Origin of the sequence: Streptomyces hydrogenans, from assembly GCF_014656075.1 — a bacterium.
Classification (GTDB): Bacteria; Actinomycetota; Actinomycetes; order Streptomycetales; family Streptomycetaceae; genus Streptomyces; species Streptomyces hydrogenans.
In genome coordinates this window covers 1-49,811 of sequence record NZ_BNBS01000056.1, presented here as the reverse complement: position 1 = coordinate 49,811, position 49,811 = coordinate 1, and the positions used below count along the sequence as shown (strand labels likewise).

Here is a 49,811-nt window from a genome sequence, read left to right as displayed (position 1 = left end):
ACCGGGGCCCGGCCGCCGGCGGCGGCCAGCAGCCGGGCGAGGGCGGTTCCGGCCGCGGCCGTCCAGCGCAGGTCCCAGCCGCCCTCCGGGTCGACCGGGGGCAGCGGCCGGACCGGGGCGGCGGGCGCGGGGACGCCGAGGGACCGCCGGACGACGGCCCCGGGGTCGTACCGGACCGTCTGCCAGACCCCGCAGTCGTCCTCGCGGAAGCCGACGCCGAGCCCGCAGCCCGCGCACAGCAGGCTGGGCTCGTCACCGGCGACGATGCCGAGGCAGGAGTCGCCGGACCGCTCGGGCAGCAGCCGGGTGCCGCGGGTGTCGCCGGGGGCGAGGACGATCACGTTCCGGGGGCCGGTGGCGACGGCGTACAGCGGTGCGTACACCCCGAGGGCGGCGGCCTCGGACGCGTCGATCTCCTCCCGGCGCCGCCACGGCCGTCCCCACGGGTCGGGGTCGACGGCGTAGGTCCCCGGCTCCATGAGTGCGGGCATCCACGCGTGGTGGCCCGAGGCGTGGGCCTCCGGGGGCAGGGCCACCCGCTCCACCGGTACCGACAGCTCCGCTCCGCAGCCCGCGCACACGAGGACGTCCACCTACGCGGCGCCCAGTCCGTCCAGCGCCGCCGGGGCCTCGTCGACGGAGTCGACCAGGGCGATGCGGGCGGCCATCGGGCGGCCGGCGGCGAGGGCCTGGAGGAGGGGCCAGGCGGGGTAGCGGGTGGTCCAGTGGTCGCGGTCGACGAGGACCATGGGGGTGGGGGCGCCGAGGGAGCCGTAGTAGTTCGGGGTGGCGTCGTCGAAGATCTCCTGGACGGTGCCCGCGGCGCCCGGGAGGAAGACGACGCCCGCCGACGAGCGGGCCAGCAGGCCGTCCTCGCGGAGCGCGTTGGCGAAGTACTTGGCGATGTGCCCGGCGAAGGCGTTGGGCGGCTCGTGGCCGTAGAACCAGGTGGGGATGCCGATCGAGTCGCCCCCGCCGGGCAGCAGCGCCCGTACGGCGAAGGCGGCGCGGGCCCACTCGGTCACCGACGGTGTGAAGGACGGGGTCTTCGCGAGGAGGGCGAGGGCCTCGTCGAGGGCGGGGTCGTCGAAGGGGGCGGTGTACGCGCCGAGGTTCGCCGCCTCCATCGCGCCGGGGCCGCCGCCGGTCGCCACCGTGTACCCGCCGCGGGCGAGGGCGCGGCCGAGCCGGGCCGCGCCCGCGTACGCCTCGGTGCCCCGGCCCATCGCGTGGCCGCCCATCACGCCGACGACCCGCAGGCCCGCGAGGTGTTCGTCGAGGGCGTCGCCGACGGCGTCGTCGTGGAGGGAGCGGAGCATGGAGGAGAAGACGTCGCCGTCGGTGCGGGTGGCGCCGAACCAGGCGTAGGAGAGGGCGTCGGGGGTTCCGGGGTAGCCGCCGGGCCCGGTCACGCCCTCGTACAGCTCGTCGGCGGTGTAGAGCCGGCTGCGGTACGGGTCGAAGGGGAGGTCGGGGACGGGCGGGAAGACCAGCGCGCCGTCGGCCCGGACCTTGGCCGCCGCCTCGGGTTCCATCGGGCAGCCGAGGAAGACGGTGGCGGCGGTGGAGGTGGCGAGCAGGGCGAAGGTGCGGCCGGTGAGGTCGACGGACTGGATCCGGTGCCCGGCGAGGCCGCCGGGCCGGGCGAACGCTGCGTCGAACTCGTCCAGGGTGTGGATCTCGCGCCCGTTCCCTCCCCCGCTCCCGGGTGCGCTCGCGCGGGGTGGGCCCCCGGGGCGGGGCGGGGGTGGGGGCGTCGCCATGGGCCCACGATAGGCGGGCCCGGGCGCGGGTGCCTCCCGGTTTTCCGGCGTGCCCGGGGCGGCTCCGGTCAGGCGGTCAGCGGCAGGGCAGCCAGTTCGCCGATCAGCCAGGTGAGGGGGAGGAAGACGGCGAGCAGCGCCCCGGCCCGCAGCAGGGCGGCGGTGCGCAGCACGGTCGGCGGGGCGCCGAGCCGGGCCAGGGCCTCGACGGTGTGGGCCCGGCACTGGCGGGACTCCAGGGCGGCGGTGAGCAGGGTCGCCGTGGTGCAGGCCAGGACGACGCCGGCGCCGAGGCCGGTGAGGGGTCCGAAAGCGGTGCCGCCGTCCCCGGAGCCGTACACGGTGGCGGCGGCGAGGGTGCCGGAGAGGACCGCGCAGACCACGCCGAGGGGGCGGCCGACGCGGGTGGCCTCGTCCATCAGGACCCGGCCGGCGAGCAGGCGTACGGCTCCGGGGCGGGCGGTCTGGAGGAGCCGGCCGCACAGGTGGGTGAGGCCGGGGCCGGCGAGCGCGAGGCCCGCGGCGGTGAGGATCCAGCCGGCGAGGACGCCGCCGGGGGAGCCGTCGAAGCGGCCGGGCAGGGCGACGCCCTCGCCGCCGCCGCGTCCCGCGTACGTCTCCACGGCGAGGCCGACGGCGACGAGCGCGATGCCCCACGGCAGCCCGTTGGGCAGGGGCCGGGCGGCGCCTTCGGGGGCGGGGGTGCCGGTGCGGGGGCGCAGGGCGAGTCCGGCGGCGGTGGCGCCGGCGACGGGCACGATCGCGAGGAGGGTGAGGGCGGCGGCCAGCGGCAGCGGCCGGTCGGCGGCGAGGAGCCCGGCGGCGGCCCCGTCGAAGGGGAGGCCGGTGAGGGCGCCGCGCAGGTGGAGGTAGACCAGGAGGGCGACCGTCGAGCCCAGGGTGCAGGCGACGGCGGTCGAGGCGGCGGCGATGGCGGTGAGCCTGGCCGGGCCGAGGCCGATGGCGGAGAGCCCGGGGCGGGGCCGGGTGGCCGGGTCGGTGCGGGCGACGGCGACGGCGAACTGGACGGTGGCGGCGATCGGCAGCGCGCACCAGAGCAGCCGCAGCACGGAGGCGGCGGAGTGCTCGGGGTGGCCGGCGGCGTAGCCGAGGGTGCAGAGCAGCAGGAAGCCCACGCCGGCGGCGGCCGCGGCGACGAGGAGCCGCCGCAGCTGGACGAGCGGGTGGGAGCCGCGGACTAGACGGAGAGCGAGCACGCGGCGACGCCCTCCGCCCCCGTGGCGGGCGGCACGCTGCCGGCCCGGCGTCCGTCGAGGAGGGCGACCGTGCGGTCGGCGAGCGCCGCCACCTCGCTGTCGTGGGTGGCGAGGAGGACGGTGATGCCGTGCGAGCGGGCGGCGGCGGTGAGGGTGCGGAGCACCTGCGCGCCATCGGCCCGGTGCAGGGCGGCGGTGGGTTCGTCGGCGAAGAGCACCGAGGGGGCGGCGGCGAGCGCGCGGGCGATGGCGGTGCGCTGGCGCTGCGCGTGGGTGAGGGCGTGCGGGCGCAGGCGGGCGCAGGCGCCGATGTCGAGGCGGTCGAGCCATTCGACGGCGGTGGTCCTGGCGGCCTTGTGGGGGGTTCCGCGCAGCAGCAGCGGCAGGGCGGCGTTCTCCCAGGCGGTCAGCTCGGGGACGAGTCCGGGCTCGGGGCCGATCCAGCCGAAGCGTTCGCGGCGGAGCCGTTCGCGGCCGGCGGCGGGCAGGGTGTGGACGGGCGCGCTGTTGAACCAGATCTCGCCCTTCCGGGCGGGGAGTTCGCCGGAGAGGCAGCGCAGGAGGGTGGTCTTGCCGCTGCCTCGGGGGCCGGTCACGGCGAGGATCTCGCCCTCGCGGACGCCGACGGAGACGCCGCTGAGGGCCTCCGTGCCGCCCAGGGAGCAGTGCAGGGAACGCGCCCAGAGCACGTCGTTGTCCGGTGGGGCCATCGCGTACACCTCGATGTCGGATCCGATTCTTGCGTTCCCCCGTCCGGGGGAACGAGGGTCGGGCCTGTCGGTCACTGGGCACCGTAAGTATTCGGATCCGTTTGTACGGACGGCACGCGGCCCGGGCCGCCGCCATCCACTCGGATGGCGGCATGCCCGGGCCGTGGGGTCACGCCGTGAGGGCGGCGTGGTGCCGGGGGCGCCCCGGAGGCCGGGGCCTCGGGGCGGGGGGACCTCTAGAGCTTGGTCCACGCCTCGGTCAGGACCGACCGCAGGATGCCCTCGATCTCGTCGAAGGTGCCCTGGTCGGCGATGAGCGGCGGGGCCAGCTGGATGACCGGGTCGCCACGGTCGTCGGCGCGGCAGTACAGGCCGGCGTCGTACAGCGCCTTGGAGAGGAAGCCGTACAGGACGCGCTCCACCTCCTCGTCGTTGAAGGACTCCTTGGTGGCCTTGTCCTTGACGAGCTCGATGCCGTAGAAGAAGCCGTTGCCGCGGACGTCGCCGACGATCGGGAGGTCGTGCAGCTTCTTCAGGGTGTTGAAGAAGTTGCCCTCCTGGTCGAGGACGTGCTGGTTGAGGCCTTCCTTGTCGAAGATGTCCAGGTTGGCGATCGCGACCGCCGAGGACACCGGGTGGCCACCGAAGGTGTAGCCGTGGAGGAAGGTGTTGTCGCCCTTGTAGAACGGCTCCGCGATGCGGTCCGAGATGATGCAGGCACCGATCGGGGAGTAGCCCGAGGTCATGCCCTTGGCGCAGGTGATCATGTCGGGCACGTAGCCGAACTTGTCACAGGCGAACATCGTGCCGAGGCGGCCGAAGGCGCAGATCGTCTCGTCGGAGACGAGGAGCACGTCGTACTGGTCGCAGATCTCGCGGACGCGCTGGAAGTAGCCGGGCGGCGGCGGGAAGCAGCCGCCGGCGTTCTGCACCGGCTCCAGGAAGACGGCCGCGACGGTGTCGGGGCCCTCGAAGAGGATCTGCTGCTCGATCTGGTCGGCGGCCCAGCGGCCGAAGGCCTCGGGGTCGTCGCCGTGGATCGGGGCGCGGTAGATGTTGGTGTTCGGCACCTTGTGCGCGCCGGGGACCAGCGGCTCGAAGGGGGCCTTCAGGGCCGGCAGGCCGGTGATGGACAGGGCGCCCTGCGGGGTGCCGTGGTAGGCGACCGCACGCGAGATGACCTTGTACTTGGTGTGCTTGCCCTGCAGCTTGAAGTACTGCTTGGCGAGCTTCCACGCGGTCTCGACGGCCTCGCCGCCACCGGTGGTGAAGAAGACCTTGTTGAGGTCGCCCGGGGCGTAGTCCGCGAGGCGCTCGGCGAGCTCGACGGCCTTCGGGTGGGCGTACGACCACACCGGGAAGAAGGCGAGCTCCTGGGCCTGCTTGTACGCGACCTCGGCCAGCTCCTGGCGGCCGTGACCGGCGTTGACCACGAACAGGCCGGCGAGGCCGTCGAGGTAGCGCTTGCCCTTGTCGTCGAAGATGTAGGTGCCCTCACCGCGGACGATGGTGGGGACGGGGCTGTTCTCGTACGACGACATGCGGGTGAAGTGCATCCACAGGTGGTCGTAGGCAGTCTTGGAGAGGTCCTGGGTCACGGTTATCGGGTTCCCCACATATAGGTCTGCTTCTTGAGCTTCAGGTAAACGAAGCTCTCGGTGGAGCGCACGCCGGGGAGCGTGCGGATCCGCTTGTTGATGACTTCGAGAAGGTGGTCGTCGTCCTCGCAGACGATCTCCACCATCAGGTCGAAGGAGCCCGCGGTCATCACCACGTACTCGCATTCGGGCATGTCGGTCAGCGCTGCCGCGACCGGATCCAGGTCACCCTCGACGTGGATGCCGACCATCGCCTGCCGCCTGAGGCCCACGGTGAGCGGGTCGGTGACGGCGACGATCTGCATGACGCCCTGGTCGAGGAGCTTCTGGACGCGCTGCCGCACGGCCGCTTCGGAGAGGCCGACGGCCTTGCCGATGGCGGCGTAGGGGCGGCGGCCGTCCTCCTGGAGCTGCTCGATGATCGCCAGGGAGACGGCATCGATCGTCGGGGACGAACCGGTTCCGGTTCTGGAGTCTGAGCTTCGACTGGCCACGTCCTCACTGTGCACCGAGATGAGCAGTCGCGCAACCCCGGATCGATGAAATTCGTTGTTCGAGGGCCTCGAAGTCACTGAATCCGAAGTCGAGGGGGCTCGGGGCTGTTGAAAGCGTCAGCCGAACAAGTACGCTGGGGTGTCTCACCCATCGGGACGCCCGCACAAGGCCGTGCGGAACAGAACGTGACAGGAGGGGTGGCAAGTGACCACCGAGCTGCGCCGGCTGCGCAACTACATCGACGGAGAGTTCCGCGACGCGGCCGACGGCCGCACCATCGAGGTGACCAACCCGGCCACCGGCGAGGTGTACGCGACCTCCCCGCTCTCCGGCCAGGCCGACGTCGACGCCGCCATGGAGGCCGCCGCGGCCGCCTTCCCCGCCTGGCGCGACACCACGCCGTCCGAGCGCCAGAAGGTGCTCCTCAAGATCGCCGACGCGTTCGAGGAGCGCGCCGAGGAGCTCATCGCCGCCGAGGTCCTCAACACCGGCAAGCCGACCGCCCTCGTCGCGAGCGAGGAGGTCCCGCCGATGGTGGACCAGATCCGCTTCTTCGCGGGTGCCGCCCGTCTGCTGGAGGGCCGCTCGGCCGGCGAGTACATGGAGGGCATGACCTCCATCATCCGCCGCGAGCCGGTCGGCGTCTGCGCGCAGGTCGCGCCGTGGAACTACCCGATGATGATGGCCGTGTGGAAGTTCGCCCCGGCCCTCGCCGCGGGCAACACGGTCGTCCTCAAGCCCTCGGACACCACCCCCGCCTCCACCGTCCTGATGGCCGAGATCATCGGCGCGATCGTCCCCAAGGGCGTCTTCAACGTCATCTGCGGCGACCGCGAGACCGGCCGCGCCATGGTCGAGCACCCGACCCCGGCGATGGCCTCCATCACCGGCTCGGTCCGGGCCGGCATGCAGGTCGCCGAGTCGGCGGCCAAGGACGTCAAGCGCGTCCACCTGGAGCTGGGCGGCAAGGCCCCGGTCGTCGTCTTCGAGGACACCGACATCGAGAAGGCCGTCGAGGACATCTCCGTCGCGGGCTTCTTCAACGCCGGCCAGGACTGTACGGCCGCCACCCGTGTGCTCGTCCACGAGTCCATCCACGACGAGTTCGTCGCCGCCCTCGCCAAGGCCGCCGCCGAGACGAAGACCGGCCAGCCGGACGACGAGGACGTGCTCTACGGCCCGCTCAACAACGCCAACCAGCTGAAGCAGGTCTCCGGCTTCATCGACCGCCTCCCGGCCCACGCCAAGGTCGAGGCCGGCGGTCACCGCGTCGGCGACAAGGGCTACTTCTACGCCCCCACCGTCGTCTCCGGCCTCCAGCAGGACGACGAGATCGTCCAGAACGAGGTCTTCGGCCCGGTCATCACCGTCCAGTCCTTCACCGACGAGGCGCAGGCCCTGGAGTTCGCCAACGGCGTCGAGTACGCCCTGGCCTCCTCCGTCTGGACCAAGGACCACCAGCGCGCCATGCGCATGTCCAAGTCCCTCGACTTCGGCTGCGTCTGGATCAACACCCACATCCCGCTGGTCGCCGAGATGCCCCACGGCGGCTTCAAGAAGTCCGGCTACGGCAAGGACCTCTCCGCGTACGGCTTCGAGGACTACACGCGCATCAAGCACGTGATGACCTCGCTGGGCTGAACCGCCCGGTAGCACCGCGTACGGCCCCGGCCCCGGCACCCGTCGATCCGATGATCGACAAGGTGTCGGGGCCTCGCCGTGCCGCTCGACGGACCGTCCATTGCGGCAGCTCACGGCCGGAAGCGATGCTTCGCGGGTGAGAGCGACAGCAAGGAACACCATGCCGCGCCGGTCCGTTCTGCGGGGTCTCGGCGCCGTCGGAGCCACCGGTCTCCTCGCCGCCTGCGGCGTGAAGCCCGCCTACGTCGCCGAGGACCGGCGGGCCGGACGGGACCTGTCCGGCCGGGAGCGGAGCGTCACCTTCGCCAACTGGCCGCTCTACATCGACACCGACGACGACGACCCCCGGAAGCGGCCCAGCCTCGACGCCTTCCGGGAACGCACCGGGATCGCCGTCCGGTACACCGAGGAGATCAACGACAACGACGAGTTCTTCGGGAAGATCGGCCCGGCCCTGATGAACGGGCAGGCCGTCGACCGCGACCTCATCGTCGTCAGCGACTGGATGGCCGCCCGCTTCGTCCGCCTCGGCTGGGTCCAGAAGATGGACCGCGCCGCCCAGACGAACGTCGCCGACCACCTCGACCCGCAGCTGCGCCGGCCCGTCTTCGACCCCGGGCGGCTCCACTCCGTGCCCTGGCAGTCCGGCATCACCGGCATCGCCTACAACCGGCGCGCGCTCGGCCGGGAACTGCGCTCCACCCGCCAGCTGTGGGACGCCGACCTGCGTGGCAAGGTCACCCTCCTGTCCGGCCTCGACGAGTCGATCTCCCTGCTCATGCAGGGCAACGGCGCCGACGTCACCCGCTGGACGGGGGACGACTTCGACGCCGTCTGCGAGCAGGTCGAGAAGCTGGTCGCCACGAAGCACATCCGCCGCTTCACCGGCAACGACTACATCAAGGACCTGGCGAGCGGCGACGTGCTGGCCTGCCAGGCGTACTCCGGCGACGTCATCCAGCTCCAGGCCGACAACCCCGACATCGAGTTCGTCGTCCCCGAGGAGGGCGGCGAGCTGTGGGCCGAGTCGCTGATGATCCCCAACCTCGCCCGCCACAAGGCCAACGCCGAGAAGCTCGTCGACTACTACTACGAGCCCGAGGTCGCCGCCGAACTCGCCGCCTGGGTCAACTACGTCTGTCCCGTCCCGGCCGCCCAGAACGTCCTCGCCGACTCCGGCGACGAGGAACTGGCCGCGCTCGCCGAGGACCCGCTGATCTTCCCCGACAGGGAGATGCGGAGCAGGCTCTCCATCGCCCGCGACATCACCGCGTCCGAGCGCAAGGACATGGCCAGGCGCTGGAACGGGATCGTCGGCCTGTGAGCAGCCGCCGGGCGCGGACCGACCCCCGTTTCTGAACACGTTCAAGAGGGGTGTACGTTGGCCCCATGAGCGACACGAACGGGCCGAGAGCCCTTCTCGCACGCATCCGCGCCTGGCTGATCCTCTTCGTCGTCTGTCTCGTCCTGAGCGGGGCGACCGCCTTCCCGCTCGTCACCGAACTCCGCTGGCTCGACTCCTCCCTGACCGGCTGGGCGGCCCCCGTCGGCGAGGCCCTGCCCGGGCTCGCGGAGTGGATCCACAAGGTCGCCGGCGGGGTCGAGACGGCCGGCGCCGAGGCCCCCTACCTCCTCTACGGCACCGACTGGCTGGCCTTCGCCCACCTCGTCATCGCCGTCGCCTTCTACGGCCCCTACCGCGACCCGGTCCGCAACATCTGGGTCGTCGAGTTCGGCATGATCGCCTGCGTCGGCATCATCCCGCTCGCCCTGATCTGCGGGCCGATCCGGGACATCCCCTTCTGGTGGTCGGTCATCGACATGTCCTTCGGGGTCGTCGGCATCCTCCCGCTGCTCCACGTCCGCCGGCTCATCAAGCGGCTGGAGGCGGCCCAGCGGGTCATTCCGACGGCAGTCCGTACGTCGCCAGCATGATCTCCAGGGCCGTGCGGTTCATGTCCTGGCCCTTCGCGTCCGTCGCGTTGACGCTGTAGACCAGGGTCCGCTCCCCGTGGCGGGTCGAGGCGATGGCCGTGTTGTAGCCCCAGCGGCCGCCGGTCTTGCCCCACACCTCGCGCCCGCCCAGCCGCTTCATCGACAGGCCCGCCGCGTACGCCGCCGGGGCGCCGGTGGAGAAGTCCGCCACCCGGGGCAGGGTGAACATCTCCTCCAGGAGCGGACCGCGCACCACCCGGCCCGCGAACAGGGCCCGGGTGAAGCGCTCCAGGTCCGCCGTGGTCGACACCAGGTCGCCGGCCGCCCAGCCGTCCGTCGCCCGCCACACCGACGCGTCCCGCAGCCCGGTCGTCCCGTCGTCCAGCCGCATCAGCTGGTAGCCGTGGTTGTACGAGCCCCGGATCTCCGCCTCCCGCCCCGGCAGATAGGTGTCCCGCAGCCCGAGCGGGCGCAGGATCCGCCGCTCCACCTGGTGCTCGAAGGAGTCGCCGGTGACCCGCTCGACCACGAGGCCCGCGATCGTGTAGCCGATGTTCAGGTAGTGCTGCCGGGTCCCCGGCCGGAACTCGCGGGGCTTCGCCGTCGCCGAGCGGACCAGGTCCTCCGGGTCGTGGACGTCGAAGCGGTGCGCGTACCACTCCTCCACGGTCTCCCCGGGCAGGTCCGCGGCGGGGATGCCGTGCGTGTGGTTCAGGAGCTGGCGGACGGTCACCGTCGCGTACCGCCCCGGGATCAGCTCCGGAAGGTAGGAGCGGGCCGTGCGGTCCAGGTCGATCCGGCCCTCGGCGGCGAGCTGGAGCACCGTCGCCGCCGTGAAGACCTTCGTCACCGAACCGGCCCGGAAGCGGCCCGCCGGATCGGCCGCCGCCCCCGACTCCAGGTCGCGCACCCCCGTGCTCCCCGCCCAGGCGCCCTCGGTGCCGCCGATCCGGACCAGGGCCGCCGTCGCGTCGGCGATGGGCAGCCCCGCGAGGACCGCGGACAGGTCGGGGGCCGCCGCCGCGACGGCCGGGGCCGTGGCCGCGAAGGCGGGGGAGAGGGCGGCCGGGCCCGCCGTGACGCCCAGCAGCAGGGCGGCGGCGAGCAGGGTGCGGGCGGTCCTCGTCGTGGGCGTGCGCATGGTCGGACTCCTCGGTGGTGGGCGGTCGTTCCCGATGCCCACAGCCTTCCGGAGCACCCCCCCTCGGGCGGATCGCCCGCACCGGCGGTCCCGGCCGGTCAGCCCCTCGCCGGAGCGGGGGAGGCGCCCCCGCCCGGGAATCCCCCCGGCGGGGGAGGCCCCGGCGCCACCAGGCCCGTCTCGTAGGCGCAGATCACCGCCTGGATCCGGTCCCGCAGCCCCAGCTTCGCCAGCACGTGGCCCACATGGGTCTTCACCGTGTGCTCGCTCACCACCAGCTCCGCCGCGATCTCCGCGTTCGACCGGCCCCGCGCGAGCAGCAGCAGCGTCTCCCGCTCCCGGCCCGTCAGCACGTCCAGCCGCGGATCCGGCCCCGCGGCCCGGCGCGGACCGCCCGCCGTGTACTGCTCCACCAGCCGGCGCGCCACCGAGGGCGCCAGGAGCGAGTCGCCCGCCGCCACCACCCGCACCGCGTGCACCAGGTCGTCCCGGCGCACGTCCTTCAGGAGGAAGCCGCTCGCGCCCGCGTGCAGCGCCTCGTACACGTGGGCGTCCGAGTCGAAGGTCGTCAGGATCACCGTCCGGCAGGCGCTCTCGGCGCTGATCGTCCGGCACGCCTCGATGCCGTCCATCCGGGGCATCCGGATGTCGAGCAGCGCCACGTCCGGCCGGTGCCGCCGCACCGCCTCCACGGCCGCCGCCCCGTCCGCCGCCTCCGCCACCACCTCGATGTCCTCCTGGACGTCGAGGATCAGCGCGAAACCGCTGCGGACCAGCTCCTGGTCGTCGGCCACCACCACGCGGATCGTCACGCTCCCACCTCCGCCGGGGAGGGTACGGGCAGTTCCGCCCGCACCTCGAATCCGCGGCCGTCCGGCCCGGGGCCCGCCGTCGCCGTGCCGCCGTGCGCCGCCGCCCGCTCCCGCATCCCGGCCAGACCGTGCCCCGCCGCCCGGCCCGGCGTCGTCCGGGGGCCGCGCCCGTCGTCCCGCACCAGGACGGTCAGCAGGGCGCCGGACCGGTCGATCCGGACGGTGGCGGTGCGGGCCCGGGCGTGCCGGACGGTGTTGGTCAGCGCCTCCTGCGCGATCCGGTACGCGGTCGCCGCGAGCGGGGCGGGCAGCCCCGCCAGCCCGCCGGAGGTCTCGTACCGCACGTCGAGCCCGCCGGCCCGCACCCGGTCGAGCAGCGCGGGCAGTTCCGCCAGGTCCGGCTGGGGCGACCGCCCGTCGCCGGAGTCCTCGTCCCGCAGCACGCCCAGCATCCGCCGCAGCTGGTCCATCGCGTCCCGCCCGGTCGCCGAGATCGCCTCGAAGGCGGCCTCCGCCCGCTCCGGGGCCCGGCGCACCGCCACCGGGCCGGCCTCCGCCTGCACGATCATCAGGGACACCGCGTGCGACAGGATGTCGTGCATCTCCCGCGCGATCCGGGCCCGTTCGCGGGCCGCGGCCCGCTCCGCCTCGACCAGGTGGGCCCGCTGCCGGGCGTCGGTCAGCCGCCCGAGGACGTAGGCGGCGGCGAACACGAAGAGCGAGAAGGTGAGTTCGCGGGCCGACTGGGTGTTGAGCCACACCGACACCGGCACCGCGACCAGCAACAGCCCCGCCGTCACCGCCCGCTGCCAGGCCGGCGCCAGCACCGCGATCGTGTACACGCACAGCAGTCCCTGGTACGGCAGCGGCTGCCCGGGACCCTCCAGCGCCAGCCGGTACAGCGTGCTCGTGGCGAGCACCGCGAGCAGCACCGCCATCGGCGCCCGCCGCCGCCACACCAGCGGCAGCACGGTCAGCGCCGTCAGGCCGTACGCGGACCACGTCGCCGGCTCCAGCTCCGGCGGGCGCGGCACCACGAACGGCATCGTCACCGCCGCCTGCACGAGCAGCGCGAGCCCGGCGTCCACCGCCCACGGATGCGCCGCGCCCCACTCCCGGGCCTGCCCCACCCCCCGTATCCGCATTACGGCTTGCGGCCCACCGCGCCGAACTGCGCCACCGCGGCGGCCTCCGGCGCGCCCCACCGGGAGCAGGAGACGACGCCCGGCTCCAGCAGCTCCAGGCCGTCGAAGAAGGAGGTGAACTCCTCGCGGGTGCGGGCGGTGATCGGCGGGGTCGCGTTCTCGTTCCAGAACGCCATCGCCGCCTTGTTGCCCTCGCCGCCCAGCTCCGGCTCCAGCGTCGGGTGGGTGAGGACCAGGTGGCTGCCGGACGGCATCGCGGCCATCAGCGTCCGCACGATCGAGCGGGCCTCGTCGGTGTCCAGGACGAAGTTGAGGATGCCGAGCATCAGCACCGCCACCGGCCGCTCCAGGTCCAGCACCTCGCCCGCCGCCGCCAGGATCCTCTCCGGGTCGTGCGCGTCGGCGTCGACGTACTCGGTGACGCCCTCGGGCGAACTGGTCAGCAGCGCGCGGGCGTGCGTGAGGACGATCGGGTCGTTGTCGACGTAGACGATCCGGGCGTCCGGCGAGACCCGCTGCGCCACCTCGTGGGTGTTGTCGGCGGTGGGCAGCCCGGTGCCGATGTCGAGGAACTGGCGGATGCCCGTCCCGTCCGCGAGCCGGGTGACGACCCGGCCGAGGAACGCCCGGTCCGCGCGGGCGACTTCGCCGATGCTCGGGTAGAAGGCGGTGACCTGGTCGCCCACGCCCCGGTCCACCGGATAGTTGTCCTTGCCGCCCAGCCAGTAGTTCCACACCCGGGCGTTGTGGGCGATGTCGGTCCGGATCCGGTCGTTCATCAGGGAGCCTTTCGCAGGACGGCGGCGAGGGCGTCGACCCGGTTCGTGGTGATCGAGTCGACCCCGTTCGCGATCAGCCTACGCATGCTCCTGAGGGTGTCGGGCGTCCAGGCCGAGACGAGCAGCCCGTCCCGGTGCACGCGCTCGGTCAGCTCCGGACTCACCAGCCCGAAACGGTAGTTGAGCCACTTCGGGCGGACCGCGTCGAGCAGCACCGGACGGGCCGGGGCCAGCGAGGTCCAGGTGAGCGCGATCTCGGCGTGCGGGTCGGCGGCCCGTACCTGGAGCATGGCGACGGCGCCCGCGCAGTAGAAGACCCGCTCGCCGGCGCCGGCCTCGCGGACCGCGCCGACGATCTTCCGCACCGAGTCCTCGTTCCCGCCGGGCAGGTCGAGCATCAGCCGGTGCGCCCCGGCCGCCAGGAGCGCGTCGCGCAGCGTCGGCACGCCCCCGCGCGTCAGCTCGCGCAGCTGCTCGTGGGTGAGCGCGGAGAGCGGCCGGTCGTGGCCCCAGAGCCGCTTCAGGGTGTCGTCGTGCAGGAGGACGGGCACCCCGTCCTTCGTGAGCCGGACGTCGACCTCGACCGCGTCCGCGCCCCGCTCGAAGGCGGAGCCGATCGAGGGCAGGGTGTTCTCGCGGGCGCGGTAGGGGTCGCCGCGGTGGCCTACGACAGTGACAGATCGCATGGGCCCATTCTCGTGGGCCCCGGCCAGCCGGGGGCCTCAGCGCGCCAGCCAGTCCTCCGTGTACGTGTCGATCTCGGCGGCCAGCCGGAGCTTGCCCGCCGGGTCGAGGAAGGACGCCTCGACGGCGTTCTTCGCGAGGCCGGCGACGCCGCGCTCGTCGAGGCCGAGGAGGCGGGCGGCGACCGCGTACTCGTTGTTCAGGTCGCTGCCGAACATCGGCGGGTCGTCGCTGTTGACCGTCACCAGGACCCCGGCGTCCACCATCTGCCGGACCGGGTGCTCGTCGAGGGTGGCCACCGCGCGGGTCGCGATGTTGGAGGTCGGGCAGACCTCCAGGGCGATCCGGTGCTCGGCCAGGTACGCGAGCAGCTCCGGGTCCCGGACCGAGCTGGTGCCGTGGCCGATGCGCTCGGCGCCCAGCTCGCGGATCGCGTCCCAGACCGTCTCCGGGCCGGTCGTCTCGCCCGCGTGCGGCACCGAGCGGAGCCCGGCCGCCCGCGCCCGGTCGAAGTACGGCTTGAACTGGGGGCGCGGCACCCCGATCTCCGGGCCGCCGAGGCCGAAGGAGACCAGGCCCTCGGGGCGGATGCCGTCGGTGACGGCCAGCCGCGCGGTCTCCTCGGCGGCCTCCAGACCGGCCTCGCCGGGGATGTCGAAGCACCAGCGGAGCACGGTGCCGAACTCGACCTCCGCCGCCTTGCGGGCGTCCTCGATCGCCGCCATGAAGGCGCGCTCCTCGATGCCGCGGCGGGTGGAGGAGTACGGGGTGATGGTCAGCTCGGCGTAGCGGATGTTCTGCCGGGCCATGTCCCGGGCGACCTCGAAGGTCAGCAGCCGGACGTCCTCGGGGGTGCGCACCAGGTCCACGACGGAGAGGTACACGTCGATGAAGTGCGCGAAGTCGGTGAAGGTGAAGTAGTCGGCCAGCGCCTCCGGGTCCGTGGGGACCTTGGAGTCCGGGTGCCGGGCGGCCAGCTCGGAGACGATCCGCGGGGAGGCGGAGCCCACGTGGTGGACGTGCAGCTCGGCCTTGGGCAGGCCCGCGATGAAGGGGTGGAGATCGGTCATCGGATCATCGTAGGCCGGTCGGGGGCGGGAGGCCGGGACGCCGTAGCATGACCGGACCACGGAGGGGAGCCCACTTTGTCCGAGAACGCAGACCCGCGCCCGCAGGACCGCGAGGCGTCCGACCCGTGGGCTCCGCCGGAGCGCCGGAACGAGCCGGTGGAGCTGGGCAAGCGGCCCGCCGCGGACCCGCTGGTGCACGACCGGCCGACGGTCACCTCGATACCCGTCGGCGACCCGGCAGGCGGAGAGCTGCCGCCGCCCCCGGTCGCCCCGGGCGGGCCGTCCGCGTACGGCGCCCCGACGCCCCCGCCCTCGTACGGCTACCCGGCGGCGGGCCCCGGCGCGTACGGCTACCCGGCCGCCGGCCCCGGCGCGTACGGCTACCCGCCGGCGCACCCCTCGCCGTACGGGCCGATGCCCGGCCAGTACAACGGCATGGGCACGGCCGGCATGGTGCTCGGCATCATCGGCACCTGCCTCTTCTGGTTCTACGGCGTCCCGTCGATCGTGCTCGGTGTCCTCGCGCTGATCTTCGGCATCCTCGGCCGCAAGCGGGCCCACCGCGGCGAGGCGAGCAACGGCGGGGCCGCCACCGCGGGCATCGTCCTCGGCATCGTCTCCGCGGTCCTCGGCGCGGCGGTCGTCGCGCTCGTCGTCTGGGCCGTCGTGAGCTACGACGAGTACGAGGAGAGCGGGCGGGAGGGCACGACGACCTCAGCGGTCCTCGTGCTCGGCGACCGCTGACCCCGCCCCCGACCGCAGCCGCTCCCGGGCCTCCATCAGGGCGAAGCCCAGCAGGTTGAGCCCGCGCCAGCGGGCCGGGTCGTGGGCGCCGGGGTCGCTGGCGGCGAGGCCGATGCCCCAGACGCGGTCCAGCGGGCTAGCCTCCACCAGCACGCGGCCCCCGGTGCCGAGCAGGAAGCCCCGCAGCCCCTCGTCCGAGGCGAACTTGTGGACGCTGCCGGCCGTCACGATCGCGGAGCGCTCCCGCGCCCACACGGTCTCGTCGAAGCCGCGGACCAGCCGGCCCGCCTTCTTCGCCTCGGCCGGGGTGCGGGCCGCGAGCGCCGCCCGCTCCGCCTCGGCGTCCCCGAAGAGGCGCGCCTTCTCCGCCATCATCCAGTGCTCGGCGGTGGCGTAACGCACCCCGTCGACCGCGAACGGTGACGGCCACCACTGGCTCAGACAGCTCGCCGTGAGCCGTCCGTCCGGGGCCGGACGGTGGCCCCAGAAGTGCAGCCACTTCACCTTCTCACCCCTGCTGACCTGCTGTGTCAGCTCTTCGACGGTCATCATGCACGCGAGTCTGACATCCGCGACAGACATTCCGTACGAAGATTTTCCTGCGACCTCGACACTTGGTCGACCGATTCCGTCGAGTAACCAAAAGGCAACAACGGAATCACTTGTTCGAGCCGTATCGCTCTGTCAGGATCGGCACTCAATTCGAGCTGGGACAACGGAGAGCGTCATGGGCAACCGCTTCCAGGTGACGGACCGCTTCGCGGACGGCGCGCAGTACATCGGCGGACGGCTCCGCCCCGGAACCTCGGGACAGACGCACAGCGTCGTCGACCCCGCCACCGGCGAGAGCGTGTACACCTACACCCTCGCCTCCCCGGCGGACGTCGACGAGGCCGTGGCCGCCGCCAGGGCGGCCTTCCCCGGCTGGGCGGGCGCCACCCCCGGGGAGCGCTCCGACGCCCTGCACCGCTTCGCCGCGGTCCTCGCCGACCGGGCCGAGGACTTCGCCCGGGTCGAATCGCTCCAGTGCGGCAAGCCGATCCGGCTCACCACCGAGTTCGACGTGCCCGGCACCATCGACAACACCGCCTTCTTCGCCGGCGCGGCCCGCCACCTCCAGGGCCAGTCCGCCGCCGAGTACTCCGGCGACCACACCTCCTACGTCCGGCGCGAGCCGCTCGGCGTGGTCGGCTCCATCGCCCCCTGGAACTACCCCCTCCAGATGGCCGCCTGGAAGATCCTCCCGGCGATCGCCGCCGGCAACACGATCGTCCTGAAGCCGGCCGAGCTGACCCCGCTCACCTCCCTGATGTTCGCCCAGGCGGCGAAGGAGGCGGGCATCCCCGACGGCGTGATCAACGTCGTCACCGGCACCGGACGGGAGGCCGGCGAGCACCTGGTCGGCCACCCCGACGTCGTCATGACGTCCTTCACCGGCTCCACCCCGGTCGGCAAGCGGGTCGCCGAGGTCGCCACCGCCACCGTCAAGCGGCTCCACCTGGAGCTCGGCGGCAAGGCGCCGTTCGTCGTCTTCGACGACGCCGACCTGGAGGCCGCGGCGCACGGCGCCGTCGCCGCCTCGCTCATCAACTCCGGCCAGGACTGCACCGCCGCCACCCGCGCCTACGTCCAGCGCCCGCTCTTCGACGCCTTCGTCGCCCGGGTCGCCGAGCTCATGGAGACCGTCCGGCTGGGCGACCCGGCCGACCCGGCCACCGACCTCGGCCCGCTGGTCTCCCACGTCCACCGCGACCGGGTCGCCGGCTTCGTCGAGCGGGCCCGCGGCTACGCCACCGTCGTCACCGGAGGCGAAGCCCCTGGTGGAGAGCTCAAGAACGGCGCATACTACCGTCCCACCCTGATCACCGGCGCCGCGCAGGACAGCGAGGTCGTGCAGTCGGAGATCTTCGGACCGGTCCTGGTGGCCCTGCCCTTCGACACCGACGACGAGGGCATCCGGCTCGCCAACGACACCCCGTACGGCCTCGCCGCCTCCGCCTGGAGCCGCGACGTCTACCGGGCGAACCGGGCCACCCGCGAGATCAAGGCCGGCTGCGTCTGGGTGAACGACCACATCCCGATCATCAGCGAGATGCCGCACGGGGGATCCAAGGCGTCCGGCTACGGAAAGGACATGTCGGCCTACTCCTTCGAGGAGTACACGCAGGTCAAGCACGTGATGTTCGACAACACCGCGGTGGCGGCCAAGGACTGGCACCGCACGATCTTCGGGGACCGATAGCAGTCAGCCGCCCGACCAGCGGCGCAACCATCCCGAAAGGGCACAGCGCATGGAGCAGTACGAGCCCGACCGCCTGTCCGCCGCCCAGCTCGCGGCGATCCGGCGCAGCATGACGAGCGGCCGTGGTGCCCTCAGCCGCCGCTCGCTGCTGCGGGCCGGCGGTGCGGGCGCGCTGACGGTGGGCGGCCTGGCCGGCCTCACCGCCTGCGGCATCCCGCCGGCCAAGCGGGAGGGACAGGGCCCGGCGTCCACGGACCTGTCGGCCAAGGAGAAGACCGTCAGCTTCTCCAACTGGACCGAGTACATGGACGTCAGCGAGGACGAGAAGTCCCGGCCCACCCTGGAGGCGTTCGCCGAGCGCACCGGGATCAAGGTCAAGTACACCGAGGACATCAACGACAACGTCGAGTTCTTCGGCAAGATCAAACCGCAGCTCGCGGCCGGCCAGGACACCGGTCGCGACCTGATCTGCGTGACCGACTGGCTCGCCGCGCGCATCATCCGGCTCGGCTGGGCGCAGAAGCTCGACCCGGCGAACCTGCCCAACGCCTACGCGAACCTCTCCGCCCAGTTCCGCCGCCCCGACTGGGACCCGGGCCGGTCCTACTCGTACCCCTGGACCGGCATCTCCACCGTCATCGCCTACAACGTGAAGGCGACCGGCGGGAAGAAGGTCGACTCGGTCAGCCAGCTGCTCGACGACCCCGCCCTCAAGGGCCGGGTCGGCTTCCTCACCGAGATGCGCGACACCGTCGGCATGACCCTGCTCGACATGGGCAAGGACCCGGGGAAGTTCACCGACGCCGACTACGACGCCGCGATCGGCCGCCTCCAGAAGGCCGTCGACAAGAAGCAGATCCGCCGCTTCACCGGCAACGACTACACCTCGGACCTGGACAAGGGCGACCTCGCCGCCTGCCTCGCCTGGGCCGGCGACATCATCCAGCTCCAGGCGGACAACCCGGACATCCAGTACGCGATCCCCAACGCCGGGTACATCACCTCGACGGACAACCTGCTGGTGCCGGCACAGTCCGGCCACAAGACCAACGCCGAGAAGCTCATCGACTACTACTACGAGCTCCCGGTGGCCGCCCAGCTCGCCGCCTACATCAACTACGTCTGCCCCGTCGACGGGGTCAAGGACGAGCTGGCCAAGATCGATCCCGAGCTCGCGGCCAACACGCTGATCCTCCCGGACAAGGCCATGGCCAAGAAGTCCCGCGCCTTCCGCTCGCTGACCAGCGAGGAGGAGACGGCGTACGAGGAGAAGTTCGCCAAGCTCATCGGCGCCTGAGCCGTCGTCCACCCATCACGTAGATCCGGGACCGCAACCCATGACTGAGAACACCACCGGCGGCGACGTCCGACTCACCGGGATCAGCAAGACCTACGGCTCCTTCACCGCCGTCCATCCGCTCGACCTCACCGTCCCGCAGGGCTCCTTCTTCGCCCTGCTCGGCGCCTCCGGCTGCGGCAAGACCACCACCCTGCGCATGATCGCGGGGCTGGAGGACCCCTCCACCGGCACGATCTTCCTCGGCGACCGCGACGTCACCGACCTCCCGCCCTACAAGCGGCCGGTCAACACCGTCTTCCAGTCCTACGCGCTCTTCCCGCACATGGACATCTCCGAGAACATCGCCTTCGGCCTGCGCCGGCGCGGCATCAAGTCGGTGAAGAAGCAGGTCGACGACATGCTGGAGCTCGTCCAGCTCGGCGACAAGGCCCGGCACAAGCCGCACCAGCTCTCCGGCGGCCAGCAGCAGCGCGTCGCCGTGGCCCGCGCCCTCATCAACCACCCGCAGGTGCTCCTCCTCGACGAGCCGCTCGGCGCCCTCGACCTCAAGCTGCGCCGCCAGATGCAGCTGGAGCTCAAGCGGATCCAGACCGAGGTCGGCATCACCTTCGTGCACGTCACCCACGACCAGGAGGAGGCCATGACCATGGCCGACCAGGTCGCGGTCATGAACGGCGGCCGGGTCGAGCAGCTCGGCGCCCCCGCCGACCTGTACGAGAACCCGAGGACCACCTTCGTCGCCAACTTCCTCGGCACCTCCAACCTCATCGAGGCCGAGGTCGTCGAGACGGGCTCCGGAAGCGCCGACGTCGTCGTCACGGCGGGCGGCGGCAAGCTCCGCCTCCCCGGCGACCGCTGTACGGACGCCGTCCGCCAGGGCGGCAAGCTCCTCGTCGGCGTCCGCCCCGAGAAGATCTCGCTCGCGCACGCCGACGACGCGGGCTCGATCGCGGACGGCCGCAACCGGGTGACCGGCCGGATCGTGGACTCCTCCTTCATCGGCGTCTCCACCCAGTACGTGGTGAACTCGCCGGCCGGCGCGGAGCTCCAGGTCTACGAGCAGAACGTCGAGCGCGACGCGCGGCTCCGCCCCGGAGCCGAGGTCGTCCTGCACTGGAACCCGGCCCACACCTTCGGCCTCGACGCGGCGCAGGACATCGACGCGGGCGTGGAGACGGTGGAGGACGCCGCGTGAGCACGACCCTGACGAAGGAGGCGCCGGGACCGGTCGAGGAACCGATTCTGCGCAAGCCTCCCACCCGCAAGCGGCTCGTCCCGTACTGGCTGCTGCTCCCCGGCATCCTCTGGCTGCTCGTCTTCTTCGCCCTGCCGCTCGTCTACCAGGCGTCCACCTCGGTGCAGACCGGCTCCCTCGAAGAGGGCTTCCAGGTCACCTGGCACTTCCAGACCTACGTCGACGCCTTCACCGAGTACTGGCCCCAGCTGCTGCGCTCGCTGCTGTACGCGGGCACCGCGACCCTGCTCTGCCTGCTGCTCGGCTACCCGCTCGCGTACCTCATCGCCTTCAAGGCCGGCCGCTGGCGCAACCTGCTGCTGGTCCTCGTGATCGCCCCCTTCTTCACCAGCTTCCTCATCCGGACCCTGGCGTGGAAGACGATCCTGGCCGACGACAGCCTCGTCGTGGACGTGCTCAACGCGCTGCACCTTCTCGACGTGACCAGCTGGCTCGGATGGACCGAGGGCGAGCGGGTGCTCGCCACCCCGATGGCGGTCGTCTGCGGCCTCACGTACAACTTCCTGCCGTTCATGATCCTGCCCCTCTACACCTCCCTGGAGCGGATCGACGGCCGGCTGCACGAGGCCGCCCAGGACCTCTACGCCTCCCCGGCGACCACCTTCCGCAAGGTGACCTTCCCGCTGTCGATGCCCGGCGTCGTCTCCGGCACCCTGCTCACCTTCATCCCGGCGAGCGGCGACTACGTCAACGCCGAACTGCTCGGGTCCACCGACACCAAGATGATCGGCAACGTCATCCAGTCGCAGTTCCTCCGCGTCCTCGACTACCCGACCGCCGCCGCCCTGTCCTTCATCCTCATGGCGATCGTGCTGCTCATGGTCACCGTCTACATCCGCAAGGCGGGAACGGAGGACCTCGTCTGATGACCTGGCTGCGCAAGAACGTCGTCGTCATCGCGGGCCTGCTGACGCTCGCGTACATGATCCTGCCGAACATCGTGGTCATGGTGTTCTCGTTCAACAAGCCGAACGGACGCTTCAACTACTCCTGGCAGCAGTTCTCCCTGGACGCCTGGAAGGACCCCTGCGGCGTCGCCGACATGTGCGAGTCGCTCACGCTCTCGCTCCAGCTGGCCGCCTGGGCCACCGTCGGCGCGGTCGTCCTCGGCACGATGATCGCCTTCGCCCTGGTCCGCTACCGCTTCCGGGCGCGCGGCGCGATCAACTCGCTGATCTTCCTGCCGATGGCGATGCCCGAGGTCGTGATGGCCGCCTCGCTGCTCACCCTCTTCCTCAACATGGGGATCGAGCTGGGCTTCTGGACGGTCCTCATCGCCCACATCATGTTCTGCCTGTCGTTCGTCGTGACGGCGGTCAAGGCCCGGGTCATGTCCATGGACCCGCGCCTGGAGGAGGCCGCGCGCGACCTCTACGCGGGGCCGGCGCAGACCTTCCTGCGCGTCACCCTGCCGATCGCCGCCCCCGGCATCGCCGCCGGCGCGCTGCTCGCCTTCGCGCTCTCGTTCGACGACTTCATCATCACCAACTTCAACGCGGGCTCCACCGTGACCTTCCCCATGTTCGTCTGGGGCTCGGCACAGCGCGGTACCCCCGTTCAGATCAACGTGATCGGCACCGCGATGTTCGTCCTCGCGGTACTGATCGTGGTGGCCGGTCAAATCATTACGAACCGGCGCAAGAAAACAGCAACAGCCTGAGCGCAGGGAGCTCTCAGGCACCGAAGGAGTTGGAAACCATGGCCCCAGTCGCCATGCGTCTCGCTGCACAATCTCTCTCCGACGCCCAGCCCGTCCCCTTCTGGCTGGAAGACCCCGGCAAGCCCGGCGCCCTGCCCGCCCTCACCGGCACCGAGAAGTGCGACCTCCTCGTCGTCGGCGGCGGCTACAGCGGACTGTGGACCGCGCTCCTCGCCAAGGAGCGCGACCCCTCCCAGGACGTCGTGCTGATCGAAGGCCACGAGGTGGGCTGGGCCGCCTCGGGCCGCAACGGCGGCTTCTGCGCCGCCTCCCTCACCCACGGCTTCGGCAACGGCCTCTCCCGCTGGCCCGGGGAGCTGCCGAAGCTGGAGCGGCTCGGCGCGGCCAACCTCGACGCCATCGAGGACGCCGTCGCCCGCTACTCCCTGGACTGCGAGTTCGAGCGCACCGGCGAGATCGACGTCGCCACCGAGGCGTACCAGGTGGAGGAGCTCCACGAGTGGTACGAGGAGGCCGAGCGGCTCGGCCTCGCCGACGGCCTGACCCTCCTCGACCAGGACGCCGTCCGGGCCGAGGTGAACTCGCCGACCTTCCGCGGCGGCCTCTGGGACCGCGAGGGCGTCGCCATGCTCCACCCGGCGAAGCTCGCCTGGGGCCTCAAGCGGGCCTGCCTCGACCTCGGCGTGCGGATCTTCGAGAACACCCCGGGCCTCGACCTGGTGTCGGCCGGCGCCGGCATGGCCGTCCGCACCCCGTACGGCCGGGTCGCCGCCCGCCGGGTCGCCCTCGGCACCAACGTCTTCCCGTCGCTGGTCAAGCGGCTGCGCCCGTACACCGTCCCGGTCTACGACTACGCGCTGGTCACCGAGCCGCTCACCGCCGAGCAGCTCGCCTCCATCGGCTGGAAGAACCGGCAGGGCCTCGGCGACTCCGCCAACCAGTTCCACTACTTCCGCGTCACGGCCGACCACCGCATCCTGTGGGGCGGCTACGACGCCATCTACCGCTTCGGCGGCAAGGTGCAGGCGGAGATGGACCACCGCCCGGAGACCTACCTCAAGCTGGCCGAGCACTTCTTCACCTGCTTCCCGCAGCTGGAGGGGCTCCGCTTCAGCCACGCCTGGGGCGGCGCGATCGACACCTGCTCGCGCTTCTCGGCCTTCTTCGGCACGGCCCACCAGGGCAAGGTGGCGTACGCGCAGGGCTACACCGGCCTCGGCGTCGGCGCGACCCGCTTCGGCGCCGAGGTGATGCTCGACCTGCTCGCCGGGGAGCGCACCGAGCGCACCCAGCTGGACATGGTCCGCTCCAAGCCGCTGCCGTTCCCGCCGGAGCCGATCGCCTGGGCCGGCATCGGGATCACCAAGTGGTCGCTGGCCCGCGCGGACGCCAACGGCGGCCGGCGGAACCTCTGGCTGAAGGCGATGGACAAGCTGGGCCTCGGCTTCGACAGCTGAACCCGTGCCATCAGGTGTGATTCAGATCACAACCGATGGGTAGGGAAACCCGCGTAAGAGCGGGGAACCCTCGCGCTCTCTCCGTGTGGACGCGCACTCCGCGCGTCCCCATGGAGAGGAGTGCGCACGATGACATCTACGGGGGCCCCCGGCGCCAAGGCCGCGCTCGAATGGCTGGCCGCGGTCGCACCGGATCCCGACGCCTGCCGCTGGGAGTGGGAGCGCAACCCGCACGGGATCGCCCTGCTCCCGGCCGGCCGGCGCTGGGACGTACTGATCCTGCCGGGCGAGCTGGGCCACCCCACCCTCGACGTCCTGACCCGGCTGGTCGACCGGCCGGGACCCGTCCTCGCCGACTTCGGCGACGCCCGCGTCGGCTTCTTCGTCCCGCCCGGCACGGCCGCCCGCTGGCTCGGCACCGGGGTGCGCGGCGCCGGCCCCGGCACCTGGATCGTCGTCCCGTACCCGGGGCGCGCCACCGGGGGAGTGCGCTGGCTCGTCGTCCCGGACGGACGGGGCACCCTCACCGACGCCTCGCTGCTCGAACTGGCCATGCACGAGGCCGCGGGCGCGCTGGCCCGCGAGGAGCCGCGCGGGGGGAGCATCCGCTGAAACCGCCCCCGCGCACGGACCCGTCTCCCCCCTTCCGGCAACTCCCTCTCCGTACAGAGGTCTTGACCACTCGATTGGTCTGGACCATGCTGTGGCGCGCTCCACTCCGATCCCCCACCCCCGGAGGCAGTCGTGGACCGCACCAGACCTCTCAACCTGCTCCTGGCGGGCGCGCTCGCCCTGGGCGGGCTCGCCGCGCTCTCCCCGGCCGCCCAGGCCGCCGACTCCGAACTCGCCCGCAACGGCGGCTTCGAGGCCGGCCTGGACGGCTGGAGCTGTACCGGCGGCAGCGGCACCGTCGTCCCCTCACCCGTGCACGGCGGGACGAAGGCGCTCCAGGCCACCCCGGCCGGCAGCGACAACGCCAAGTGCTCCCAGACCATCACCGTCAAGCCCCAGTCGACGTACACGCTCAGCGGCTGGGTCCGCGGCAGCTACGTCTACCTCGGCGTCACCGGCACCGGCACCACCGACGGCTACACCTGGACCCAGTCGGCCCCGGACTGGCAGAAGCTCTCCACCACCTTCACCACCGGCGCCAACACCACCTCGGTCACGGTCTACACCCACGGCTGGTACGGCACCCCCGCCTACCAGGCCGACGACCTCTCGCTCTTCGGCCCCGGCGGCGCCCCGGTGGAGATCCCCGCCACCCCGACGGGCCTCGCCGCCGGCAGCCCGACCTCCACCTCGGTGCCGCTCACCTGGCCCGCGGTCGCCGGAGCCACCTCGTACAAGGTCTACCGCGGCGGCACCGCCGTCGGCACGGCCACCGGCACCTCGTACACCGCCACCGGCCTCACCCCGAACACCGCCTACTCCTTCCAGATCTCGGCGGTCAACAGCGCCGGCGAGTCCCCCCGGTCCACGGCCGTCAGCGCCACCACGACCTCCGGCGGCGGGGGCGGCGGCGGCGAACTGCCCGCCCGCGCCCTCGTCGGCTACCTCCACGCCAGCTTCGCCAACGGCTCCGGCTACACCCGCATGGCCGACGTCCCCGACTCCTGGGACGTCATCAACCTCGCCTTCGGCGAGCCCACCTCGGTGACCTCCGGCGACATCCGCTTCAAGCTCTGCCCGGTCGCCGAGTGCCCGAACGTCGAGTCCGAGGCCGACTTCAAGGCCGCCATCAAGGCCAAGCAGGCCGCCGGCAAGAAGGTCCTCATCTCCATCGGCGGCCAGAACGGCCAGGTCCAGCTCGCCACCACCGCCGCCCGCGACACCTTCGTCTCGTCCGTCTCGAAGATCATCGACGACTACGGCCTCGACGGCCTCGACATCGACTTCGAGGGCCACTCGCTCTCGCTCCAGACCGGCGACACCGACTTCCGCAGCCCGACCTCCCCGGTGATCGTCAACCTCATCCAGGCGGTCAAGACCCTCAAGGCCAAGTACGGCGCGAAGTTCGTCCTGACGATGGCCCCCGAGACCTTCTTCGTCCAGCTCGGCTACCAGTACTACGGCTCCGGCCCCTGGGGTGGCCAGGACCCGCGCGCCGGCGCCTACCTCCCGGTCATCCACGCCCTGCGCGACGACCTCACCCTGCTGCACGTCCAGGACTACAACTCCGGCTCCATCATGGGCCTGGACAACCAGTACCACTCCATGGGCGGCGCCGACTTCCACATCGCCATGACCGACATGCTGCTCACCGGCTTCCCGGTCGCCGGCAACACCGAGCGCTTCTTCCCCGGCCTGCGCCCCGACCAGGTCGCCATCGGCCTCCCGGCCTCCACCCAGGCCGGCAACGGCCACACCAGCCCCACCGAGGTCAACAAGGCCCTCGACTGCCTCACCAAGAAGCAGAACTGCGGCACCTACCAGACCCACGGCACCTGGTCGTCCCTCCGCGGCCTGATGACCTGGTCCATCAACTGGGACCGCTTCAACCAGTGGGAGTTCAGCCGGAACTTCGACGCGTACAACTGGAGCTGACGGCCAGGACCAGAAAGCCCAGGCAGAGGCTGGCCAGCACGTCCAGGGGCCAGTGGAAGCCACGCAGGACCAGACCCGTCCCCGTCACCGCCGTCAGCACGGCGGCGACGGGGACGAGGCGTCGCGACACCAGGTACGCGGCGCCGAAGTAGGCGACCATCGCGGTGGCCGTGTGGCCCGAGGGGTAGTAGCCGTGCGCCCAGGGTTCGAGGGGGCCGGGGCGGGCCGTCCACTCCTTCAGGGGGACGACGAGCAGCGGGACGGCGGCCATCGCCAGACCCGCGTACAGGGCGGCGGCGCGCCGGCCGCGGAAGAACGCGTACGCCATCGCCGCGGCCAGCACGGGCAGGGCCACGGTCAGATTGCCGAGGTCGGAGGCGAGTTCGCTCAGCCACCGGGGAACGGTGTCCACCAGAGAGCGGGACACCCGCTCGTCGAGCCTGGTCAAGGGGCCGTGGACGAGCACCTGCCAGGTCACGACGGCGAGGGCGACGAGCGCCGAGAAGAGAGCCGGCCGCCCTGGAACAGGGGGGGTGGTTCCGGGGCGGCCGAGGGGATCGGGCTGCCGCGCGCCCCGGGGGGTGTGGGGCGGGCGGCCGTCCGATCGGTGAGGAGTCCCGGAGCGCGAGGCTCCGGCGGTGTGCGCGTCGGCACGGTGCGGGCGGTGCTGGGGATGCCCCGCCCTGGGTGTTTCTCTCATCTGGAGAAGACCGTACGGCACGGGGAAGGGGGCCGACAGCGGGAAACGCGTCCCGCCATCGGCCCCCCACAGAGTCTTCACTCTTTGTGCCGAAGCGTCCCTCAGAGGGCGGCCAGCGCCGCCTCGATGACGTCCAGGCCCTCGTTCAGCAGGTCCTCGCCGATGACCAGCGGCGGCAGGAAGCGCAGCACGTTGCCGTAGGTGCCGCAGGTGAGGACGAGGACGCCCTCGTTGTGGCAGTACTTGGCGAGCGCGGCGGCGGCCTCGGCGGCCGGCTCCTTCGTCTCCGGGTCCTTCACCAGCTCGATGGCGATCATGGCGCCGCGGCCGCGGATGTCACCGATGACCGGGAACTTCTCCTGCATCGTGGCGAGGCGGCCCTTCATGACCTCCTCGATGCGCTTGGCCTTCCCGTTGAGGTCCAGCTCCTTCATCGTCTCGATGGCGCCGAGCGCACCGGCGCAGGCCACCGGGTTGCCGCCGTAGGTGCCGCCCAGGCCGCCGCCGTGGACGGAGTCCATGATCTCGGCGCGGCCGGTGACGGCGGCGAGCGGCAGACCGCCCGCGATGCCCTTGGCGGTGGTGATGAGGTCCGGGACGATGCCCTCGTCCTCGCAGGCGAACCACTGGCCGGTGCGGCAGAAGCCGGCCTGGATCTCGTCCGCGACGAAGACGATGCCGTTGTCGTTGGCGAACTTCACGATCGCCGGCAGGAAGCCCTTGGCCGGCTCGATGAAGCCGCCCTCGCCGAGGACCGGCTCGATGACGATCGCGGCGACGTTGTCGGCGCCGATCTGCTTGGTGATGTTGTCGATCGCCTGCGCGGCGGCCTCGGGGCCGGCGTTCTCCGCACCGGTGGGCCAGCGGTAGCCGTAGGCGACCGGCACGCGGTAGACCTCGGGCGCGAACGGACCGAAGCCCTGCTTGTACGGCATGTTCTTCGCCGTCATGCCCATGGTCAGGTTCGTCCGGCCGTGGTAGCCGTGGTCGAAGACGACGACGGCCTGGCGCTTGGTGTACGAACGCGCGATCTTGACGGCGTTCTCGACGGCCTCGGCGCCCGAGTTGAACAGCGCGGACTTCTTGGCGTGGTCGCCCGGGGTCAGCTCGGCCAGCGCCTCGCAGACCTCGACGTAACCCTCGTACGGCGTGACCATGAAACAGGTGTGGGTGAAGTCCTGCAGCTGCGCGGAGGCGCGGCGCACGACGGCCTCGGCGGAGGCGCCCACGGACGTCACGGCGATGCCGGACCCGAAGTCGATCAGCAGGTTGCCGTCGACGTCCTCGATGATCCCGCCGCCCGCACGCTTCGTGAACACGGGCAGCGTGGACCCCACGCCCCCGGCGACCGTCTCCAGCCGGCGAGCCTGAAGCTCCTGCGACTTCGGACCGGGAATGGCGGTGACGACGCGCCGCTCCTGCGGGACAGCGTTCATGCGGGGCTCCTGGGGTGTTCTGGACGCTCTTGCGGGTTTCCTCCGCAGGCTAGGCGCGGGGGAGGGCTCCAGGCATGCGCCGATAGGGAGTGTTGCCGGCGTGTCGTTGGACGCGATGGACAGAGCCCCCCGCCACCCCGCCGCCCCCGCCCCCCGCGCGGAAACCCTCCCCGGAAGCCCCGCGCCCACTAGATTGACGCTGGCACAGACGCGGCGACCTGGCTGGTCAGGGGGCAGGGGTTCATGGAGACCGACGGCACGTACGAGTCACCCGACACGAGGGGCGCGGCGGTCCCCCGCCCGACGGCGCCACCGGTGCCGCCCCGCCCTCCCGCCCACCCGCCCACCACCGTCCCCCCGCAGCCCACGGCCGTCCCCGGGGCCCGCAACGCGGTGGCGGAGTGGCTGGACGCGCCGCGACCGAAGGCCGCGCCGGGGATCTGGCGGTTCCGGCACGTCCCGCCGGTGCAGGACCGGGAGCGGAGCAGGCTCGCTCCGGTCACCGTGGCCGGACTCCTCATCCCCGTCGTCGTCGCCCTGATCCTGTGGTCCGTGTGGCGTCGCGGCGGAGTGCCCTACCTGTGGGTCCCGCTCCAGGTCCTCACCCCCGAGGACTGGTGGTACGCCGGGACCACCACGGCCCGCGACTGGCACGGCACCGAGGCGCACATCGTGTACAGCGGCGTCGTGTTCGGCGCGATCGTCTTCGCGGTCGCCCGGCTCGGCGCCTGGGGAACCGTCGTGCGCCACGTGCTGGAGCCGTACGGGCCGAACGCCCGGGCGGCGCTGACGGCCGGCGCCGGGCTCGTCGCCCTCACCTTCGTCTGGCCCGAATGGTTCCCCTTCGTCGGCTGGGACCCGCTGCCCATCGCCTCCCCGTTCTTCTCCCTCCTCGCCCTTCTCGGCGGCGGCTACGACATCATCACGACCGTCCCCGTCTACTTGTTGACCGTCCTCATCACCGTCGGCGTGCTGTGGCCCTTCGCCCGCGTCGGGGACTGGCGCGGCGTCCTGCGCGCCAGGCGGGACGCCCGTCGCCCCGCCGCCGAGGTGCCCGGCGCCCCCGCCCCCCGCTCCACCTGGCCCGGCCCGCGGGAGGCCGGGCAGTGGCAGGCCGCGGATCTGCTGGCGGCGGAGGTGCTGGCCGGGCGGATGAACGAGGTGGACGCGGCCCGGATCGGGCACCGGTGGGAGCGGAGCCGGGACGACGCGCGCGGGCTCGCCGGCTTCGTCGACACCGTGATGCGGCAGGGTGCCGCCGCCTGGGCGCATCCCTCGGGCGACCGGGACCTGCCGCGCCGGACGGCCGCCCACGACCTGCTGCTCGGGCAGGTGCGGATCGGCCGGGCCGTGGCCGCCGAGCGGAACCCGGCCGCCTACCGGGGCGCGGGCGTCGCGCTCGACCCGGCCGCGCTCGGCACCTCGATGCTCGTCGTCGGACCCCCCGGCGGCGGACCGGCCGGCGGTCTGACCGCCGCCGCCGCCGAGGCCCTCACCCTCCAGGCCCTCACCGGCACCTGCGCCGTCGTCGCCGTGGGCGGCCCCGCCGCCCCGTACGGCCCGGACGCCGCCTACGACGTCGTGGTCCGGCTCGGCGACCCGGGCTCCCCCTACGACCTGGACCTCTACGGCGGGCTCACCGAACCGGACGAGGCGGCCGCCCTGCTCGCGGAGGGCCTCGCCGGGGACGTCGAGTCGCTCGACCCGCGCCGCGCCGTCACCGTCCTCGCCCAGCTCCTCGGCCCCTACCGGACCGTCCACGGCACCTTCCCCCCGGTCCCGGTGCTGCGGGAGCTCCTGGAGGCGGGCCCCGGGACGCTCGGCGACCTGCGAGACCGGCTGCCCGCCGAGGCCGCCGCCATGCGGCGCGAACTGGACGGCCGCATCCGGCAGGCGGGCGGGCCCGCCGACCCCGGGCCGCTCCTCGCCGACCGGCTCGCCCTCCTCGACCGTCCCGCCTTCGCGGACTTCTTCGGCGCCGGCACGGGCGCCGCGCGGCCCTTCTCGCTGAACACCGTCGCCCACCACCCGCTGCGGGTCCGCGTGGAACTGCCCGAGCACGGCCACGAGGAGGCGTCCCGGCTGCTCGCCCGGCTCGTCCTCGCGCAGTTCCTGACGGCCGCCCGCTCCGGCGACCGCCGGACGCACTTCGCCGGCCTCGTCCTGGACGACGCCACCGGCGCGCTCACCGCCGGCACGGTCCGCGCCCTCCAGCGGCTCCGCACCCGCCGGGCCGGCGTCGTCCTCGGCCTGCGCACCCTCGGCGACGTGCCGGAGACGCTGCACGGCCCGCTGCTCGCCGCCGTCGGCTGCCGCGCCGCCCTGTCCGGCGTCACCACCTGGGACGGCCGGGGCTTCGCGGAGGCGTGGGGCACCGAGTGGGTGGAGACCGAGGAGGTCGCCCACCACACCGTCTTCGCCAACCAGCCGATGACCCGCGCGCTGCACGCCCTCCGCAAGCGGGTCACCGGAAAGGCGGTCACCACCGACGCCGTCACGCTCAAGCGGGTCGAGCGCGAGCGGTGGTCCGCCTCCGAGCTCGCGCACTCCGTGCCGCCCGGGCACGCGGTCGTGTCGCTGGCGACCGTCGACGGGGCGAACATGCCGCCGGTCCTCGTCGACCTGCGGGGCTGACGGGGCCGGGCGGCACGCGGCCCCGCGCGCTCCCCCCGGGGCCCTGGCACAATCGGGGGCGCCGCCCTCCCCAGCGGCGTCTCCGTTGCCGGGTGCGGGTTTCGCGCGTTCGGCCTCCGCTCAAAGGTCCGCCGGTTTCCGATGCCGCCCACCCTCGCCTCGCTCGTCCAGCACTCCTCGCTCCGGCTGCTCGTCCGGGCGGGGGAGGACCGTCTCGACACGCCCGTCCGCTGGGCGCACGTCAGTGAGCTGGCCGACCCCGTGCCGTACATGGAGGGCGGGGAGCTGCTGCTGACCACCGGCCTCACCCTCGACGCCGAGGACCCGGAGGCGATGCGGCGATACGTGCGGCGGTTGCTCGGGGCGGGCGTGGTGGGGCTCGGGTTCGCCGTGGGGGTGAACTACGACGAGATCCCCGGCGCGCTCCTCGACGCCGCCCGCGCCGAGCACCTGCCCCTGCTGGAGGTCCCGCGCCGCACCCCGTTCCTCGCGATCAGCAAGGCCGTCTCCGCCGCCATCGCCGCGGACCAGTACCGCGCCGTCACCGCCGGGTTCGAGGCGCAGCGCGAGCTGACCCGGGCCGCCCTCGCCGAGGGGCCGGACGCGGTCGTCGCCCGGCTCGCCGCCCACGTCGACGGCTGGGCCGCGCTGTACGACGCCTCCGGCTCCGTGGTCGCCGTCTCCCCGGAGTGGGCGGCCCGCCGCGCGGCCCGGCTCACCCCGGACGTGGAGCGGCTGCGCGAGCGCCCCGCCCCGGCCAGCGCCGTCGTCGGCGGCACCGACGACCGGGTCGAGCTCCAGTCGCTCGGGACCGGCCGCCGGGTCCGCGGCGCCCTCGCGGTGGGCACCGCCGCGCCCCTCGGGACCGCCGAGCGGTACGCCGTCCACTCCGCGATCGCCCTGCTCACCCTCACCACCGAACGCTCCCGTTCCCTCCAGGCCGCCGAGCACCGCCTCGGCGCCGCCGTGGTGCGGATGATGCTCGCCGGGCAGCCGGACCACGCCCGCGCCGTCGCGGGCGACGTGTACGGCGGCCTCCTCGACGCCCCCTTCCGGCTGCTCGTCGCGGAGCCGAGCGCCGGCGGCGAACCGGCCGAGCCCCCGCTGCCGGTGCTCGCCGAGGCCCTGGAGGCAGCGGCGGCCCGCGCCGGCGAGGCCGTGCTCACCGTCCCCGAGGGCGCGGAGCGGCTCGTCGTCCTCGCCGGCGACGGCGGCGCGGTGGTCGCCGCCTGCGCCGGGTACGCCGAGCGCGAGGCCGACGAGGCCGGCGTCGTGGTCGGGCTCTCCGCCGCCGCCGACCCGGTCACCGCGGCAGCCGCGTACAAGCAGGCCGAGCAGGCCCTCTCGGTGGCCCGCCGCCGGGGCAGGGCCCTGGTCGAGCACGAGGACCTGGCGGCGGGTTCCGTCCTGCCGCTCCTCGCCGACGAGGCCGTACGCGCCTTCGCCGACGGCATGCTGCGGGCACTGCGCGAGCACGACGCGACCGGGCGCGGCGACCTGGTCGCCAGCCTGCGCGCGTGGCTCTCCCGGCACGGCCAGTGGGACGCCGCCGCGGCCGACCTGGGCGTGCACCGGCACACGCTGCGCTACCGGATGCGGCGCGTGGAGGAGATCCTCGGGCGCTCGCTCGACGACCCGGACGTCCGCATGGAGCTGTGGCTGGCCCTGAAGACGACGGGGGAGGGCGAGCAGTAGCACCGCCGCACCGCCGCTTCGTTCCCTTCGTCGCCCGCCCCTTGGTTCTCTTCGTCGCTCCGCCGCTTCGTTCCCTTCGTCGCACCTCCGCCGGCGTCCCCTTCCTGCCCGGACGCGGGCCGGGCCGGGCCTTCCCTGCCCGGTGGCGGGCAGAATTCCTGGCCGGAAGTGCGCGAAGTCCTTAATCTCCTGCTCATGACAAGCCCCGCCGCCGATCCCGCCGCACCCGTCCCCGCCGCCAAGCCCCTTCCCGGAACCGTTCCCGCCCCCGGTTCCCCCGCCCCCGGCGGCCGTATCAGCGGAGCCGTCTGGGCCGCCCTCGGCATCGTCTACGTCGTCTGGGGCTCCACCTACCTCGGCATCCGGATCGTCGTCGAGACCGTCCCGCCCTTCCTCGCCTCCGGCTCCCGCTTCATCGTCGCCGGCCTGCTCCTCGCCGCCCTGGTGGCCTGGCGCCACGGCCCCGCCGCCCTCAAGGTGGACCGGCGGCGGCTCGGCTCCGCCGCGCTCGTCGGCCTGCTCCTCATCCTCGGCGGCAACGGCCTCGTCAACCTCGCCGAGACCACCGTGCCCTCCGGTCTCGCCGCCCTCCTCATCGCCGTCGTCCCGGTCTGGGTGGTCCTGCTGCGCACCGCCGCCGGCGAGCGCCCCGGGCTCGGCGCGTACGGCGGCGTCCTGATCGGCCTCGGCGGCCTGGCCGTGCTCACCCTTCCCGGGCTCAGCGGCGACGTCGGCATCGGCGGGGTGCTGCTCGTCGTCCTCGCCGCCCTGCTCTGGGCGGCCGGCTCCGTCTCCTCGGCCCGGCTGCCGATGCCCGCCAACCCGTTCACGGCGAGCGTGTACGAGATGCTGGCGGGCGGTGTCGGCGGCATCGTCGTCGGCCTGCTGCGCGGCGAGCACCACGGCTTCGACCCCGGCGCGGTCTCGACCGGCTCCTGGGTGGCCCTCGGCTATCTGGTCGTCTTCGGCTCGCTGATCGCCTTCACCGCCTACGCCTGGCTGCTCCAGTCCGCCCCGGTCTCGCTCGCCGCCACCTACGCGTACGTCAACCCGGTCGTCGCCGTGCTGCTCGGCGTGCTGATCCTCGGCGAGGCCCTGACCTGGCCGATCCTCCTCGGCGGCGCGATCGTCGTGGCGGCGGTCTGCCTCATCGTCTCGACCGAGCGCAGGAGGTGACGGCGAGGATCGCCCTGGCCCCACCCCGATCCCTCCAGCCGATCGGTCGGCGTGAACATGACGACGACGGCGGCGACGTCAACCGGCTGTGGGTCGCCGGGCGGCCGGGCGGACGGCACCGCGTCCGGCGAGGTCACGGGCCTCCTCCGGCACCGCGACCGGCGCCGGGACGACGGGCGCGCCCCGCCCCTCACCGCGTAGTACGCCCCGCCCCTCACCGCGTACGAGGAGCGCCGACCCGGCGGTCCCGCGCGCCGGCTCCCGCGGGCTCTTCGGCCGAAGCGGACAGACCGGCACCCCCACCACTCCATCACGGACAAACGTCACCCGCCGGTCCCGGCCCTAACGTGTCTGGAGAGCAACCGCCCGCACGGGGCAACCGCTCGCACCCGAAACGGAAAGGGCCGGGACACGCAATGACGACCACCCACGCCTTCTGGGTCGCCGGCCGCGAGGCCACCGGCGACACCACCTTCGACGTCACGAACTCGTACGACGGACGTCTGGTCGGCAAGGTCGCCGTGCCCACCGAGGCCCAGGTCGAGGAGGCCGTCGCGGCCGCCCACGCGGTCGTCGACGAGTTCGCCGCCACCCCGGCGCACGTCCGCGCCGCCGCCCTCGACCACGTGTCGAAGCGGCTCGCCGAGCGCACCGAGGAGATCGCCCAGGTCATCTCCGCGGAGAACGGCAAGCCCATCAAGTGGGCCCGCGGTGAGGTCGGCCGCGCCGTCTCCGTCTTCCGTTTCGCCGCCGAGGAGGCCCGCCGCTGGAACGCGGGCGAGGCCCAGCGCCTGGACACCGAGGCCGGCGGCGCGGGCCGTCTCGCCCTCACCCGCCGGGTGCCCAAGGGCGTCGTCCTCGGCATCGCGCCCTTCAACTTCCCGCTGAACCTCAGCGCCCACAAGGTCGCCCCGGCCATCGCCGTCGGCGCCCCGATCATCCTCAAGCCGGCCCCGGCCACCCCGATCTCCTCCCTCATCCTGGGCGAGATCCTGGCCGAGACCGACCTGCCGGCCGGTTCCTGGTCGATCCTCACCGTGCCGAACGACCGGATGCCCGCCCTCGTCCAGGACGAGCGCCTCCCGGTCATCTCCTTCACCGGCTCGGACAAGGTCGGCTACGCCATCCAGGCGTCCGTGCCGCACAAGCACTGCACCCTGGAGCTCGGCGGCAACGCCGCCGCCGTCGTCCTCCCGGACTGGTCCTCCGAGGCCGACCTGGACTGGGCCGCGAGCCGCATCGCGACCTTCTCCAACTACCAGGGCGGCCAGTCCTGCATCTCCGTGCAGCGCGTGATCGCCGACGCCACCGTCTACGACCGCCTGCTGCCGAAGATCGTCGCGGCCGTCGAGGCCCAGGTCACCGGCGACCCGGCGGACGACGCCACCGACGTCGGCCCGCTCGTCGACGAGGCCGCCGCGCAGCGCGTCGAGTCCTGGGTCGACGAGGCCGTCGCGGCCGGCGCGAAGCTCCTCGCGGGCGGCAAGCGCGAGGGCGCCACCTACGCCCCGACCGTCCTCACCGACCTCCCGGCCGGCGTCACCCTGGCCCGCTCCGAGGTCTTCGGCCCGGTCCTCACGGTCGCCAAGGTCGACGGCGAGGCCGAGGCGTTCGCCGCGGTCAACGACTCGGACTTCGGCCTGCAGGCCGGCGTCTTCACCCGCGACCTGCAGACCGCCTTCCGCGCCCACCGCGCCCTGGAGGTCGGCGGCGTGATCGTCGGCGACGTCCCGTCCTACCGCGCCGACCAGATGCCGTACGGCGGCGCCAAGCGCTCCGGCGTCGGCCGCGAGGGCGTCGCGTACGCCATGGACGACTACACCTACGAGCGCGTCCTGGTCCTCACCGGCCTCGCCCTCTAGCCCCTCGTCCCACGAGACCAGGCGGTCCGAGCCCACTGTGCGGGGGCTCGGGCCGCCTCTCGTGCGTCCCCGGCCACGGCCGTACGCCCTCCGGCCCCGACGCCCGCGCACCCCGCCGGCCCGTACGCCCCCGTCCCACGGCCACGCGCCCGCGCCCGGGGCCGTACGCCCAGGGTTCAGCCCACCGCACGGAACCCTGCTCGACCCCGTACGGCCCCCGACCCCCGCCCCGTCCACGGACCGGAACGGACCCGCACCGGGCCCGGTCCGACCGGCAGGATGGTCGGCGTGACCGTCATCGACATCCCCGGCTCCAAGTCCGTCACCGCCCGCGCGCTCTTCCTCGCCGCCGCGGCGGAGGGCACCACCACGCTGCTGCGCCCGCTCGTCTCCGACGACACCGAGGGCTTCGCCGAGGGGCTCCGGGCCCTCGGCTACACCGTCCGGCAGGAGCCCGGTGCCTGGCACATCGAGGGCCGCCCCGCCGGACCGGGGACCGCCGAGGCCGACGTCTACTGCCGGGACGGCGCCACCACCGCCCGCTTCCTGCCCGCCCTCGCCGCCGCGGGCCGCGGCACCTTCCGCTTCGACGCCTCCGCGCAGATGCGCCGCCGGCCGCTCGGCCCGCTCACCACCGCCCTGCGCGAGCTCGGCGTGGACCTGCGGCACGGCGGGAAGGACGGCCACCACCCGGTCGCCGTGCACGCCGCCGGCGTCCGGGGCGGCGCGCTCACCCTCGACGCCGGCCAGTCCTCGCAGTACCTGACGGCCCTGCTGATGCTGGGCCCGCTCACCGCCGAGGGCCTGGACATCACGGTCACCGACCTGGTCTCGGAGCCGTACGTGGAGATCACCCTCGCGATGATGCGGTCCTTCGGCGCCGAGGTCACCCGCGAGGACGACGAGCGGGGCCGCACCTACCGCGTCGCCCCCACCGGCTACCGCGCGCGGACGTACGCGATCGAGCCCGACGCCTCCACGGCGAGCTACTTCTTCGCCGCCGCCGCCCTGCGCCCCGGCGGCTCCGTCACGGTCCCCGGCCTCGGCACCGGCGCCCTCCAGGGCGACCTCGCCTTCGTCGACGTCCTGCGCCGGATGGGCGCCGACGTCGAGGTCACCGAGGAGTCCACCACCGTCCGCTCCACCGGCACCCTGCGCGGACTGACCGTCGCCATGCGGGACATCTCCGACACCATGCCGACCCTCGCCGCGATCGCGCCCTTCGCCGACGGGCCGGTCCGCATCGAGGACGTCGCCAACACCCGGGTCAAGGAGTGCGACCGGCTCGACGCCTGCGCCGAGAACCTGCGGGCGCTCGGCATCACCGTCGAGACCGGCCCCGACTGGATCGAGATCCACCCCGGCACCCCCGCGGGCCCCGTCGAGATCGCCACCCACCGCGACCACCGGATCGTCATGTCCTTCGCCGTCACCGCCCTGCGCACCCCCGGCATCGGCTTCGACGACCCCGGCTGCGTGAAGAAGACCTTCCCCGACTTCCACCGGGAGTTCGGCGCGTTCACCCGGACCCCGTGAAGAGCGCACAGCGTTTGGGGCAAGAATGGGGGGCATGAGCGACCGCCCCTCTCCTCTCGCCGACCCGCACACCGCCTTCGACCGCACCGAAGGACGCCGGGACATCGTCGTCCTCGGCTCGACGGGATCCATCGGCACCCAGGCCATCGACCTGGTGCTGCGCCACCCCGACCGCTTCCGGGTCACCGCCCTGGCCGCCTCCGGCGGCCGGGTCGCGCTCCTCGCCGAGCAGGCCCACCGGCTGAAGGTCGCCCAGGTCGCCGTCGCCCGCGAGGAGACCGTGGAGGAGCTGCGTACGGCCCTGGAGGGGTGGTACGGCTCCGAGCCGCTGCCCGAGATCCTGGCCGGCCCCGACGCCGCGACCCAGCTCGCCGCCTCCCCGTGCCACACGGTGCTCAACGGCATCACCGGCTCCATCGGCCTCGCGCCGACCCTCGCCGCGCTGGAGGCCGGCCGCACCCTGGCCCTCGCCAACAAGGAGTCGCTGATCGTCGGCGGCCCGCTGGTGAAGGCCCTCGCGAAGCCCGGCCAGATCATCCCGGTCGACTCCGAGCACGCGGCCCTCTTCCAGGCGCTCGCCGCCGGCACCCGCGCCGACGTCCGCAAGCTGGTCGTCACGGCCTCCGGCGGCCCCTTCCGCGGCCGCACCCGCGCCGACCTGGAGCACGTGACCCGCGAGGACGCGCTCGCCCACCCGACCTGGGCGATGGGCCCGGTCATCACGGTCAACAGCGCGACGCTGGTCAACAAGGGCCTGGAGGTCATCGAGGCGCACCTCCTCTACGACATCCCCTTCGACCGCATCGAGGTCGTCGTCCACCCCCAGTCGTACGTGCACTCCATGGTCGAGTTCACCGACGGATCCACCCTCGCCCAGGCCACCCCGCCGGACATGCGCGGCCCCATCGCCATCGGCATCGGCTGGCCCGAGCGGGTCCCGGACGCGGCCCCCGCCTTCGACTGGTCGACCGCCTCCACCTGGGAGTTCTTCCCGCTCGACAACGAGGCGTTCCCGTCGGTGAACCTGGCCCGGCACGTCGGCGAGCTGGGCGGCACCGCCCCCGCCGTCTTCAACGCCGCCAACGAGGAGTGCGTGGAGGCGTTCCTCGCCGGCCGGCTCCCGTTCAACGGCATCATGGACACCGTCACGGCGGTCGTCACCGAACACGGACGGCCCACCGGGGGAACCTCCCTGACGGTGCCGGACGTCCTGGAAGCGGAGACCTGGGCCCGGGCCCGGGCCCGAGAGCTCGCAGCGAAGGCAACCGCGGAGGCGCGCGCATGACGGAAGTGCTCCTGACGATCCTCGGGGTCGTCCTGTTCGCGCTGGGACTCCTCGTCTCCATCGCGTGGCACGAGCTGGGCCACCTCTCCACGGCCAAGCTCTTCGGCATCCGCGTGCCGCAGTACATGGTCGGCTTCGGCCCCACCATCTGGTCGAAGAAGCGCGGCGACACCGAGTACGGCATCAAGGCCATCCCGGCCGGCGGCTACATCCGGATGATCGGCATGTTCCCGCCCGGCGAGGACGGCAAGATCGAGGCCCGCTCCACCTCACCCTGGCGCACCATGATCGAGGACGCCCGCGAGGCGTCCTACGAGGAGCTCCAGCCCGGCGACGAGTCCCGGCTCTTCTACACGCGCAAGCCGTGGAAGCGCGTGATCGTCATGTTCGCCGGACCGTTCATGAACCTGGTCCTCGCCCTCGGCCTCTTCTACGGCTCGCTGATGACCCTCGGCATCGAGGGCCAGACCACCCAGGTCGCCGGCGTCCAGAAGTGCGTCATCAAGCAGAGCGCCGGCCGCGACGCCTGCGCCACCGGCGACCCGGTCTCCCCGGCGTACAAGGCGGGCCTGAAGAACGGCGACACGATCGTCGCCTTCAACGGCACCCCCGTCTCCGACTGGGACACCCTCTCCAACCACATCCGGGCGACCATCGGCCCCGCCACGATCACCGTCGAGCGGGACGGGCAGCGCCTCGACCTGCACCCCACGCTGGTCGCCAACGAGGTCCTGAAGAAGGACGAGGACGGCCAGGTCGTCCGGCCGCCGGCCTACGAGCCCGCCGGCTACCTCGGCTTCGCCTCCAAGACCGAGGTCGCGCCGCTCACCTTCGTCGAGACCACCGACCGCATGGGCGAGCTCATGCAGAACGGCCTGGAGTCGGTCGTCGCCCTCCCCGGCAAGATCCCCGGGTTGTGGGACGCCACCTTCGGCGACGGCGAGCGGGCCGAGGACTCCCCGGTCGGCGTCGTCGGCGCCGCCCGCATCACCGGCGAACTCATGAACCTGGACCTCCCGCCCGAGCGGATCCTGGTCATGTTCATGAACCTGCTGGTGTACTTCAACGTCTCGCTGTTCCTCTTCAACATGCTCCCGCTGCTGCCGCTCGACGGCGGCCACATCGCGGGCGCCCTGTGGGAGTCCGTCCGCCGCCACACGGCCCGGATCTTCAGGCGCCCCGACCCCGGCCCGTTCGACGTGGCCAAGCTGATGCCCGCCGCCTACGTGGTGGCCGGCGTCTTCGTCTGCTTCACCCTGCTCGTCCTCGCCGCCGACATCGTCAACCCGGTGAAGCTGACGTAGCTCCCAGGGAGGCCGCGCACCACCGTGTCCGGCCTCCCGCCCCCGGGGCGGTAACCTCGGAAGCCCGAGCCCGCCGACGCACGACCTTGAGGTTGCACAGACTCATGACCGCGATTTCTCTCGGTATCCCCACCGTCCCGACCCGGCTCGCCGAGCGCCGCAAGAGCCGGCAGATCCAGGTCGGCAGCGTGGCCGTCGGGGGTGACGCTCCCGTCTCGGTGCAGTCGATGACGACGACCCGTACGTCCGACATCGGCGCCACCCTCCAGCAGATCGCCGAGCTGACCGCCTCCGGCTGCCAGATCGTCCGGGTGGCCTGTCCCACCCAGGACGACGCCGACGCGCTCGCCACGATCGCCCGCAAGTCGCAGATCCCGGTGATCGCCGACATCCACTTCCAGCCGAAGTACGTGTTCGCCGCGATCGACGCCGGCTGCGCCGCCGTCCGCGTCAACCCCGGCAACATCAAGCAGTTCGACGACAAGGTCAAGGAGATCGCCAAGGCGGCCGGCGACGCGCGCGTCCCGATCCGCATCGGCGTCAACGCCGGCTCGCTCGACGCCCGCCTGCTCAAGAAGTACGGCAAGGCCACCCCCGAGGCGCTCGTCGAGTCCGCCCTCTGGGAGGCGTCCCTCTTCGAGGAGCACGGCTTCCGCGACATCAAGATCTCGGTCAAGCACAACGACCCGGTCGTCATGGTCGAGGCCTACCGCCAGCTCGCCGCCCAGTGCGACTACCCGCTGCACCTCGGCGTCACCGAGGCCGGCCCCGCCTTCCAGGGCACCATCAAGTCGGCCGTCGCCTTCGGCGCCCTCCTCTCCCAGGGCATCGGCGACACCATCCGGGTCTCCCTCTCCGCCCCGCCGGCCGAGGAGATCAAGGTCGGCATCCAGATCCTGGAATCGCTCAACCTCCGCCAGCGCCGCCTGGAGATCGTCTCCTGCCCGTCCTGCGGCCGCGCCCAGGTCGACGTCTACAAGCTCGCCGAGGAGGTCACCGCCGGTCTCGACGGCATGACCGTCCCGCTGCGCGTCGCCGTCATGGGCTGCGTCGTCAACGGCCCCGGCGAGGCCCGCGAGGCCGACCTCGGCGTCGCCTCCGGCAACGGCAAGGGCCAGATCTTCGTCAAGGGCGAGGTCATCAAGACCGTCCCCGAGTCGAAGATCGTCGAGACCCTCATCGAGGAAGCCCTCAAGATCGCCGAGCAGATGGAGAAGGACGGCGTCGAGAGCGGCGAGCCGACCATCGCCGTCGCCGGCTGAGCGGACCCCGCGCCGTACGAGACCCCGCCGCCCTCCGGAGCGGCGGGGTTTCGCCTTCGCACCGGGCCCCGCCACAGGACCTGGGGGTACAGTGCCAGGACCAGCAGAACCCGCACGGTGAGGCCCCCTCGTGTTGACACAGACCACCACCCGGGTCCTCGAACCCGCCGACCTCGGAGCCGCCCTCGCCGTCCTGGAGAGCGCCCCCGTGGAGAACGCCTTCGTGACCGCCCGCGTCCGGATCGCCGGGCTCGACCCGTGGCGCCTGGGCGGCGAGATGTGGGGCTGGTACACCGAGGGACGGCTCACCTCGCTCTGCTACTCCGGCGCCAACCTCGTGCCCATCTGCGCCACCCCCGAGGCCGTCCGCGCCTTCGCCGAGCGGGCCCGCCGGATCGGCCGCCGCTGCTCCTCGATCGTCGGCCCGGCCGGCCCCACCGCCGAACTGTGGCGCCTCCTCGAACCCTCCTGGGGCCCCGCCCGCGACGTCCGCGCCCACCAGCCCCTCATGGTCGCCGAGGAGCCCTCCGCCGCCGTCGCCCCCGACCCCCTCGTCCGCCGGGTCCGCAAGGACGAGATGGAGGCGATCATGCCCGCCTGCGTCGCCATGTTCACCGAGGAGGTCGGCGTCTCGCCGATGGCCGGCGACGGCGGCCTGCTCTACCAGGCCCGGGTCGCCGAACTCGTCTCCGCCGGCCGCTCCTTCGCCCGCATCGACGACGGCAAGGTCGTCTTCAAGGCCGAGATCGGCGCCGCCACCCGCCAGGCGTGCCAGATCCAGGGCGTCTGGGTCGCCCCCGAACACCGCGGCAGGGGCCTCTCCGAGACCGGCATGGCCGCCGTCCTCCAGTACGCCCTCGCCGACGTCGCCCCCGTCGTCAGCCTGTACGTGAACGACTACAACACCCCCGCCCGCGCCGCCTACCGCCGGGTCGGCTTCCGCGAGACGGGCGCGTTCATGAGCGTTCTGTTCTGAACCGGCGGGCACTTGTAGGGTGCGCCGCATGGACGACGCACAGGCCGTGATCGGACCCGTCAACCTCGCCGCCCGGGTGGACGAGGCGCTCGCCGTGCAGGCGGTCGCCTTCGGCCTCGACGCCGAGGAGGTCGCCGTACGCCGCCACATCGTGCTGCGCCACCTGATGAACCCCGGCGCCCGCGCCTACGGCGCCACCACCCCCGACGGCCGGCTCGTCGGCTTCGTGTACGGGATGCCCAACGACCGCGGCCACTGGTGGTCCACCGTGGTGGAGCCGTACCTCCGCGCCACCGGCACCGCCGACTGGCTCGACGCCTCCTTCGTCATCACCGAGCTCCACGTCCACCCCGCCTTCCAGGGCCGGGGCCTCGGCCGCGGACTGATCACCACCATCACCGACACCGCCGACGAGAAGCGCTCCATCCTCTCGGCCATCGACACCGAGTCCCCGGCCCGCGGCCTCTACCGCTCGCTCGGCTACACCGACCTCGCCCGCCGGGTCCACTTCCCGAGCGCGGCCCGCCCCTACGCGGTGATGGGCGCGCCGCTCCCGCTCCCGCGCCGGAACTGATTTCTCGCGGGCGGGGCCGCCCGGCTAACCTCGGGGCCATCACTTTCAGTCCCGGCAGGAGTACGAGAACCATGGCCAAGGCACCGGTCCAGCGCATGTCCCAGTTGATGGCGAAGACGCTGCGCGACGACCCGGCGGACGCCGAGGTCCTCTCCCACAAGCTCCTCGTGCGCGCCGGCTACGTCCGCCGCACCGCCGCCGGCATCTGGAGCTGGCTGCCGCTGGGCAAGAAGGTCCTCTCCAACGTGGAGCGGATCGTGCGCGAGGAGATGGACGCCGTCGGCGCCCAGGAGGTCTCCCTCCCCGCCCTGCTGCCCCGCGAGCCCTACGAGGCCACCGGCCGCTGGAGCGAGTACGGCGCCGAGCTCTTCCGCCTCCAGGACCGCAAGGGCGGCGACTACCTACTCGGCCCGACCCACGAGGAGATCTTCACCCTGCTGGTGAAGGACCAGTGCTCGTCCTACAAGGACCTGCCGGTCATCCTCTACCAGATCCAGACCAAGTTCCGTGACGAGGCCCGCCCCCGCGCCGGCATCCTGCGCGGCCGCGAGTTCCTCATGAAGGACTCCTACTCCTTCGACACCGAGGACGAGGGCCTGGCCCAGTCGTACGGCGTCCACCGCCAGGCGTACCAGCGGATCTTCGAGCGCCTCGGCCTCGACTACCGCATCTGCGCCGCCACCGCCGGCGCCATGGGCGGCTCCAAGTCCGAGGAGTTCCTCGCCCCGGCCGAGGCCGGCGAGGACACCTTCGCCGACTGCCCCAACTGCGACTTCGCGGCCAACACCGAGGCGGTCTACCAGGCGGTCGAGGCCGTCGACGGTTCCGCCGTCCCCGCCGCCGAGGAGATCCCCACCCCGGACACCCCGACCATCGAGACGCTCGCCGCCTCCCTCGGCGTCCCCGCCTCCGCCACCCTCAAGAACCTGCTGGTCAAGGTCGACGGCGAGATCGTCGCGATCGGTGTCCCCGGCGACCGCGAGGTCGACATGGACAAGGTCGAGGAGCGCTTCGCCCCGGCCGTCGTCGAGCTGGTCACCGAGGCGGACTTCGCGGCCCGCCCCGACCTGGTGCGCGGCTACGTCGGCCCCCAGGGCCTGGAGAAGGTCACCTACCTCGCCGACCCGCGCGTGGCCCCCGGCACCTCCTGGATCACCGGCGCCAACAAGCCGGGCACGCACACGAAGAACGTCGTCGTGGGCCGTGACTTCGAGGTGTCCGAGTACCTCGACGTGGTCGTCGTCCAGGACGGCGACCCGTGCCCCGCGTGCGGCACCGGCCTCAAGCTGGACCGCGCGATCGAGATCGGCCACATCTTCCAGCTCGGCCGCAAGTACGCGGACGCGCTGAAGCTCGACGTCCTCGGCCAGAACGGCAAGCCGGTCCGCGTCACCATGGGCTCCTACGGCATCGGCGTCTCGCGCGCCGTCGCCGCGCTCGCCGAGCAGACCGCCGACGACAAGGGACTGTGCTGGCCGGCCGAGGTCGCGCCCGCCGACGTCCACGTCGTCGCCGCAGGCAAGGCGCTCCAGACCGAGCTGGCCCTGGAGGTCTCCGAGAAGCTCTCGGCCGCCGGGCTGCGGGTCCTCGTCGACGACCGCGCGGGCGTCTCGCCGGGCGTCAAGTTCACCGACGCGGAGCTGATCGGCGTCCCGAAGATCCTCGTCGCCGGCCGCCGGGCCGCGGAGGGCGTCGTGGAGCTGAAGGACCGCCGCACGGGCGAGCGCGAGGAGCTGACGGTCGAGGAGGCCCTCGCCGCGCTGACGGCGTGACCCTCCCCGCACCTCCACGCCGACGCCGTCCCGCGCTCCCGCGCGGGGCGGCGTCGGCGTCTCCGGCGGGGCCGGAGGTCAGGACGACGGGTCGACCGAGGGCCCGGTGAGGTCCTCGATCGGGGGCAGGGGCTCCGGGGGAGGCGCGGGAGGGGCCTGCGGCGCCGGTTCCGGCCGGGGCGCCTCGGGCGTGGCGCGCTCCAGGAAGCGCAGCAGCTCGACCGGGATCGGCAGGACCAGGGTCGAGTTCTTCTCGGCGGCCACCGCCATCACCGTCTGGAGCAGCCGCAGCTGGAGCGCCGCGGGGGCGTCGGCCATCTGGTGCGCCGCCTCCGTCAGCTTCTTCGACGCCTGGAGCTCCGCGTCCGCGTTGATCAGCCGGGCCCGCCGCTCCCGGTCCGCCTCGGCCTGCCGGGCCATCGAGCGCTTCATGGTCTCCGGCAGCGACACGTCCTTGATCTCGACCCGGTCGATCTGCACGCCCCACCCGATCGCGGGGGAGTCCAGCATCAGCTCCAGGCCCTGGTTGAGCTTCTCGCGGTTGGACAGCAGGTCGTCGAGGTCGCTCTTGCCGATGATCGACCGCAGCGAGGTCTGCGCCATCTGCGAGACCGCGAACTTGTAGTCCTCGACCCGCACCAGCGCCTCCGCCGCGTCCACCACCCGGAAGTAGACGACGGCGTCGACCCGGACCGTCACGTTGTCCCGGGTGATGCCCTCCTGCGCGGGCACCGGCATCGTGACGATCTGCATGTTCACCTTGTGGAGCCGGTCCACCGCGGGAAGGATCATGGTGAAGCCGGGCGGGCGGACCTCGCCCCGCAGCCGGCCGAAGCGGAAGACGACACCGCGCTCGTACTGCTTCACCACGCGCGCCGCCGCGCCCACGTAGACCGCGGTCGCCGCCGCCGCCCCCGCGACCGCCATGAGGAGTTCTTCGATCATCACGGCCCCCTGAGGAAGGGATACAAAAAGGGTATTCCCTCTCAGAAGGGCCGCGAACTCAGAGCCAGCTCGCGAACTCCAGCAGCCACTCGGCCTCCTGCCGCCGCCCCGCGGCCAGCGCCCGCGTGCCGGACTCGACGGCCCGGAAGAGCGTCCAGCCGCGCAGCCGCTCCCGGTCGACGTCGAGCGAGTCGGCCAGCTTGTTGACCCGCCGCCGGGCGGCCGGGGCACCGGCGGACGCGGCCACCAGGTCCTCGACCCGGTCGCGCACCAGCCGCGCCAGGTCGTAGGCGCGCTCGCCGACGAGCGGGTCGGGCCCGACGGCCAGCCAGGGCGACCGGTCGCCGCCGAGGACCTTGCCCTGCCGGAAGTCCCCGTGCAGCAGCACCCGCTCGGCGGACCCGGCGAGCAGCTCCTCGCGGGCGGCGAGCGCCGTCGTGACCAGCATGCCGGCGACGGCGTCGGAGGCGTGCGCCCGCATGGCCTCCGCCTGCCGGTCCGTCCGCTCGGTCAGCGACTCGAAGCCGTGCCCGGCGGGCGGTTCCACCCACAGGCGCCGCACGGTCCCGGCCGCCTCCAGGAGGGCCTTCGCCTCCGGCAGGGAGCGCAGCGACACCTCCGGGTGCAGCCGTTCGAGGACGAGGGCGCCCTCCGGGGCCTCGGCCCGCAGCTGCACCGCGCCCCAGCCGTTCCAGTGCGCGAGCGCGTCCCGCTCCAGCGCCGGCCGGGTGAACGGCGGCGCGATCTTCAGCGCGGCGGGCGCGCCGTCGGCGTCCCGGACGAGCAGCACCAGGCTGCCGCGGCCGCCGGGGGCCACCACCCGCTCGACGGTCAGACCCGCCTGCTCGGGCACCCGCTCGGCGAGGCCGGGGAGCCGTCCGAGCCACTCGGCCGCGGCGGTGTCGCCGTACCTCTCGTGGAGCGCCGTCACCAGTCGCCGGGGCGCTTCGAAACCCATGTGTGCCGTGTTCCTTCTCCTTGGGCGGGGTGATCAGAGCAGGTGGGGGCCGGACTCACACCCGCTCGGCGAGCCCAGGAAAGGTTACGTCGCTGCCGCGCCACCGCACCGCACGGACCGCCGCCTCCCGGAGCGCCACCGCCGCCTCCCGGCGCAGGGGGCCGTCCGAGGCCCGCACCAGGTCGGAGTAGACCCCGGCCACCCGGTCCTCCAGGACCGCGGCCAGCCGCACCGCGCCGGCCGGGTCGGCCACCCGGAACGGCAGCTCGTACGCGGCGGCCGCGGCGACCGGCGCGCCGGCGAGGTCGCGGACGGTGCGGCGCAGCGCGTCCCGGCGGGCCCGGTGCGCCCCGTGGGCGGCGGTGGGCGGCCTCGGCCCGGCGGGCCTCGGCGACCCGGCCGGCGTCGACGCCGTAGCCGTACAGGGCGGCGTGCTCGGCGGCGAGGCCGGCCTGGGCGGCCTTCAGGGCGCTCATGCGCGGGCCCCTTCGGTGAGGAGGTAGGCGTGGGCGGCGCCGGAGGCGGCCACGGAGGCGAGCAGCCGGGCGTACTCGGGCGGCGCGGCGAGCAGCTCGGCGGTGTGCGCCGCGGAAGCGGTGTGGGCGGCCCCGGCCAGCTCCGGCAGGGCGACGTTCGGATCGGCCGGTACGGCGGGGCCCGTGGGCGGGGCGGTCGTCACCGGGGCGGCCGAGGCACCGTCCGGCGTCGCGGTGGGGCGCGGGTCCTCGCCGAGGGCGCGGACGTGGGCCGCGACGGAGGCGCGGAGGGGGGCCACGCGCGCGTGGAGCGCGGGATGGGCGGCCAGGGTGGCGTCGTAACGTTCCAGCAGGGTCCGGGAGGCGGTCACGGCGCGGCGGCGGAGGGCCGCCTCGGCGCGTGCCACCCGTTCGGCCTCGCGGGCCGCCGCCCGCTCGGCGGCCCTCGGGCGGGGCGGACCCGCGTCGTCGGAGGTGCAGCCGGTCAGCGCCGCCGCGGCGGCCGAGGCCCCCGCCACGAGCAGGGCGCGTCTGCCCGTCGTCGTCACGCTCTCTCCCTCAGCATTCCGGACCCCTCCCGGCCGCCCGTCGAAGATCACCGCAGGCGAGCGTACCCGCGAGGGCCCCGGCGGTGGACGGCAACACCCTCCCGGACCGGATACCCTTGATCCGACACGCAGGGATTTGCGACGTACCCACAACAGCACACGCGGCCGAGGAGTCACCCGGATGAGCACCACCCAGAGCGACAGGCTGCGCGGACTCATTGAGCCGCTCGTCCTCGCGGAGGACCTGGATCTGGAGGAGATCGAGGTGTCCCGGGCCGGCCGCCGTGGACTGCTGAGGATCGTCGTCGACTCGGACGAGGGCGTCGAGCTGGACGCCTGTGCCGAGCTGAGCCGCGCCATCTCCGCCAAGCTGGACGAGTCCGACGCCATGGGCGACGGCGAGTACGTCCTGGAGGTCAGCTCACCGGGTGCCGACCGTCCGCTCTCCGAGCACCGCCACTACGTCCGGGCCACCGGTCGGCTGGTGAAGCTCCAGCTCGTCGAGGGCGGCGAGCTGGTCACCCGCGTCCTGGCCGTGGACGAGGACGGCATCGACACCGAGGTTCCGGGCCTGAAGGGCCGCAAGGCCACGGCCCGCCGGGTGGAGTTCGCCGAGATCGCCAAGGCGCGTGTCGAGATCGAGTTCAACCGCAAGGACAAGAAGGAAGAGGAGGCGTAGCCGTGGACATCGACGTGAAGCTCCTGGAGGGCTTGGCGAAGGAGAAGGACATCTCCTTCGGGATGCTGGTCGAGGCCATCGAGTCGGCCCTCCTCATCGCGTACCACCGCACCCCGGCCCCCCACCGCCACGCGCGCGTGGAGCTGGACCGGCGCACCGGCCACGTGACGGTGTGGGCCGAGGAGGACCCGGCCGACCTGGAGGAGGGGCAGGAGCCCAAGGAGTTCGACGACACCCCGTCGGACTTCGGCCGCATCGCGGCGAGCACCGCCCGCCAGGTCATCCAGCAGCGGCTGCGCGACGCCGAGAACGACGTGACCTTCGGCGAGTACGCCCGCCGCGAGGGCGATGTCGTGGCCGGCGTGGTGCAGCAGGGCAAGGACCCCAAGAACGTCCTCGTCAAGCTGGACGACAAGCTGGAGGCCATCCTCCCGGTGCAGGAGCAGGTGCCGGGCGAGGACTACACGCACGGCCTGCGGCTGCGCACCTACGTGGTCCGGGTGGCCAAGGGTGTCCGCGGTCCGTCCGTCACCCTCTCGCGCACCCACCCCAACCTGGTGAAGAAGCTCTTCGCGCTGGAGGTGCCGGAGATCGCCGACGGTTCCGTCGAGATCTCCGCCATCGCCCGCGAGGCCGGCCACCGCACCAAGATCGCGGTCCGTTCCACCCGTTCGGGCCTGAACGCCAAGGGCGCCTGCATCGGCCCCATGGGCAGCCGCGTCCGGAACGTGATGGCGGAGCTGCTCGGCGAGAAGATCGACATCGTCGACTGGTCGGACGACCCGGCCGAGATGGTGGCGAACGCGCTCTCCCCGGCCCGGGTCTCCAAGGTCGAGGTCGTCGACGCCGCCGCCCGGTCCGCCCGGGTGACGGTCCCCGACTACCAGCTCTCGCTGGCCATCGGCAAGGAGGGGCAGAACGCCCGCCTGGCCGCGCGGCTCACCGGCTGGCGGATCGACATCCGGCCGGACACCGAGGCTCCGGCCGAGGAGCGCTGAGCGACGACTCCGCAAGCTGGAGATCGTTTTTGGCCAACAGCTGTTCGATTTTTGCCCCAAACGGGTGAGGTCGGTACGGGGAGGTAGACTTATCGTGTCTGGCCGGACGCATGCCCGCGCGTGCCCTGAGCGAACCTGTGTGGGATGCCGGGAGCGAGCGGCCAAGAGCGATCTGCTGCGGACCGTGGTGATCAAGGGCGAGTGCGTCCCCGATGATCGCGGTACGCTGCCCGGCCGGGGTGCGTACGTGCACCCCGCCTTGCACTGTCTCGACCTGGCGGTCCGCCGACGGGCGTTCCCGAGGACCTTCAAGGTCCCGGGCCCGCTCGACACGGCGGTGCTCCGGGAGCACATCGAGCAGGCCGCGCAGGCGGCACCGCAGTGAACAGGAAGTACGGCACGGAACACCGTGCGGTCAGGTACCTCGCGAGTCGGAAGTAGGTCGAGATTGCGATGAGCACTCGATGAGTACGCGATGAGTACGCCCATGAAGTAGCGACGGTCCGGCGGTAACCGGACCTATAAAGGAGCGATGTGGCTAAGGTCCGGGTATACGAACTCGCCAAGGAGTTCGGTGTAGAGAGCAAGGTCGTCATGGCCAAGCTCCAGGAACTCGGTGAATTCGTCCGTTCGGCGTCCTCGACGATCGAGGCGCCGGTCGTGCGCAAGTTGACTGACGCTTTGCAGGGTCCCGGCGGTTCCGCCGGCAAGACCGCTGCCAAGCCCGGCGCGCCCCGCAAGGCGGCGCCCTCCCCCAAGCCGGCCGCGCCGGCGCCCGCGGCGCCCGCTGCCGCGCGTCC

General features: G+C 73.0%; 44 protein-coding genes and 2 pseudogenes. 27 read left to right on the top strand and 19 right to left on the bottom strand.

All coding sequences use genetic code 11. The features are described from left to right. The 6 genes and pseudogenes from IE321_RS23110 to IE321_RS23085 all read right to left on the bottom strand — a co-directional run. Nucleotides 1–593, bottom strand: a pseudogene (locus IE321_RS23110) (hypothetical protein); the annotation flags it as partial. Then, the gene (locus tag IE321_RS23105) at nucleotides 594–1,763 is read right to left on the bottom strand and encodes an LOG family protein (RefSeq protein ID WP_226651386.1); all 1,170 of its coding nucleotides are present in this window, start codon (nucleotides 1,761–1,763) and stop codon (nucleotides 594–596) included. Nucleotides 1,764–1,831: 68 nt separating this feature from the next. Beyond that, entirely contained in the window at nucleotides 1,832–2,980 is a 1,149-nt protein-coding gene (locus tag IE321_RS23100) for a hypothetical protein (RefSeq protein WP_043226960.1), read from the bottom strand. Further along, nucleotides 2,962–3,690: an ABC transporter ATP-binding protein gene (locus tag IE321_RS23095; RefSeq protein ID WP_190224369.1), complete on the bottom strand. Its 729-nt coding sequence runs from the start codon at nucleotides 3,688–3,690 to the stop codon at nucleotides 2,962–2,964. The genes IE321_RS23100 and IE321_RS23095 overlap by 19 nt, the downstream gene beginning before the upstream one ends. 236 nt (nucleotides 3,691–3,926) lie before the next feature. Further along, nucleotides 3,927–5,306, bottom strand: a complete 1,380-nt coding sequence (locus IE321_RS23090; protein WP_190224368.1) for an aspartate aminotransferase family protein — start codon at nucleotides 5,304–5,306, stop codon at nucleotides 3,927–3,929. After that, nucleotides 5,291–5,782 (bottom strand): Lrp/AsnC family transcriptional regulator, encoded by a 492-nt coding sequence (locus IE321_RS23085; protein WP_190224367.1) that lies wholly within the window; start codon nucleotides 5,780–5,782, stop codon nucleotides 5,291–5,293. Before IE321_RS23085 ends, IE321_RS23090 begins: the two co-directional genes overlap by 16 nt. A 205-nt stretch (nucleotides 5,783–5,987) precedes the next feature. Between IE321_RS23085 and IE321_RS23080 the strand changes: the two genes are divergently transcribed. The 3 genes from IE321_RS23080 (at nucleotide 5,988) to IE321_RS23070 (ending at nucleotide 9,359) form a co-directional block, all read left to right on the top strand. After that, complete coding sequence (locus IE321_RS23080) at nucleotides 5,988–7,424, top strand: gamma-aminobutyraldehyde dehydrogenase (protein ID WP_190224366.1); 1,437 nt, start codon at nucleotides 5,988–5,990, stop codon at nucleotides 7,422–7,424. Nucleotides 7,425–7,584: 160 nt separating this feature from the next. Further along, entirely contained in the window at nucleotides 7,585–8,748 is a 1,164-nt protein-coding gene (locus IE321_RS23075) for a polyamine ABC transporter substrate-binding protein (protein ID WP_190224365.1), read from the top strand. A 65-nt stretch (nucleotides 8,749–8,813) separates the two neighbouring features. Further along, complete coding sequence (locus tag IE321_RS23070; protein ID WP_043226969.1) at nucleotides 8,814–9,359, top strand: hypothetical protein; 546 nt, start codon at nucleotides 8,814–8,816, stop codon at nucleotides 9,357–9,359. Here IE321_RS23070 and IE321_RS23065 read toward each other — a convergent pair. From IE321_RS23065 to IE321_RS23040, 6 genes are all read right to left on the bottom strand, one after another. Continuing rightward, nucleotides 9,325–10,500 carry a serine hydrolase domain-containing protein gene (locus tag IE321_RS23065; RefSeq protein ID WP_190224364.1) on the bottom strand — a complete coding sequence of 392 codons (1,176 nt, stop codon included), beginning with the start codon at nucleotides 10,498–10,500 and terminating at the stop codon, nucleotides 9,325–9,327. The genes IE321_RS23070 and IE321_RS23065 overlap by 35 nt on opposite strands. A gap of 98 nt (nucleotides 10,501–10,598) precedes the next feature. Beyond that, the gene (locus IE321_RS23060; protein ID WP_043226972.1) at nucleotides 10,599–11,312 is read right to left on the bottom strand and encodes a response regulator; all 714 of its coding nucleotides are present in this window, start codon (nucleotides 11,310–11,312) and stop codon (nucleotides 10,599–10,601) included. Next, nucleotides 11,309–12,457, bottom strand: a complete 1,149-nt coding sequence (locus IE321_RS23055) for a sensor histidine kinase (RefSeq protein ID WP_226651388.1) — start codon at nucleotides 12,455–12,457, stop codon at nucleotides 11,309–11,311. The genes IE321_RS23060 and IE321_RS23055 overlap by 4 nt, the downstream gene beginning before the upstream one ends. After that, complete coding sequence (locus IE321_RS23050; protein WP_043226975.1) at nucleotides 12,457–13,236, bottom strand: SAM-dependent methyltransferase; 780 nt, start codon at nucleotides 13,234–13,236, stop codon at nucleotides 12,457–12,459. Before IE321_RS23050 ends, IE321_RS23055 begins: the two co-directional genes overlap by 1 nt. After that, entirely contained in the window at nucleotides 13,236–13,922 is a 687-nt protein-coding gene (locus tag IE321_RS23045) for a glycerophosphodiester phosphodiesterase (RefSeq protein ID WP_043226976.1), read from the bottom strand. Before IE321_RS23045 ends, IE321_RS23050 begins: the two co-directional genes overlap by 1 nt. 36 nt (nucleotides 13,923–13,958) lie before the next feature. Further along, a complete protein-coding gene (locus tag IE321_RS23040) occupies nucleotides 13,959–14,990 on the bottom strand; it encodes an adenosine deaminase (RefSeq protein WP_190224363.1) in 1,032 nt (343 codons plus the stop codon). A gap of 75 nt (nucleotides 14,991–15,065) precedes the next feature. On the opposite strand from IE321_RS23040, the gene IE321_RS23035 reads away from it, so the two are divergent. Further along, on the top strand, nucleotides 15,066–15,734 hold the full coding sequence (locus IE321_RS23035) for a DUF4190 domain-containing protein (protein WP_190224362.1): 669 nt from the start codon (nucleotides 15,066–15,068) through the stop codon (nucleotides 15,732–15,734). Here IE321_RS23035 and ybiA read toward each other — a convergent pair. Then, complete coding sequence (gene ybiA / locus IE321_RS23030) at nucleotides 15,705–16,286, bottom strand: riboflavin biosynthesis intermediates N-glycosidase (protein ID WP_190224361.1); 582 nt, start codon at nucleotides 16,284–16,286, stop codon at nucleotides 15,705–15,707. The genes IE321_RS23035 and ybiA overlap by 30 nt on opposite strands. Before the next feature lie 175 nt (nucleotides 16,287–16,461). Between ybiA and IE321_RS23025 the strand changes: the two genes are divergently transcribed. The 8 genes from IE321_RS23025 (at nucleotide 16,462) to IE321_RS22990 (ending at nucleotide 26,195) form a co-directional block, all read left to right on the top strand. Next, nucleotides 16,462–17,976, top strand: a complete 1,515-nt coding sequence (locus tag IE321_RS23025; RefSeq protein ID WP_190224360.1) for a gamma-aminobutyraldehyde dehydrogenase — start codon at nucleotides 16,462–16,464, stop codon at nucleotides 17,974–17,976. Nucleotides 17,977–18,025: 49 nt separating this feature from the next. After that, a complete protein-coding gene (locus IE321_RS23020) occupies nucleotides 18,026–19,273 on the top strand; it encodes an ABC transporter substrate-binding protein (protein WP_043226982.1) in 1,248 nt (415 codons plus the stop codon). Nucleotides 19,274–19,313: 40 nt separating this feature from the next. Beyond that, nucleotides 19,314–20,471 carry an ABC transporter ATP-binding protein gene (locus IE321_RS23015; RefSeq protein WP_190224359.1) on the top strand — a complete coding sequence of 386 codons (1,158 nt, stop codon included), beginning with the start codon at nucleotides 19,314–19,316 and terminating at the stop codon, nucleotides 20,469–20,471. Beyond that, nucleotides 20,468–21,397: an ABC transporter permease gene (locus IE321_RS23010; RefSeq protein WP_051842428.1), complete on the top strand. Its 930-nt coding sequence runs from the start codon at nucleotides 20,468–20,470 to the stop codon at nucleotides 21,395–21,397. Before IE321_RS23015 ends, IE321_RS23010 begins: the two co-directional genes overlap by 4 nt. Further along, nucleotides 21,397–22,191, top strand: coding sequence for an ABC transporter permease (locus IE321_RS23005; RefSeq protein WP_043226985.1), 795 nt, complete (start codon nucleotides 21,397–21,399; stop codon nucleotides 22,189–22,191). Before IE321_RS23010 ends, IE321_RS23005 begins: the two co-directional genes overlap by 1 nt. 38 nt (nucleotides 22,192–22,229) lie before the next feature. Continuing rightward, nucleotides 22,230–23,648 (top strand): NAD(P)/FAD-dependent oxidoreductase, encoded by a 1,419-nt coding sequence (locus IE321_RS23000; RefSeq protein ID WP_190224358.1) that lies wholly within the window; start codon nucleotides 22,230–22,232, stop codon nucleotides 23,646–23,648. 129 nt (nucleotides 23,649–23,777) lie between these two features. Then, complete coding sequence (locus IE321_RS22995) at nucleotides 23,778–24,260, top strand: hypothetical protein (RefSeq protein WP_190224357.1); 483 nt, start codon at nucleotides 23,778–23,780, stop codon at nucleotides 24,258–24,260. 132 nt (nucleotides 24,261–24,392) lie between these two features. Further along, nucleotides 24,393–26,195, top strand: a complete 1,803-nt coding sequence (locus IE321_RS22990) for a chitinase (protein WP_190224356.1) — start codon at nucleotides 24,393–24,395, stop codon at nucleotides 26,193–26,195. Here the strand turns inward: IE321_RS22990 and IE321_RS22985 are convergent. Together IE321_RS22985 and gabT are read right to left on the bottom strand one after the other, a co-directional pair. Further along, entirely contained in the window at nucleotides 26,161–26,895 is a 735-nt protein-coding gene (locus IE321_RS22985; RefSeq protein WP_190224355.1) for a phosphatase PAP2 family protein, read from the bottom strand. The two genes, IE321_RS22990 and IE321_RS22985, sit on opposite strands and share 35 nt — an antisense overlap. A 101-nt stretch (nucleotides 26,896–26,996) precedes the next feature. Continuing rightward, nucleotides 26,997–28,331, bottom strand: a complete 1,335-nt coding sequence (gabT, locus tag IE321_RS22980; RefSeq protein WP_043226991.1) for a 4-aminobutyrate--2-oxoglutarate transaminase — start codon at nucleotides 28,329–28,331, stop codon at nucleotides 26,997–26,999. Nucleotides 28,332–28,574: 243 nt separating this feature from the next. Here gabT and IE321_RS22975 point away from each other — a divergent pair, with 243 nt between their 5' ends. From IE321_RS22975 to IE321_RS22925, 11 genes are all read left to right on the top strand, one after another. After that, nucleotides 28,575–30,965 carry an ATP/GTP-binding protein gene (locus IE321_RS22975; RefSeq protein WP_190224354.1) on the top strand — a complete coding sequence of 797 codons (2,391 nt, stop codon included), beginning with the start codon at nucleotides 28,575–28,577 and terminating at the stop codon, nucleotides 30,963–30,965. A 141-nt stretch (nucleotides 30,966–31,106) separates the two neighbouring features. Beyond that, on the top strand, nucleotides 31,107–32,660 hold the full coding sequence (locus IE321_RS22970; RefSeq protein WP_190224353.1) for a PucR family transcriptional regulator: 1,554 nt from the start codon (nucleotides 31,107–31,109) through the stop codon (nucleotides 32,658–32,660). A gap of 195 nt (nucleotides 32,661–32,855) precedes the next feature. Next, on the top strand, nucleotides 32,856–33,836 hold the full coding sequence (locus IE321_RS22965; RefSeq protein ID WP_190224352.1) for an EamA family transporter: 981 nt from the start codon (nucleotides 32,856–32,858) through the stop codon (nucleotides 33,834–33,836). Nucleotides 33,837–34,252: 416 nt separating this feature from the next. Then, nucleotides 34,253–35,698, top strand: coding sequence for an aldehyde dehydrogenase family protein (locus tag IE321_RS22960; protein ID WP_043230172.1), 1,446 nt, complete (start codon nucleotides 34,253–34,255; stop codon nucleotides 35,696–35,698). 288 nt (nucleotides 35,699–35,986) lie between these two features. Continuing rightward, on the top strand, nucleotides 35,987–37,234 hold the full coding sequence (aroA, locus tag IE321_RS22955) for a 3-phosphoshikimate 1-carboxyvinyltransferase (protein ID WP_190224351.1): 1,248 nt from the start codon (nucleotides 35,987–35,989) through the stop codon (nucleotides 37,232–37,234). A 34-nt stretch (nucleotides 37,235–37,268) separates the two neighbouring features. Beyond that, complete coding sequence (dxr, locus tag IE321_RS22950; RefSeq protein WP_043230174.1) at nucleotides 37,269–38,519, top strand: 1-deoxy-D-xylulose-5-phosphate reductoisomerase; 1,251 nt, start codon at nucleotides 37,269–37,271, stop codon at nucleotides 38,517–38,519. After that, complete coding sequence (locus IE321_RS22945) at nucleotides 38,516–39,823, top strand: M50 family metallopeptidase (RefSeq protein WP_190224350.1); 1,308 nt, start codon at nucleotides 38,516–38,518, stop codon at nucleotides 39,821–39,823. Before dxr ends, IE321_RS22945 begins: the two co-directional genes overlap by 4 nt. Before the next feature lie 104 nt (nucleotides 39,824–39,927). Next, a complete protein-coding gene (gene ispG, locus IE321_RS22940; RefSeq protein ID WP_043230179.1) occupies nucleotides 39,928–41,085 on the top strand; it encodes a flavodoxin-dependent (E)-4-hydroxy-3-methylbut-2-enyl-diphosphate synthase in 1,158 nt (385 codons plus the stop codon). Nucleotides 41,086–41,215: 130 nt separating this feature from the next. Beyond that, nucleotides 41,216–42,061 carry a GNAT family N-acetyltransferase gene (locus tag IE321_RS22935; RefSeq protein WP_043230181.1) on the top strand — a complete coding sequence of 282 codons (846 nt, stop codon included), beginning with the start codon at nucleotides 41,216–41,218 and terminating at the stop codon, nucleotides 42,059–42,061. Nucleotides 42,062–42,089: 28 nt separating this feature from the next. Beyond that, nucleotides 42,090–42,635 carry a GNAT family N-acetyltransferase gene (locus IE321_RS22930; RefSeq protein ID WP_043230183.1) on the top strand — a complete coding sequence of 182 codons (546 nt, stop codon included), beginning with the start codon at nucleotides 42,090–42,092 and terminating at the stop codon, nucleotides 42,633–42,635. A 71-nt stretch (nucleotides 42,636–42,706) separates the two neighbouring features. Then, nucleotides 42,707–44,407, top strand: a complete 1,701-nt coding sequence (locus IE321_RS22925; RefSeq protein ID WP_043230185.1) for a proline--tRNA ligase — start codon at nucleotides 42,707–42,709, stop codon at nucleotides 44,405–44,407. Between the two features lie 78 nt (nucleotides 44,408–44,485). On the opposite strand, the gene IE321_RS22920 is transcribed toward IE321_RS22925, so the two are convergent. The 4 genes and pseudogenes from IE321_RS22920 to IE321_RS22905 form a co-directional block, all read right to left on the bottom strand. Beyond that, complete coding sequence (locus IE321_RS22920) at nucleotides 44,486–45,352, bottom strand: slipin family protein (protein ID WP_043230186.1); 867 nt, start codon at nucleotides 45,350–45,352, stop codon at nucleotides 44,486–44,488. Between the two features lie 58 nt (nucleotides 45,353–45,410). Next, a complete protein-coding gene (locus IE321_RS22915) occupies nucleotides 45,411–46,310 on the bottom strand; it encodes an aminoglycoside phosphotransferase family protein (RefSeq protein ID WP_190224349.1) in 900 nt (299 codons plus the stop codon). A gap of 55 nt (nucleotides 46,311–46,365) precedes the next feature. After that, nucleotides 46,366–46,786, bottom strand: a pseudogene (locus IE321_RS22910) (ferritin-like domain-containing protein). Next, the gene (locus IE321_RS22905; protein WP_190224348.1) at nucleotides 46,783–47,334 is read right to left on the bottom strand and encodes a hypothetical protein; all 552 of its coding nucleotides are present in this window, start codon (nucleotides 47,332–47,334) and stop codon (nucleotides 46,783–46,785) included. Before IE321_RS22905 ends, IE321_RS22910 begins: the two are co-directional and overlap by 4 nt. A gap of 181 nt (nucleotides 47,335–47,515) precedes the next feature. On the opposite strand from IE321_RS22905, the gene rimP reads away from it, so the two are divergent. The 4 genes from rimP to IE321_RS22885 all read left to right on the top strand — a co-directional run. Next, nucleotides 47,516–48,013 (top strand): ribosome maturation factor RimP, encoded by a 498-nt coding sequence (gene rimP, locus IE321_RS22900; protein ID WP_190224347.1) that lies wholly within the window; start codon nucleotides 47,516–47,518, stop codon nucleotides 48,011–48,013. A 2-nt stretch (nucleotides 48,014–48,015) separates the two neighbouring features. Then, on the top strand, nucleotides 48,016–49,011 hold the full coding sequence (nusA, locus tag IE321_RS22895) for a transcription termination factor NusA (RefSeq protein WP_043230192.1): 996 nt from the start codon (nucleotides 48,016–48,018) through the stop codon (nucleotides 49,009–49,011). Between the two features lie 94 nt (nucleotides 49,012–49,105). Then, complete coding sequence (locus IE321_RS22890) at nucleotides 49,106–49,396, top strand: YlxR family protein (RefSeq protein WP_079022432.1); 291 nt, start codon at nucleotides 49,106–49,108, stop codon at nucleotides 49,394–49,396. A gap of 149 nt (nucleotides 49,397–49,545) precedes the next feature. Continuing rightward, the coding region (locus tag IE321_RS22885) for a translation initiation factor IF-2 N-terminal domain-containing protein (RefSeq protein ID WP_190224346.1) at nucleotides 49,546–49,811 on the top strand (266 nt) is incomplete at its 3' end.

Bases quoted from the DNA above. Each gene is read 5' to 3' on its own strand.
- IE321_RS23105 (WP_226651386.1), bottom strand. From the start codon at position 1,763: ATGGCGACGCCCCCACCCCCGCCCCGCCCCGGGGGCCCACCCCGCGCG.
- IE321_RS23095 (WP_190224369.1), bottom strand. From the start codon at position 3,690: ATGGCCCCACCGGACAACGACGTGCTCTGGGCGCGTTCCCTGCACTGC.
- IE321_RS23075 (WP_190224365.1), top strand. From the start codon at position 7,585: ATGCCGCGCCGGTCCGTTCTGCGGGGTCTCGGCGCCGTCGGAGCCACC.
- IE321_RS23070 (WP_043226969.1), top strand. From the start codon at position 8,814: ATGAGCGACACGAACGGGCCGAGAGCCCTTCTCGCACGCATCCGCGCC.
- IE321_RS23065 (WP_190224364.1), bottom strand. From the start codon at position 10,500: ATGCGCACGCCCACGACGAGGACCGCCCGCACCCTGCTCGCCGCCGCC.
- IE321_RS23055 (WP_226651388.1), bottom strand. From the start codon at position 12,457: ATGCGGATACGGGGGGTGGGGCAGGCCCGGGAGTGGGGCGCGGCGCAT.
- IE321_RS23050 (WP_043226975.1), bottom strand. From the start codon at position 13,236: ATGAACGACCGGATCCGGACCGACATCGCCCACAACGCCCGGGTGTGG.
- IE321_RS23045 (WP_043226976.1), bottom strand. From the start codon at position 13,922: ATGCGATCTGTCACTGTCGTAGGCCACCGCGGCGACCCCTACCGCGCC.
- IE321_RS23040 (WP_190224363.1), bottom strand. From the start codon at position 14,990: ATGACCGATCTCCACCCCTTCATCGCGGGCCTGCCCAAGGCCGAGCTG.
- ybiA (WP_190224361.1), bottom strand. From the start codon at position 16,286: ATGATGACCGTCGAAGAGCTGACACAGCAGGTCAGCAGGGGTGAGAAG.
- IE321_RS23025 (WP_190224360.1), top strand. From the start codon at position 16,462: ATGGGCAACCGCTTCCAGGTGACGGACCGCTTCGCGGACGGCGCGCAG.
- IE321_RS23020 (WP_043226982.1), top strand. From the start codon at position 18,026: ATGGAGCAGTACGAGCCCGACCGCCTGTCCGCCGCCCAGCTCGCGGCG.
- IE321_RS23015 (WP_190224359.1), top strand. From the start codon at position 19,314: ATGACTGAGAACACCACCGGCGGCGACGTCCGACTCACCGGGATCAGC.
- IE321_RS23005 (WP_043226985.1), top strand. From the start codon at position 21,397: ATGACCTGGCTGCGCAAGAACGTCGTCGTCATCGCGGGCCTGCTGACG.
- IE321_RS23000 (WP_190224358.1), top strand. From the start codon at position 22,230: ATGGCCCCAGTCGCCATGCGTCTCGCTGCACAATCTCTCTCCGACGCC.
- IE321_RS22995 (WP_190224357.1), top strand. From the start codon at position 23,778: ATGACATCTACGGGGGCCCCCGGCGCCAAGGCCGCGCTCGAATGGCTG.
- IE321_RS22985 (WP_190224355.1), bottom strand. From the start codon at position 26,895: ATGAGAGAAACACCCAGGGCGGGGCATCCCCAGCACCGCCCGCACCGT.
- gabT (WP_043226991.1), bottom strand. From the start codon at position 28,331: ATGAACGCTGTCCCGCAGGAGCGGCGCGTCGTCACCGCCATTCCCGGT.
- IE321_RS22975 (WP_190224354.1), top strand. From the start codon at position 28,575: ATGGAGACCGACGGCACGTACGAGTCACCCGACACGAGGGGCGCGGCG.
- IE321_RS22970 (WP_190224353.1), top strand. From the start codon at position 31,107: ATGCCGCCCACCCTCGCCTCGCTCGTCCAGCACTCCTCGCTCCGGCTG.
- IE321_RS22965 (WP_190224352.1), top strand. From the start codon at position 32,856: ATGACAAGCCCCGCCGCCGATCCCGCCGCACCCGTCCCCGCCGCCAAG.
- IE321_RS22960 (WP_043230172.1), top strand. From the start codon at position 34,253: ATGACGACCACCCACGCCTTCTGGGTCGCCGGCCGCGAGGCCACCGGC.
- dxr (WP_043230174.1), top strand. From the start codon at position 37,269: ATGAGCGACCGCCCCTCTCCTCTCGCCGACCCGCACACCGCCTTCGAC.
- IE321_RS22945 (WP_190224350.1), top strand. From the start codon at position 38,516: ATGACGGAAGTGCTCCTGACGATCCTCGGGGTCGTCCTGTTCGCGCTG.
- ispG (WP_043230179.1), top strand. From the start codon at position 39,928: ATGACCGCGATTTCTCTCGGTATCCCCACCGTCCCGACCCGGCTCGCC.
- IE321_RS22930 (WP_043230183.1), top strand. From the start codon at position 42,090: ATGGACGACGCACAGGCCGTGATCGGACCCGTCAACCTCGCCGCCCGG.
- IE321_RS22925 (WP_043230185.1), top strand. From the start codon at position 42,707: ATGGCCAAGGCACCGGTCCAGCGCATGTCCCAGTTGATGGCGAAGACG.
- IE321_RS22920 (WP_043230186.1), bottom strand. From the start codon at position 45,352: ATGATCGAAGAACTCCTCATGGCGGTCGCGGGGGCGGCGGCGGCGACC.
- IE321_RS22915 (WP_190224349.1), bottom strand. From the start codon at position 46,310: ATGGGTTTCGAAGCGCCCCGGCGACTGGTGACGGCGCTCCACGAGAGG.
- rimP (WP_190224347.1), top strand. From the start codon at position 47,516: ATGAGCACCACCCAGAGCGACAGGCTGCGCGGACTCATTGAGCCGCTC.